Annotated in this window: 58 protein-coding genes and 1 other RNA gene (2 of these 59 running past the window's edge); 41 read left to right on the top strand and 18 right to left on the bottom strand. The window is 36.0% G+C overall.

The window, feature by feature from the left end:
* The 9 genes from AC4BC7_RS10395 to AC4BC7_RS10355 form a co-directional block, all read left to right on the top strand.
* On the top strand, positions 1-1,066 hold the 3' portion of the coding sequence (locus AC4BC7_RS10395) for a M20 family metallopeptidase (RefSeq protein ID WP_490502803.1). It extends 143 nt beyond the left edge of the window; the window shows 1,066 of its 1,209 coding nt (coding positions 144-1,209); its start codon lies beyond the left edge, outside the window; it ends in the stop codon at positions 1,064-1,066.
* A gap of 157 nt (positions 1,067-1,223) precedes the next feature.
* The gene (locus AC4BC7_RS10390) at positions 1,224-2,024 is read left to right on the top strand and encodes an SDR family oxidoreductase (RefSeq protein WP_207871674.1); all 801 of its coding nucleotides are present in this window, start codon (positions 1,224-1,226) and stop codon (positions 2,022-2,024) included.
* A 15-nt stretch (positions 2,025-2,039) separates the two neighbouring features.
* A complete protein-coding gene (locus AC4BC7_RS10385; RefSeq protein WP_490502802.1) occupies positions 2,040-3,902 on the top strand; it encodes a BglG family transcription antiterminator in 1,863 nt (620 codons plus the stop codon).
* Positions 3,899-4,384, top strand: coding sequence for a transcriptional regulator GutM (locus AC4BC7_RS10380; RefSeq protein ID WP_490502801.1), 486 nt, complete (start codon positions 3,899-3,901; stop codon positions 4,382-4,384). Before AC4BC7_RS10385 ends, AC4BC7_RS10380 begins: the two co-directional genes overlap by 4 nt.
* Positions 4,384-4,938, top strand: a complete 555-nt coding sequence (gene srlA, locus AC4BC7_RS10375; protein ID WP_207871671.1) for a PTS glucitol/sorbitol transporter subunit IIC — start codon at positions 4,384-4,386, stop codon at positions 4,936-4,938. Before AC4BC7_RS10380 ends, srlA begins: the two co-directional genes overlap by 1 nt.
* Positions 4,939-4,953: 15 nt before the next feature.
* Positions 4,954-5,952 carry a PTS glucitol/sorbitol transporter subunit IIB gene (srlE, locus tag AC4BC7_RS10370; protein ID WP_207871670.1) on the top strand — a complete coding sequence of 333 codons (999 nt, stop codon included), beginning with the start codon at positions 4,954-4,956 and terminating at the stop codon, positions 5,950-5,952.
* 24 nt (positions 5,953-5,976) lie between these two features.
* On the top strand, positions 5,977-6,333 hold the full coding sequence (locus AC4BC7_RS10365; protein WP_207871669.1) for a PTS glucitol/sorbitol transporter subunit IIA: 357 nt from the start codon (positions 5,977-5,979) through the stop codon (positions 6,331-6,333).
* Between the two features lie 54 nt (positions 6,334-6,387).
* On the top strand, positions 6,388-7,068 hold the full coding sequence (locus tag AC4BC7_RS10360) for a fructose-6-phosphate aldolase (protein WP_490502800.1): 681 nt from the start codon (positions 6,388-6,390) through the stop codon (positions 7,066-7,068).
* On the top strand, positions 7,065-7,724 hold the full coding sequence (locus AC4BC7_RS10355; protein ID WP_207871667.1) for an HAD family hydrolase: 660 nt from the start codon (positions 7,065-7,067) through the stop codon (positions 7,722-7,724). Before AC4BC7_RS10360 ends, AC4BC7_RS10355 begins: the two co-directional genes overlap by 4 nt.
* 102 nt (positions 7,725-7,826) lie before the next feature.
* Here the strand turns inward: AC4BC7_RS10355 and AC4BC7_RS10350 are convergent, their stop codons facing one another.
* Positions 7,827-8,582, bottom strand: coding sequence for a response regulator transcription factor (locus AC4BC7_RS10350; protein WP_207871666.1), 756 nt, complete (start codon positions 8,580-8,582; stop codon positions 7,827-7,829).
* Positions 8,575-10,224: a sensor histidine kinase gene (locus AC4BC7_RS10345; protein ID WP_490502799.1), complete on the bottom strand. Its 1,650-nt coding sequence runs from the start codon at positions 10,222-10,224 to the stop codon at positions 8,575-8,577. The genes AC4BC7_RS10350 and AC4BC7_RS10345 overlap by 8 nt, the downstream gene beginning before the upstream one ends.
* Before the next feature lie 175 nt (positions 10,225-10,399).
* On the opposite strand from AC4BC7_RS10345, the gene AC4BC7_RS10340 reads away from it, so the two are divergent.
* From AC4BC7_RS10340 to AC4BC7_RS10330, 3 genes are read left to right on the top strand one after another with little or no spacing between them, the layout of a single operon-like run.
* On the top strand, positions 10,400-11,431 hold the full coding sequence (locus AC4BC7_RS10340) for an ABC transporter substrate-binding protein (protein ID WP_207871664.1): 1,032 nt from the start codon (positions 10,400-10,402) through the stop codon (positions 11,429-11,431).
* A 13-nt stretch (positions 11,432-11,444) separates the two neighbouring features.
* Positions 11,445-12,527 carry an ABC transporter ATP-binding protein gene (locus AC4BC7_RS10335; protein WP_207871663.1) on the top strand — a complete coding sequence of 361 codons (1,083 nt, stop codon included), beginning with the start codon at positions 11,445-11,447 and terminating at the stop codon, positions 12,525-12,527.
* Positions 12,528-14,189, top strand: coding sequence for an ABC transporter permease (locus tag AC4BC7_RS10330; RefSeq protein WP_490502798.1), 1,662 nt, complete (start codon positions 12,528-12,530; stop codon positions 14,187-14,189). It begins immediately after the preceding gene.
* 400 nt (positions 14,190-14,589) lie between these two features.
* Here AC4BC7_RS10330 and def read toward each other — a convergent pair whose 3' ends face one another.
* Positions 14,590-15,153 (bottom strand): peptide deformylase, encoded by a 564-nt coding sequence (gene def / locus AC4BC7_RS10325; protein ID WP_207871661.1) that lies wholly within the window; start codon positions 15,151-15,153, stop codon positions 14,590-14,592.
* Between the two features lie 193 nt (positions 15,154-15,346).
* Between def and AC4BC7_RS10320 the strand changes: the two genes are divergently transcribed.
* The 7 genes from AC4BC7_RS10320 (at position 15,347) to AC4BC7_RS10290 (ending at position 21,100) form a co-directional block, all read left to right on the top strand.
* On the top strand, positions 15,347-16,288 hold the full coding sequence (locus AC4BC7_RS10320; protein WP_490502797.1) for a sugar-binding transcriptional regulator: 942 nt from the start codon (positions 15,347-15,349) through the stop codon (positions 16,286-16,288).
* A gap of 160 nt (positions 16,289-16,448) precedes the next feature.
* Positions 16,449-17,249 carry an SDR family oxidoreductase gene (locus AC4BC7_RS10315; protein ID WP_207871659.1) on the top strand — a complete coding sequence of 267 codons (801 nt, stop codon included), beginning with the start codon at positions 16,449-16,451 and terminating at the stop codon, positions 17,247-17,249.
* A gap of 9 nt (positions 17,250-17,258) precedes the next feature.
* Positions 17,259-17,672, top strand: a complete 414-nt coding sequence (locus AC4BC7_RS10310; RefSeq protein WP_207871658.1) for a PTS sugar transporter subunit IIA — start codon at positions 17,259-17,261, stop codon at positions 17,670-17,672.
* Positions 17,672-18,160, top strand: a complete 489-nt coding sequence (locus AC4BC7_RS10305) for a mannose/fructose/sorbose PTS transporter subunit IIB (RefSeq protein WP_207871657.1) — start codon at positions 17,672-17,674, stop codon at positions 18,158-18,160. Before AC4BC7_RS10310 ends, AC4BC7_RS10305 begins: the two co-directional genes overlap by 1 nt.
* A gap of 14 nt (positions 18,161-18,174) precedes the next feature.
* Complete coding sequence (locus AC4BC7_RS10300; RefSeq protein WP_207871656.1) at positions 18,175-18,984, top strand: PTS mannose/fructose/sorbose transporter subunit IIC; 810 nt, start codon at positions 18,175-18,177, stop codon at positions 18,982-18,984.
* 13 nt (positions 18,985-18,997) lie between these two features.
* Positions 18,998-19,843 carry a mannose/fructose/sorbose PTS transporter subunit IID gene (locus AC4BC7_RS10295; RefSeq protein ID WP_207871655.1) on the top strand — a complete coding sequence of 282 codons (846 nt, stop codon included), beginning with the start codon at positions 18,998-19,000 and terminating at the stop codon, positions 19,841-19,843.
* A gap of 27 nt (positions 19,844-19,870) precedes the next feature.
* A complete protein-coding gene (locus tag AC4BC7_RS10290) occupies positions 19,871-21,100 on the top strand; it encodes a zinc-binding dehydrogenase (protein WP_207871654.1) in 1,230 nt (409 codons plus the stop codon).
* A 664-nt stretch (positions 21,101-21,764) separates the two neighbouring features.
* Here the strand turns inward: AC4BC7_RS10290 and AC4BC7_RS10285 are convergent.
* Positions 21,765-22,085, bottom strand: coding sequence for an arsenic metallochaperone ArsD family protein (locus AC4BC7_RS10285; RefSeq protein WP_207871653.1), 321 nt, complete (start codon positions 22,083-22,085; stop codon positions 21,765-21,767).
* Positions 22,082-22,645, bottom strand: a complete 564-nt coding sequence (locus AC4BC7_RS10280; protein ID WP_490502796.1) for a hypothetical protein — start codon at positions 22,643-22,645, stop codon at positions 22,082-22,084. Before AC4BC7_RS10280 ends, AC4BC7_RS10285 begins: the two co-directional genes overlap by 4 nt.
* Before the next feature lie 587 nt (positions 22,646-23,232).
* On the opposite strand from AC4BC7_RS10280, the gene AC4BC7_RS10275 reads away from it, so the two are divergent.
* Complete coding sequence (locus tag AC4BC7_RS10275; protein WP_490502795.1) at positions 23,233-24,078, top strand: alpha/beta hydrolase; 846 nt, start codon at positions 23,233-23,235, stop codon at positions 24,076-24,078.
* A gap of 114 nt (positions 24,079-24,192) precedes the next feature.
* Here AC4BC7_RS10275 and AC4BC7_RS10270 read toward each other — a convergent pair whose 3' ends face one another.
* Positions 24,193-24,561, bottom strand: a complete 369-nt coding sequence (locus tag AC4BC7_RS10270; protein ID WP_490502794.1) for a hypothetical protein — start codon at positions 24,559-24,561, stop codon at positions 24,193-24,195.
* Positions 24,562-24,769: 208 nt separating this feature from the next.
* On the opposite strand from AC4BC7_RS10270, the gene AC4BC7_RS10265 reads away from it, so the two are divergent.
* From AC4BC7_RS10265 to AC4BC7_RS10225, 9 genes are all read left to right on the top strand, one after another.
* A complete protein-coding gene (locus AC4BC7_RS10265) occupies positions 24,770-25,435 on the top strand; it encodes a TetR/AcrR family transcriptional regulator (RefSeq protein ID WP_207871650.1) in 666 nt (221 codons plus the stop codon).
* Entirely contained in the window at positions 25,432-27,159 is a 1,728-nt protein-coding gene (locus tag AC4BC7_RS10260; RefSeq protein WP_207871649.1) for an ABC transporter ATP-binding protein, read from the top strand. The genes AC4BC7_RS10265 and AC4BC7_RS10260 overlap by 4 nt, the downstream gene beginning before the upstream one ends.
* Positions 27,156-29,033, top strand: coding sequence for an ABC transporter ATP-binding protein (locus AC4BC7_RS10255; RefSeq protein WP_490502793.1), 1,878 nt, complete (start codon positions 27,156-27,158; stop codon positions 29,031-29,033). The genes AC4BC7_RS10260 and AC4BC7_RS10255 overlap by 4 nt, the downstream gene beginning before the upstream one ends.
* A gap of 133 nt (positions 29,034-29,166) precedes the next feature.
* Positions 29,167-29,895, top strand: a complete 729-nt coding sequence (locus AC4BC7_RS10250) for an ABC transporter ATP-binding protein (RefSeq protein WP_207871647.1) — start codon at positions 29,167-29,169, stop codon at positions 29,893-29,895.
* Between the two features lie 3 nt (positions 29,896-29,898).
* Positions 29,899-31,110 carry an ABC transporter permease gene (locus tag AC4BC7_RS10245; RefSeq protein ID WP_490502792.1) on the top strand — a complete coding sequence of 404 codons (1,212 nt, stop codon included), beginning with the start codon at positions 29,899-29,901 and terminating at the stop codon, positions 31,108-31,110.
* A 128-nt stretch (positions 31,111-31,238) separates the two neighbouring features.
* Positions 31,239-32,018 (top strand): phosphotransferase family protein, encoded by a 780-nt coding sequence (locus tag AC4BC7_RS10240; RefSeq protein WP_207871645.1) that lies wholly within the window; start codon positions 31,239-31,241, stop codon positions 32,016-32,018.
* Positions 32,019-32,046: 28 nt separating this feature from the next.
* Positions 32,047-32,700 (top strand): tRNA (guanosine(46)-N7)-methyltransferase TrmB, encoded by a 654-nt coding sequence (trmB, locus tag AC4BC7_RS10235; RefSeq protein ID WP_207871644.1) that lies wholly within the window; start codon positions 32,047-32,049, stop codon positions 32,698-32,700.
* A gap of 81 nt (positions 32,701-32,781) precedes the next feature.
* The gene (locus tag AC4BC7_RS10230) at positions 32,782-34,152 is read left to right on the top strand and encodes a gluconokinase (RefSeq protein ID WP_490502791.1); all 1,371 of its coding nucleotides are present in this window, start codon (positions 32,782-32,784) and stop codon (positions 34,150-34,152) included.
* A gap of 130 nt (positions 34,153-34,282) precedes the next feature.
* Entirely contained in the window at positions 34,283-35,401 is a 1,119-nt protein-coding gene (locus AC4BC7_RS10225) for a GGDEF domain-containing protein (protein ID WP_490502790.1), read from the top strand.
* A 33-nt stretch (positions 35,402-35,434) separates the two neighbouring features.
* Here the strand turns inward: AC4BC7_RS10225 and AC4BC7_RS10220 are convergent, their stop codons facing one another.
* The 5 genes from AC4BC7_RS10220 to AC4BC7_RS10200 all read right to left on the bottom strand — a co-directional run bounded on the left by AC4BC7_RS10220 (position 35,435) and on the right by AC4BC7_RS10200 (position 41,221).
* A complete protein-coding gene (locus AC4BC7_RS10220) occupies positions 35,435-37,576 on the bottom strand; it encodes a glycosyltransferase (protein WP_490502789.1) in 2,142 nt (713 codons plus the stop codon).
* A 128-nt stretch (positions 37,577-37,704) separates the two neighbouring features.
* Complete coding sequence (locus AC4BC7_RS10215; protein ID WP_207871640.1) at positions 37,705-38,880, bottom strand: M20 family metallopeptidase; 1,176 nt, start codon at positions 38,878-38,880, stop codon at positions 37,705-37,707.
* A 12-nt stretch (positions 38,881-38,892) separates the two neighbouring features.
* Complete coding sequence (locus AC4BC7_RS10210; RefSeq protein WP_490502788.1) at positions 38,893-39,765, bottom strand: transporter substrate-binding domain-containing protein; 873 nt, start codon at positions 39,763-39,765, stop codon at positions 38,893-38,895.
* A gap of 18 nt (positions 39,766-39,783) precedes the next feature.
* Positions 39,784-40,518 carry an amino acid ABC transporter ATP-binding protein gene (locus AC4BC7_RS10205; RefSeq protein ID WP_490504426.1) on the bottom strand — a complete coding sequence of 245 codons (735 nt, stop codon included), beginning with the start codon at positions 40,516-40,518 and terminating at the stop codon, positions 39,784-39,786.
* The gene (locus tag AC4BC7_RS10200) at positions 40,511-41,221 is read right to left on the bottom strand and encodes an amino acid ABC transporter permease (protein ID WP_490502787.1); all 711 of its coding nucleotides are present in this window, start codon (positions 41,219-41,221) and stop codon (positions 40,511-40,513) included. Before AC4BC7_RS10200 ends, AC4BC7_RS10205 begins: the two co-directional genes overlap by 8 nt.
* 253 nt (positions 41,222-41,474) lie before the next feature.
* On the opposite strand from AC4BC7_RS10200, the gene AC4BC7_RS10195 reads away from it, so the two are divergent.
* Both AC4BC7_RS10195 and AC4BC7_RS10190 read left to right on the top strand, forming a co-directional pair.
* The gene (locus AC4BC7_RS10195; RefSeq protein WP_207871637.1) at positions 41,475-42,323 is read left to right on the top strand and encodes an aldo/keto reductase; all 849 of its coding nucleotides are present in this window, start codon (positions 41,475-41,477) and stop codon (positions 42,321-42,323) included.
* Positions 42,324-42,457: 134 nt separating this feature from the next.
* The gene (locus AC4BC7_RS10190) at positions 42,458-43,237 is read left to right on the top strand and encodes a TraX family protein (protein WP_490502786.1); all 780 of its coding nucleotides are present in this window, start codon (positions 42,458-42,460) and stop codon (positions 43,235-43,237) included.
* Positions 43,238-43,315: 78 nt separating this feature from the next.
* Here the strand turns inward: AC4BC7_RS10190 and AC4BC7_RS10185 are convergent, their stop codons facing one another.
* Positions 43,316-44,110: a hypothetical protein gene (locus tag AC4BC7_RS10185; RefSeq protein WP_490502785.1), complete on the bottom strand. Its 795-nt coding sequence runs from the start codon at positions 44,108-44,110 to the stop codon at positions 43,316-43,318.
* Positions 44,111-44,196: 86 nt separating this feature from the next.
* Here AC4BC7_RS10185 and AC4BC7_RS10180 point away from each other — a divergent pair, with 86 nt between their 5' ends.
* Positions 44,197-44,658 carry a DUF1801 domain-containing protein gene (locus AC4BC7_RS10180; protein WP_422389687.1) on the top strand — a complete coding sequence of 154 codons (462 nt, stop codon included), beginning with the start codon at positions 44,197-44,199 and terminating at the stop codon, positions 44,656-44,658.
* An 11-nt stretch (positions 44,659-44,669) separates the two neighbouring features.
* On the opposite strand, the gene AC4BC7_RS10175 is transcribed toward AC4BC7_RS10180, so the two are convergent.
* Positions 44,670-45,488 carry a hypothetical protein gene (locus AC4BC7_RS10175; RefSeq protein WP_490502784.1) on the bottom strand — a complete coding sequence of 273 codons (819 nt, stop codon included), beginning with the start codon at positions 45,486-45,488 and terminating at the stop codon, positions 44,670-44,672.
* 119 nt (positions 45,489-45,607) lie between these two features.
* On the opposite strand from AC4BC7_RS10175, the gene AC4BC7_RS10170 reads away from it, so the two are divergent.
* From AC4BC7_RS10170 to AC4BC7_RS10140, 7 genes are all read left to right on the top strand, one after another.
* Entirely contained in the window at positions 45,608-46,483 is an 876-nt protein-coding gene (locus AC4BC7_RS10170; RefSeq protein WP_490502783.1) for an alpha/beta hydrolase fold domain-containing protein, read from the top strand.
* A 28-nt stretch (positions 46,484-46,511) separates the two neighbouring features.
* Entirely contained in the window at positions 46,512-47,321 is an 810-nt protein-coding gene (locus tag AC4BC7_RS10165) for an aldo/keto reductase family protein (RefSeq protein ID WP_490502782.1), read from the top strand.
* Positions 47,322-47,540: 219 nt separating this feature from the next.
* Entirely contained in the window at positions 47,541-48,374 is an 834-nt protein-coding gene (locus AC4BC7_RS10160) for a Cof-type HAD-IIB family hydrolase (protein WP_207871631.1), read from the top strand.
* Between the two features lie 13 nt (positions 48,375-48,387).
* The gene (locus AC4BC7_RS10155) at positions 48,388-49,569 is read left to right on the top strand and encodes a MalY/PatB family protein (protein WP_490502781.1); all 1,182 of its coding nucleotides are present in this window, start codon (positions 48,388-48,390) and stop codon (positions 49,567-49,569) included.
* A 237-nt stretch (positions 49,570-49,806) separates the two neighbouring features.
* Positions 49,807-50,691 carry a YitT family protein gene (locus AC4BC7_RS10150; RefSeq protein WP_207871629.1) on the top strand — a complete coding sequence of 295 codons (885 nt, stop codon included), beginning with the start codon at positions 49,807-49,809 and terminating at the stop codon, positions 50,689-50,691.
* A 261-nt stretch (positions 50,692-50,952) separates the two neighbouring features.
* Entirely contained in the window at positions 50,953-51,699 is a 747-nt protein-coding gene (locus AC4BC7_RS10145) for an ABC transporter ATP-binding protein (protein WP_490502780.1), read from the top strand.
* On the top strand, positions 51,692-53,275 hold the full coding sequence (locus tag AC4BC7_RS10140) for an ABC transporter (RefSeq protein WP_490502779.1): 1,584 nt from the start codon (positions 51,692-51,694) through the stop codon (positions 53,273-53,275). The genes AC4BC7_RS10145 and AC4BC7_RS10140 overlap by 8 nt, the downstream gene beginning before the upstream one ends.
* 39 nt (positions 53,276-53,314) lie before the next feature.
* Here the strand turns inward: AC4BC7_RS10140 and AC4BC7_RS10135 are convergent, their stop codons facing one another.
* The 3 genes from AC4BC7_RS10135 to AC4BC7_RS10125 form a co-directional block, all read right to left on the bottom strand.
* Positions 53,315-54,175, bottom strand: coding sequence for an AraC family transcriptional regulator (locus tag AC4BC7_RS10135; protein ID WP_490502778.1), 861 nt, complete (start codon positions 54,173-54,175; stop codon positions 53,315-53,317).
* 297 nt (positions 54,176-54,472) lie between these two features.
* Positions 54,473-54,940, bottom strand: coding sequence for a universal stress protein (locus tag AC4BC7_RS10130; protein ID WP_207871625.1), 468 nt, complete (start codon positions 54,938-54,940; stop codon positions 54,473-54,475).
* A 76-nt stretch (positions 54,941-55,016) separates the two neighbouring features.
* A complete protein-coding gene (locus AC4BC7_RS10125) occupies positions 55,017-55,286 on the bottom strand; it encodes a hypothetical protein (protein ID WP_207871624.1) in 270 nt (89 codons plus the stop codon).
* A 145-nt stretch (positions 55,287-55,431) separates the two neighbouring features.
* Here AC4BC7_RS10125 and AC4BC7_RS10120 point away from each other — a divergent pair, with 145 nt between their 5' ends.
* The gene (locus AC4BC7_RS10120; protein WP_207871623.1) at positions 55,432-55,857 is read left to right on the top strand and encodes a phosphate-starvation-inducible PsiE family protein; all 426 of its coding nucleotides are present in this window, start codon (positions 55,432-55,434) and stop codon (positions 55,855-55,857) included.
* A gap of 94 nt (positions 55,858-55,951) precedes the next feature.
* Here the strand turns inward: AC4BC7_RS10120 and ssrS are convergent.
* Both ssrS and AC4BC7_RS10110 read right to left on the bottom strand, forming a co-directional pair.
* Positions 55,952-56,147, bottom strand: a non-coding RNA gene (gene ssrS, locus AC4BC7_RS10115) — 6S RNA.
* Between the two features lie 65 nt (positions 56,148-56,212).
* A complete protein-coding gene (locus AC4BC7_RS10110; protein WP_207871622.1) occupies positions 56,213-57,487 on the bottom strand; it encodes a replication-associated recombination protein A in 1,275 nt (424 codons plus the stop codon).
* A 124-nt stretch (positions 57,488-57,611) separates the two neighbouring features.
* Between AC4BC7_RS10110 and AC4BC7_RS10105 the strand changes: the two genes are divergently transcribed.
* A protein-coding gene (locus tag AC4BC7_RS10105) for a DNA-3-methyladenine glycosylase (protein WP_207871621.1) crosses the window boundary here: on the top strand, positions 57,612-57,671 show its start. Its footprint extends 576 nt past the window's final position; only the first 60 of its 636 coding nucleotides appear in the window; the start codon lies at positions 57,612-57,614; the stop codon falls past the right edge of the window.

Below are 57,671 nucleotides of genomic sequence, written 5' to 3'. Positions count from 1 at the left end.
TCAATTGAAAAAAGAAGGTTTTGAGGTTAAAAAAGATGTTGCTGGACATCACACTGGTTTTGATGCCCGTTATAAAGCAGAAAAAGCTGGGCCAACATTGGCATTTCTAGCAGAATATGATGCACTACCAGGTATTGGACATGCGTGTGGTCACAACTTATTCGGTACGTATTCGGTATTAGCTGCAAGTGCATTAAAACAAGTTGTAGATGAAGTTGGTGGCGAAATTCGTGTCTATGGAACACCTGGTGAAGAAGGCGGCGAAAATGGTTCGGCGAAAGGCAGTTTTGTTCGTGAAGGTTTCTTTGAAGATGTGGATGCAGCATTGTGTGTGCATCCTGCGCATCGCTATTCAAAAACAACTCATGGTTTAGCAAACGACCCAGTAGACATTAAATTCTACGGTGTAGCCTCACATGCTGCTGGCGCACCTGAAAAAGGAATTAGTGCGTTAGAGGCATTGTTACAAGTCTTCAATGGTATTAACGGCTTGCGTTTGTACTTGCCAAAAGATGTGAATATTCATGGAATTATTACGGATGGTGGCGTGGCTGCTAACGTTATTCCAGAATATGCAGCTGGACGTTTTTATTTACGTGCTGCCAATCGTGCCACATTAAATGATGTGTATGCAAAAGTCGAAAATATCGTAAAAGCAGCGGCTTTATCAACAGGAGCTACCTATGAATTTGGTTTATTCCAAAATTCGGTAGATGATATTGTCATTACACCATCATTTGATGATATTTTCTTCAGTCATGCACAAGTAGCGGGTGTCCCGGCAGATGAAATTGATGACGCTGTCCGTGCAAGTTTTGGTTCATCAGATGTTGGGAATGTGAGTCAAGTCATTCCTACCATTCAACCGACTGTTTCGATTTCTGACAACTACATTGCTGGTCATTCAATTGAATTTAAAGCAGCGGCTCGTAGTGAAAAAGGCTTGAATTCAATTGCAATTGTAGCAGAATTATTAGCCAAAACAGCATTAGATTTGATTGAAGAACCTGAATTGTTAGAAAAAATCAAAGTCGATCATCAAGCAAGTTTAGCTAAAGGAAACTAATGAAATTTCTCTTAAGAGTCTTCCATTTGGAAGACTCTTATTTTTTTTGTTATTGAATTAGTACAGATTTTTTTTCAACACCTAAAAAAAGTCTGTCTTAATTTTTTCACAAATCCTACTATACTGAAAGCGTAAACAACAGATAGGAGTGAAACACATGACAGATTGGTTAAACATTAGCGGAAAAACAGTCATTGTAACAGGAGGATCTTCAGGTATTGGGAAAAGCATTGTTGAAAGCTTATTGGCACAAAATGTCAATGTTGCAAACTTTGACATTGCAGATTCGGATTTAAACAATGAGCAACTATTATTTGTGAAAGTTGATGTGACTTCTCGTGAAGCAGTTGAAGCAGGTGTTGCAAAAGTATTGGAACGTTTTGGCACGATTGATGGCTTGGTCAACAATGCGGGGATTAATATTCCTCGTTTGTTAGTAGATAAAAAAGTAGCGCATGGACAATATGAATTATCAGACGCTGTGTTTGATAAAATTATTGCGATTAATCAAAAAGGATTATATTTGATGAGTCAAGCAGTCGGTCGTGTCTTAGTAGAAAAACAAGCAGGTGTTATTATAAACATGTCTTCTGAATCTGGTTTAGAAGGTTCTGAGGGACAAAGCGCGTATGCTGCTACAAAAGCGGCGGTTAATAGTTATACTCGTTCCTGGGCAAAAGAATTAGGCAAATCAAACGTACGTGTCGTAGGGATTGCGCCTGGAATCATGGAAGAGACCGGTTTACGAACATTGGCGTATGAAGAGGCATTAGCCTATACTCGCGGAATTACGGTAGACGAGTTACGTGCAGGATATGCTAAAACAAGTACGATTCCATTGGGACGTAGCGGTAAATTACATGAGGTTGCTGATCTAGTATGTTATTATTTATCCGACCGAGCAAGCTATATTACAGGTGTCACTACCAATGTAGCTGGAGGTAAAACTAGAGGATAGAAGTGGGGGGGACCAATGACACTAGTAAATCGATGGTATCAAATTTTACAATTGCTAGTAACCCACAAAGAAATGAGTCTAACAGAATTACAGAAACAGCTGGCAATGAGTCCACAAACAGTACGAAAAAGTATTGAAACGCTGAACGAAGAATTATTAGATATTGCGATGATTGTACAAAAAAATAATGAATTTCATATTGAAATTCAACACTATGACCAATTTGACGTTATCATGGCGGGCAGTTTAAAAAAGCAAAGCGATTTTAATTCATCCAGTAAGCGTGTGGCTTTTATTATTCAACGTTTAATTGAAGCCGATGATTTTGTTTTGATGGATGATTTATCAGAAGAACTTGGTGTGAGTCGAGGAACAGTTGTGAAAGACATTCGTAGTATGAAACGTCGTATTGAATCCTTTGCAGTGACAGTCAACGGGACACCCAATCGAGGCATGCAAATTGTCGGTGACGAATTCGAATTACGGTTGTTGCATATCTATTATGTTCAAGAATATTTTGCAGAAACGTTCTTAACAGAAGAAACCAAAAAGTTACTTCAAGAAATGACCCAAACTTCAGGAATGATTAAGAGTCATGGTCAGTTATTGCAAAAAGTCGTTTCGATTGTTTTACAACGTGTGTTGAGTGGCAACTTACTAGCCGCTTTACCTGAATCGTACACTAATGATGTCCAACATCATGAACGGATTGAGCAGCTAATCTATCATTTGGAAGTAACGTATAACGTCACGCTAAGTCAATTAGAGCAAGCTTTTATTGCCTTTCCGTTTAATATGAGTGCCACTGATTTGCGAGAAAAAAACGTAGCCAATGAGGAGCAATTAAAAAATTATTTTTGCCTCATGCTTCAAAAAATTCATCAGGTATTAGTAGTGGATATTGAAGAAGATCGACTTTTTTATGAAATGAAAGAACATCTGATGTATATGATTAATCGTTTAGTCTTTCGGGTGGAATTACAAGATTTGTTTTATGGGGAAATTGAGAAACAGTATCCGTTTGCTTATGAGTTAGCGAAAGTCGGATTACAAGCATTAGGCGAATCCTTGCATCGAGAAGTACCAGCTGTGGAGTGTAGTTATTTAACTTTTTATTTTGAACTAGCATTACGTCGACAACCTAACGATAAAAATAAAAAAGAAATTGCCGTTGTTTGCAGTAGCGGCAAAGGAACGGCTTTAATTATTCGTCGTCAATTAGAGCGCGTTTTAGGTCCAGAAGTGCGTATTACCCATTTTTCAGAAGAAATGTATGAGAAAAGTGATTTGAACCAATATTTTGCAATCTTTACAACCATTCCATTAAAAAATGTGGATGTCCATACACCAGTTATCCAATTAACGAACTTATTCAATGATACCTGGTTACGAAAAGAATGGCAGCGGGCAGAAAAAGTTCGCGCAGCAAGTATCCAACAAATCAATCTGCGGTTTCAATTATTATCGATGAATCATTCCTATGAAACGAATTTATCAAAAATGATTGATCCACTGAAAAAGGATGAATTGGTGGATGAAGCATTTTCACAGCGGGTTTTTGAACGAGAAGCGCAGCATTCAACGGTATTTGAGTCAGGCATAGCGTTTCCACACACGATAAACCAAGCGTCTTCACAAATTATTTTATCAGTAGGTGTCTTTCCTGAGACATTCGAAACGACCACAGGAAATGTTGATATCGTTTTGTTACTGGCGATTCCAGAGCAATTAACGATGAGTAAAGAAAGAGAATTATTGCAATTATATGATCAATTGTTTGCTGTGGCGGGCGATGCCACGTTGCGTCAGGAGCTTTGCCAACAAAGAGATTTACCATCCTTGCAAAATTGGATGAGAAGAAAGGGGATTATTGCATGAGTTTTATCTATATATTTGGTGCATTCGTAATCGGTGCGTATTTATTACAAGTAGTGCTAGGCATGAAACAAATCAAACATTTTAATCAAACGTATCAAGAGTTACGACGAAAAGGAAAAGTTGCGATTGGTCGACGAGCTGGCAAAGTTAAGGCAGGAACAATTGTCCTTTTTGCAGTCAATAAAAAGGGTGAAATTTTAGATGCGCGTAAAATGCAAGGGGTGACTGTATTAGCAAAATTTCATGAGTTATCTGCATATATCGGTGAAGACATTCATTATATGGATAAATACCATCCTCTGGTTCGTCAAGAAAATAAACTTATTCAGCAAGCGATGGAGAATGCCCGTGAAATTTATTTACGAGTTGAAATGGGGAATTATCAAGAGGAACAACCATTATCACCATTAGCTGGAACAAAAATCCAGTTACAATTATGGAAAAATCAAATTCAATCAAAAATGAAAAGGAGTGTTGAGTAATGGAGTATATTACTAAATTTGCGGAAGGGTTTATGAGTCTGTTTCAAACAGGGGCGGAGACATTTATTTCATGGATGACAGGCATTGTACCTGTTGTTTTAATGTTAATGGTAGCAATGAACACCTTAATTGCCTTTTTAGGAGAAGAACGTGTGACAAAGGTTGCCAAACTTTCAGCCAAAAATCCATTCACGCGTTATCTTGTTTTACCATTTTTATCTGCATTTATGCTAGGAAATCCGATGTCATTTACGATGGCACGTTTTTTACCAGAATACTATAAACCAAGTTATTATGCCGCACAAGCTCAATTCTGTCATACGAGTAATGGTGTTTTCCCACATATCAATCCTGGAGAATTATTTGTTTGGTTAGGGATTGCACAAGGAATTACGACCTTAGGCTTAAATTCGATGGAATTAGCAATCCGTTATATGTTTGTTGGGATTGTAATGAACTTTATCGGTGGTTGGGTAACTGACTTTACCACAGCTTATGTATGCAAACAGCAAGGAATTACGCTTAGCAAAACAGTAAAAGCGACATTAGACTAGAAAGGGGTAAGGAAAATGGCTTATAATAGTATTCGAGTAGTAAAAGGTAATGGAGGATACGGTGGTCCTTTGGTAATTACACCGACAGAAGCAAAACATAAATTTATTTATATCACTGGTGGTGGTGAAAAACCAGCTATTGTGGATAAAATTGTTGAATTAACTGGAATGGAAGCTGTTAATGGATTCAAAACTTCTATTCCTGATGATGAAATCGCTTTAGCCATTATTGATTGTGGAGGTACATTACGTTGTGGGATTTATCCTAAAAAAGGAATTCCAACGATTAATATTGTGCCAACTGGAAAGAGTGGTCCTTTAGCACAATATATCAATGAAGATATTTATGTATCAGCGGTTAGTAATGCGCAAATTTCATTAGCAACAGAAGAACAAACACAGACTGTATCAGCGACTGAAACAGAGCCAAAACGTGAATTTAAATATGATACAAGTAAAAAAATTACTGAACAAAAAGCTGAACAACAAAACTTCATTGCTAAAATAGGGATGGGTGCAGGGAAAGTTGTTGCAACCTTTAATCAATCAGCCCGCGAAGGTGTTCAGACCATGATTCACACGGTTATTCCATTTATGGCCTTTGTATCACTATTGATTGGAGTAATTCAAGGCTCAGGAATTGGGAACTTCTTTGCTAATATTATGGCACCATTAGCTGGCAATGTGCTTGGATTGATTATTATTGGTTTTGTGTGTTCCTTGCCATTTTTATCCCCTTTATTAGGCCCTGGAGCAGTTATCAGCCAAGTTATCGGAACCTTAATTGGTGTGGAAATCGGTAAAGGCAATATTCCACCACAGCTAGCTTTACCTGCATTGTTTGCGATTAATACTCAAAATGCTTGTGACTTTATCCCTGTTGGTTTGGGATTAGAAGAAGCTGAAGCAGAAACAGTTGAAGTTGGTGTGCCAGCTGTTTTATACTCTCGTTTCTTAAACGGAGTACCACGTGTTGTCGTTGCATGGTTAGCAAGTTTTGGTTTGTACAGTTAATTTCGTTTTTTAGGAGGAGAAGTAATGTCAGTATTTACTACCACGGTTCTTTCCATTGGACCAGAAGCAGAATTATTTAAAGAAGAGAAAATGGTGATTTTATTTGGTAAAGATGCCCCAGAGACATTAGCCGATTATTGCTATAATATTGAGGTTAATCCAGTCGAGGGTGCTATTACCACTACACAAGAATTGGTGATTGATCAGCAACACTATCAAATTACTTCGGTGGGCGATGTTGTTTTATCAAATTTAGAAAGTTTAGGGCACATTACCATTAAATTTGATGGCTCCACAACCCCAGAATTACCAGGAACATTGTATGTTGAAGATAAACCAATGCCAGAAATTAGCATTAGCAGTACAATTCGTATTCAATAAAAAATTAGTCTGGGTAGAATTCTATCCAGACTTTCGAATGGAGGAGACGGAAAAATGGAATTTATGTTGGATACCGTAGATTTAGAAAAAATTCGTTATTATCAAGCTATTTTGCCTTTAGCAGGAGTAACCTCTAATCCTACAATCCTTAAACAAGCAGGTAAAATTGATTTTTACGCACACTTAAAGGAGATTCAAGATATCATTGGTTCAGCTAGTTTACACGTGCAAGTAGTGGGTGAATCGGTGGAAGAAATTATCAGTGACGCTAATGAAATTATCGAACATTTGGGGAAAGAAGTTTATATTAAAATCCCAGTAAATGAAGCGGGTTTAACAGCGATAAAGCAATTAAAACAACAAGGAATGCGAATTACTGCAACAGCGATTTATACTGAATTTCAAGGTTATTTAGCAATTGCGGCAGGTGCTGATTATTTAGCACCGTATTATAATCGCATGGAAAATTTGAATATTGATGCAGCAGATTTGATTGGCGCATTAGTTGAAGAAATTGCACGAACAAAAGCAACAAGTAAGGTTTTAGCAGCTAGCTTCAAAAATATTGCTCAAGTTAACCAAGCTTGTCGTCGAGGGGCACAGGCTATAACTGCAGGTCCGGATATTTTTGCTCAAGCATTTAAAATGCCTGCAATTCAACAAGCTGTAACGGATTTCCATAATGATTGGCGTGAAAACTTTACCGTTGAAACGATTAAGGAGCTATCTAAATGATTACGACTATTATTTTTGATATGGATGGTGTGCTAGTTGATTCAGAATATACTTTTTTGCGCTCAAAAACAGAAATGTTGCATGCGGAAGGTCATTTGAAGGAAGAATCCTATCAATATCAGTTTATGGGAACAACTGCGGATTTTATGTGGCAAACCATGAAAGAAGAATTACAATTGCCACGCTCTGTCGATGAGTATATTGAAGAAATGAATCATCGTCGTGAAGAAATGATGCAACAAGATGGTGTTCGAGCGATTGCTCATGTCCAAGAATTTGTCAAAAAATTGGCTGCAGCTGGCTTTGAATTGGGCGTAGCTTCGTCATCTCGTAAATCAGAAATCGAACATAATTTAACAGAACTTGGATTGAAATCGTATTTTTCACAACTCGTTAGTAGTGAAGAAGTAGTCCATTCTAAACCAGCACCAGATGTCTTTTTAAGAACCGCAGAATTATTAGGAGCTGCCCCTGAAAACTGTTTGGTTTTTGAAGACACACGCAATGGTAGCAAAGCTGCTAAAGCTGCAGGGATGTATTGTATTGGCTTTGCAAATCCTGAATACCCTGTCCAAGATTTAGTAGCCGATGAAATTATTCAAGATTTTCGCGAAATAAACATCGCTGATCTAAGAAATAAACGTGAACATTTCTAAGATTTGAATATATCTGAGCCGATAGTAATCAAAAAAAGTGATAGAATCCTTGAAACGACAGGATTCTATCACTTTTTTGATTTGGAAAATGCAAGTATTTGACTATGGATTCAGTCGTGTATCTTTAAATTCAGTGATCGTCATGCCCATATATTTTTTGAACACCTTGTTAAAGTAATTGTAATCAGAGAAGCCAACTTTTTCGGCGAGTTCATAAACTCTAATGGAGTGCTCTTTTTGAATCAGATAGATGGCTATTTTAATACGATAGCGACTAAGGTAGTCATTAATGGTGATTCCTAAATGTTCTTTCATACATTTATAAATATAGCTCTCACTATAGCCTAAATCATAAGCTAATTCAGCAATGGTAAAACGTTCAGCGTAGTGTTGATGAATCCATTGCACGATTTCTTGTTCTACACTATTTTTGGTAATAACTTTAGGTAAAAGTTGACGATCATCATAGAAAGAATCGTCATTTGAGGATTCTTCCATTTCAGAAATAAGCGTGACCAATGTGTCATAAAGTTCTTCTTCTACAATTGGTTTGGTAATAAAATTACGAACCCCATATTGCAAGGCTTTTTTTGCATTAAGGAAGTCATTGTATCCAGATAGAATAATTTTTTGATAAGAGATATCTTTGGTATTTTCAAACATGGTAAAGGCATCATATACAGGCATATTGATATCAGTCAGTACAATATCTGGTTTTAGTTGGCGAATCATTTCTTCGCCAATTTTTCCATTTTCAGCTTCACCTATAATAACCAAACCTAAACTTTGATAATCGACAGTATACGTTAACCATTTACGAATTAAATGTTCATCTTCGACAATTAATACTTTATACATTGCGGTCCTCCTCAATAATGAATTGAATAATAGTTTGCTCATTTTTCCGTGTAATATCTAGTTTTACTGTATGAAAAAACATTTCTAATCGACGATAACTGTTGATTAAACCATGATGAGTATGTTTTTTTTGAATTTGTTTTTGAATGTTTTTCAATGCTTCTTGTTCAAATCCCACACCGTTATCTGTAATTTCAAAAATTTGTTTACCTCTTATTTGATAACAATTCACGTGAATGAACAAATCATTTCGTACTTTCATTCCGTACTTGAGTGAATTTTCAATTAAGGGTAATAAACAAAGACGTGGTATTTTTAATGAATCAAGAGTGGGGTCACACGTGATTTGGTAAGTTAGTTTTTCAAAACGGATACTATTTACTTCTAGAAAATCTTCTAAAATAGACAAATCTTGTTTCAATGTGGTTTCTTGATTGATTTCGCTAATACTATACTTTAGGACCCGATTTAACGCATGAATTAATTGAATAGATGTTTTGGGCATCATAGGGATTGTTATGCGAATAGTTTCTAATGTGTTATATAAAAAGTGTGGATTAAATTGGGCTTCTAACATTTTGCGTTCAAATTGTACCGATTGTTTTTCTAAAGTTAACATTTTTTCATATAAGTGATTCAACTCGTTCAGCATATGATTGATTTGGTTGGCTAAATAACCAAATTCGTCATCTGTTTTAACAGAAATCTGCGTTTTATATCCATGGGTGATTAAGTTGGTCTCTCGTACTAATTGATCGATAGACGTAGAATTACGTTCAGCGATTTTTTTGGCTAAACGGAAAGATTGGCTAAATAATACTGTTGTTAAAATAAAAGTGGATAGCAACATCAACATAAGTAAGAGTTGAATTGGGACAAAAGGAATATACGTATACAAGGTAATCGTTTCTGTTAAGACTGTTTGGTTAGTTAAGAAAATTTGTTTATCTAATAATAGAATATTTGCTGCGGTCAAAGCTTGGGTGTCAATTTTCTCTAATGAACTTTGGATAAACTGATTGGAACTACGCGAAAAGACATTGTTGTATTGATCGGCAATCACATATTGTGTTCCATTTGATATATTTTGTTGCATAAAATCATTGCCATTTAGAAAAAGAATACTGTAACCTTCGACCTGATTTTCATGCTCTATTTTTTGAAATAAGATGAGATAATGATTTTTATTACTATCTGTCGTGATGCGAGTCATTTTATCTAAAGAAGGATTAGAATAGATTACGGTTTTTAGATAGTTTTGAGCTACCATGGAGGAGGTCCAACTTTCATTGGTAGTAAATTGCACCTCTCCTAAATTATCGGTAATCAGCAACTCACCTCGTTGTTCATTTTGAGCAATTTGGCTGTAATATTCACTAAATAGTTCCCGCTCTGTTCGATTTCCATGCAAAAAAGAAGGAATAAGTTGTTTGTTTAGCGATTGCAATACTTGAAAATTTTCACGTTCTATTTCTTTATATTTTTGAGAAATGCTATTGGTTTCGGTTGTTAATTGATAATTTTGTACGAAAAAAATCAAAGAAGCAAATAAAACCATTAAGATACCGGAAACGATAATAGATAAGATGCCAAAACGGATAGTAATATCACGTTGCAGCTCTTTTTTAAATGATGATTTCATAAAATTCTCCTTTTTAGAATTAAATTCAATGTTATAGTATAACCTAAAATAGCCGATTTAGGAAGCGGTTGCAAAAAGAGTAGAATATTCTTCATTATAAAGAGAATAGACCTGTTTTGAAACCGCTTTATTTAAGTTATGATATGAAAAAGCTAATTAATAGGGGGATTATCAAATGAAAAAATGGTACAAATTGATTGTAAGTAGCATGGTACTTTTGAGTTTAGCAGCTTGTGGGAAGGGCAATTCAGAAAATGGGACAAATGGAGAAAGTGATACCTTAGTTATTTATTCTCCAAATTCAGAAGGATTGATTAATGCTACGGTTCCTGCATTTGAAGAGAAATATGGTGTGAAAGTCGAATTGATTCAAGCCGGTACAGGTGAATTGTTCAAAAAATTAGAGAGTGAGAAAAATGCTCCTGTCGCAGATATTATTTTTGGTGGTTCGCATACACAATATGCCCAACATGGCGAGTTATTTGAAGAATATGTTTCGCCAGAAGATGAGAATGCTATTGAAGAATATCGTAATACTACCGGATATTCTACACCCTATACCTTAGATGGTAGTGTTTTAATCATCAATCCTAATTTAACAGAAGGAATGAAAATTGAAGGCTATAGTGATTTATTGAATGATGAATTGAAAGGGAAAATTGCTACAGCAGATCCAGCGAATTCTTCTAGCGCATTTTCTCAATTAACGAACATCTTACTTGCACAAGGTGGTTATGATAACGATCAAGCTTGGCAATACGTTGAAGATTTATTTACTTTAATCGATGGGAAAATTACGTCTAGTTCATCAAATGTATACAAATCAGTCGCAGATGGCGAGATGGCAGTAGGCTTATCTTATGAAGATCCAACAGTGAAACTATTGAATGATGGGGCAAATGTCGAGATTGTTTATCCAAAAGAAGGAACAGTTTTCTTACCAGCAAGTGTCGCAGTCATCAAAAATGCTGAAAATATGGACAATGCAAAAAAATTCGTTGATTTCGTGATTTCTCAAGAAATTCAAGATGTTTTAGGAACAACAACTACTAACCGTCCAGTACGACAAGATGCACAAACTAGTGACAATATGAAACCAATTGATGATATTGTACGTTTAACAGAAGATTATGACTATGTAGTGGAACATAAAGATGAAATAGTTAAACGTTACAATGACATTTTTATTAAGACACAATCAAGATAACGGGGTGACATGAATGAGTGAGATTAGAATCGAGCATGCGAAGAAAATATATAATGATATCACAGTGATTGACAATTTAAATGTTTACATTCCAGAAGGGTCATTATTTACACTATTAGGACCTTCCGGATGTGGAAAAACCACTCTTTTAAGGATGATTGCGGGTTTTAATTCAATTGAAGGAGGCGACTTTTATTTTGGTGACAAGAGAATTAATAACATGGAGCCCAGTCGTCGTAATATTGGAATGGTTTTCCAAAACTATGCAATTTTTCCACATTTATCAGTAAAAGATAATGTAGCTTTCGGTTTAAAACAGAAAAAAGCCGATACGAATACGTTAGAAAAAAACACAGAGAAGTATTTAAAACTGATGCAAATTGATCAATTTAAAGACCGAAAACCAGAACAACTAAGTGGCGGTCAACAACAGCGAGTAGCTTTAGCACGGGCGTTAGCAGTTAATCCAGATGTATTATTGATGGATGAACCATTGAGTAATCTGGATGCAAAACTGCGTGTCGATATGCGTCAAGCTATTCGTGAAATTCAACATGAAGTAGGAATTACAACTGTATATGTTACCCATGATCAAGAAGAAGCGATGGCGATTTCTGATCAGATTGCTGTAATGAATTCTGGAGAAATACAGCAGATTGGTAGACCCAAAGAGTTATACCATCGACCATACAATGAATTTGTAGCTACTTTCATTGGACGTACGAATATTATCCCAGCTGAATTGATTAATCAAGAAGGACAAGCATTCCTACAATTTAGTAATGGCTATCAATTAATGTTCCCTGCACTAAATGAAAAAGAAAATCAAAAAGTAAGAGTGAGCATCCGTCCAGAAGAATTTGTTCGTACAGAAGATGGAGAAATTGAAGCGACCATCATTGACAGCATCTATCTAGGATTAAATACAGAATATTACATGGATATTCCTTTTGCTTCACGTATTCAAGTAAGTGAAGAATCAACGTTTACGGAAGATTTGGGAACAGGAGACAAAGTAAAATTGACTATCAATATCAAAAAAATCAATGTTTTCAATGAAGATGGCTCACGAAATCTGTTAGAGGAGGAGAGCTAAATGCATGAACGTAAAAAAATTAATATATGGACAGGTTCTTCCTTTATCATTTTTATTACTTATTTGATTTTTTTAGTGTATCCGATTGTTACTATTTTAGGACAAGCTTTATTTGTAGACAATTCTTTTTCTTTAGAACATTTTAGAGCATTTTTTTCTCGTAGCTATTTCTTAGATACACTTCTCAATAGTTTTAAAGTATCGATTACGGGAACGATTTTTTCAGTCATTTTAGGCACATCGTTGGCTTATTTTTTCTCGATGTATCAATTTAAAGGGAAGAAATTTTTGCAAATTTTGATTATTATTGCATCCATGTCAGCACCGTTTGTTGGCGCATATTCTTGGATTTTATTACTAGGACGTAACGGAGTCATCACAAAATTTTTAATGAATGTTTTAGGGTTTCCTCAAATTGAAATTTATGGATTTACAGGTATTGTGCTAGTATTTACCTTACAGTTGTTTCCGTTAGTTTTCTTATATGTAGCGGGTGCATTCAAGAGTATTGATAATTCAGTATTAGAAGCTGCAGAGAGTATGGGTTCGCGAGGGTTGAATCGGATTTTTAAAGTTATTTTGCCTTTGCTGACACCAACATTACTAGCAGCAGCGCTCCTAGTATTTATGCGAGCATTTTCTGATTTTGGAACACCAATGTTGATTGGAGAAGGCTATCGCACTTTCCCAGTATTAGTCTATACAGAGTTTATTAGCGAAGTTGGTGGGGATGCAGCATTTGCATCTGCTTTAGCAATTATTGCCATCATGATAGCCTTGACTATATTTTTAATCCAGCGTTATGTGGCAAATAAACACAGCTTCAGTATGAATTCTTTACATTCAATAGAGCCAAAGAAAGTGGGTACGATTCAACGTATATTTATTTATCTGTTTGTCTACGGTTCTATTTTTATCGCAGTGTTACCTCAAATGTATCTTGTATATACCTCTTTCTTGAAAACTTCAGGAATGGTCTTCGTACCAGGGTATTCACTGAATAGCTATCGTGAAGCATTCAATCGAATGGGGTCATCAATTTTAAATACCATTCGTATTCCTTTGCTTGCTTTAGTAGTGGTTGTATTGTTTGCTATCTTTATTTCTTATTTAGCAGTTCGTAAGCGAAATATTTTTACCACGGTAATTGATACATTGAGTATGATTCCATATATTGTTCCTGGAACCGTCATGGGTATCGCTTTTATTACAGCATTTAATACAGGTATTGGAGGCACAGGATTTCTTTCTATTACAGGTACAGCTTTTATTATGATTGTATCATTAGCGATTCGCCGTTTGCCTTACACCATTCGTTCGTCAATTGCTTCTTTGAGTCAGGTTTCTCCAAGTATTGAAGAAGCAGCCGAAAGTTTAGGAAGCAGTCGTCTAAATACCTTTTTTAAGATTACTGTTCCAATGATGATGCCAGGAATTGTCTCAGGTGCGATTTTGTCTTGGGTTACAATGATTTCTGAATTATCGACTTCTATTTTATTGTATAACGTCCGAACAAAAACGATGACTGTCGCAATTTATACAGAAGTGCTACGTGGTAACTATGGCATTGCAGCAGCATTATCTACTATTTTAATGATACTAACAGTTGCTTCCATACTTTTATTTATGAAAATATCTAAAAGCGATAGTATTACATTGTAAATTTGTATCAATAGTAGAGACTCTCTGGATTTTAGAGAGTCTTTTAATGTTTAAAAACGATCAATTATTTTTTGAAACGTTCACCGTATACCCTGACAGCAATCGTATGCATATTTCTGTTAGGACAAACTCTTTTACGTTGCTTTGTTGTGTTTTTAACGATAAACTATTTCGCTAGTTGTCACAGGGGAAATTTGTAATTTATGGGGTGAAATCTAGCAAACCGATTTTTGTACCGTTTGAGTACAGTTAATCTATCTTTTGTGTATACTTGAAAGAGCGATGAAATAAATTAAAAATAAGAAAACCTTGGGAAGATGCTTTTATCCTCCCAAGGTTTTCTTATAAACAAGTGTAGCTGTTCTATGCATATAGCCACAAATTTCTATGCGTTTGTGGTTTATTCAATCACTAAAATGCCTTCTTTTAAGGCGAATGGATTTTTGGCATTAATGTGGTCATAAAACATCACGCCATTTAGATGGTCGATTTCATGTTGAACAACGATGGCTGTATAATTTTTTAAACGAACTTTTTGTTGTTCACCATCTTCATTAAAGTAAGTTAATGTTACTCGTGCGGGACGAGGAACATACCCAGGTACTTCACGATCCACAGACAAGCAACCTTCGCCATCTGCTAGACAAGCTTCTTGCACAGAATGACTCATAATTTTTGGGTTATATAATACCGCTTGAAAATCAGGTTCTTCACGTTCAGGGTCAGAACTAGGCACTAAAACGGCTGCCATTCTTTTAGAAACGTCGACTTGTGGCGCAGCTAATCCAACGCCTCCACGTAAATCTAGTTCTTCAGCTTTCACTGGGTCTTGGCTATTTTCTAAAAATTCCATCATATCTTTTCCTAATTGACGATCTTCTTCACTCAAAGGAAAAGAGACTTCTTCAGCAACTTTTCGTAAAGTAGGATGTCCTTCACGAATAATATCATCCATTGTAATCATTGATGATGTCTCCTCTCAAGTATAAATTCATATGTAAGTTTTTTGGTCCGCCCTTTAGTTTAACATAAAATCAAGAAGGGCGTGTAGCAAATGTTTACAAATCACAAAATTGATTTTTAAGTAACGTTATTTGTAAAAAGAGAGATTTATGGTATTGTTGGGGCAAGAAATATCGAAAAAGGGGAGATGTAGTATGAAGCATGTGGAGGATAAATTATTAGTCCAAATTGCCCAAATGTATTATCAAGAGGATAAGAATCAAAGTCAAATTTCAAAAGAATTGAATATTCATCGTAGTACGATTAGTCGTCTACTTAAAAAATCACGAGAAGAAGGAATTGTGACGATTACTATTAATTATGATTTAGCAGGAACTTATTCGTTAGAAAAAGAATTGGAAGAGACGTTTAGTTTAAAAAAAGCAATTGTCGTACCTACGGCTATTGATATTCAATCGGAGCAAAAATTACAGTTGTTAGGAGCAGCGGCAAATAAATACCTTCAAACAATTTTAGAAGAGGAGATGACAATTGGCTTTTCATGGGGACAAGCAATGTCGATGGTTGCTGCAGAACTGCAAGAAACTGAGAAAAATAATTTAATGTGTATTCCATTAATCGGGGGGCCTTCTGGACGCTTAATTGGAGAATATCATGTCAATACGATTACTTTTGAAGCTTCTAAAAAATTAAAAAGTAAGGCTGTATTAATTGATTCCCCAGCCTTTCCTGAAACAAAAGAATTAAAAGAAGCCTTGATGGCCAATCAATTTAATCAAGAGCTAGTTCAGTTGTGGCAAAAGCTGTCTATTGCCATTTTTGGAATTGGTAGCCCACAGATGAAAGACAGTACACGTTGGAAACTGTTTTATGATGATAATATTTTAGAAGGATTGGAAGATCAAGTGGTGGGCGATGTGATATCACATTTTTACAATGCTCAGGGGCAACATATTTCTAGTAAATTAGATGAGCGTCTAATTGGTATTACTCTGGAAGAATTAAAAAAAGTTAATTATCGAATTGCTGTAGCAGAATCACTAGAGAAAGTTTCTGCCATTCGTGGTGCTTTACGTGGGAAATATATGAATGTACTGGTGACAACACAAGAGACAGCAGAAGCTATTTTAAAATAAACAGGAAGAGGATAATGATGTCCTCTTTTTTTTATATATTTTTAACAAATGTGATTATTTAATCAATAATGTTAAAAAGTGTTGACAATTATTTTGGTAACGTTTACTATCTAGTTATAACAAATGTTAAAAATATTTCACAAATGTTAGGAGAGGTAGCATGAGTTGGTTAAATATTGAAGGGAAAACAGTCATTGTCACAGGAGGTTCATCAGGGATTGGTGATGCGATTGTTAAGGAACTTTGTCTATTACAAGTAAATGTGGTGAATGCAGATTTAAGCGAAGGGGCTTTTAAGCATGAAAATTTAGTATTTGTACAAACTGACGTCACTTCACGAGAATCTGTTGAAGCTGCGGTAGCAACAGCACTCAATCATTTCGGAAAAATTGACGGAGTGGTCAATAATGCAGGAATTAATATTCCAGCATTATTAGTTGATGAAAAACAAGTTGAAAATGGCAAATTTGAAATTAACGATAAGCTATTTGACAAAATTATTAATGTAAATCAAAAAGGACTGTACTTAATGAGCCAAGCTGTTGGACGCAAATTAGTCGCGCAAGGTCATGGTGTAATTATTAATATGTCTTCTGAAAGTGGGTTAGAGGGATCGGAAGGACAAAGCGCCTATGCTGCCACAAAAGCTGCGGTAAATAGTTATACTCGTTCATGGGCCAAAGAGTTAGGCAAAAAAGGAATTCGTGTTATTGGTATCGCACCAGGAATTATGGAAGAAACTGGTTTGCGAACGTTAGCTTATGAAGAAGCTCTTGCTTATACTCGTGGAAAAACTGTTGAAGAGTTACGTGCAGGCTATAGTCAAACAAGTACGATTCCTTTAGGTCGTAGCGGTAAGTTAGCAGAAGTTGCTGATTTAGTTGCGTATTTCTTATCTGAACGTTCAAGTTATATTTCAGGAGTTACAGTGAATGTTGCAGGTGGTAAAACGAGAGGATAGGTGAAAAAAATGTCAAGTGTCGTTTTGGTTGCACATGGAAAATTAGCAAATGAAATGAAAAATTCAGCAGAAATGATTTTTGGAGAATTAGCTGATTTTCAAACAGTAGAATTTTTAAAAGAAGATGGGTTTGATTCATTAAAAGAAAAATTACAAACTGTTTTAAATCAAACGGACGAGTCCGTCATTATTTTAGCAGATTTATTTGGAGGAACACCATTTAACGCGAGCTGTGGACTAGCGATGGAATATCCCGAAAAACAAATTGAAGTTATATCGGGCATGTCCTTGCCTTTGGTATTAGAAACAGCTACCGTTTACGCAGACCGAAATGCTCGGGCAGTAGCAGATTATTTACAAGAAATTGCGTGTGATACTGTGCGGACATTTGTAATTGAAGAAGAGGACGAGGAGGAACTATAATGCATATTCGATTAGCAAGAATTGATGACCGTTTAATTCATGGTCAAGTAGCCACCGTTTGGGCAAAAGAAGCAGGTGCGCAACGAATTATTGTCGTAAGTAAAGAAGTTTCTGAGGATCAAATTCGTAAAACCTTAGTGAAGCAAGCAGCTCCTCCAGGAATTAAAGCAAATATTATTGATGTAGATAAAGCAGTTCGTGTGTACAACAATCCTAAATATGCGAATGAAACCGTCTTTTATTTATTTACGAATCCAACTGAAGTAGTTGAAATAATTCAAAAGGGTGTACCTATTCAATCAATCAATATCGGTGGCATGCAATACAAAACAGGGAAGAAACAAGTGACTAAAGCAGTATCTGTTGATGAAAAAGATGTTATAGCATTTAGAAAATTAGCCGAGTTGGGTGTGGAATTAGATTTGCGTGTTGTCGCAACGGATACTAAAGGCGACTTTGAAGCAAAACTAAAAGAAGCAAGCTTTTAAAAGGAGGAACACCAATGGAATTATCGATGATTCAGATCATTTTAATCTTTTTATTTTCAAGTATTGCTGGAATGGGTAGTGTATTAGATGAATTTCAAACCCATCGACCTATTATTGCATGTACAGTGATGGGCTTGATTTTAGGCGATTTGACAACGGGAGTTATTCTCGGGGGAACACTCGAATTAATTGCTTTAGGCTGGATGAATATTGGCGCTGCACAATCACCTGATTCGGCTTTGGCTAGCACGATTTCTACAATTTTGGTAATTGTTGGAAGCCAAAGTATTCAAAATGGGATTGCAGTAGCCTTACCAGTTGCAGCAGCTGGACAAGTATTAACCGTATTTGTTCGCACACTAACAGTTGCCTTTCAACATGCGGCAGATAAAGAAGCAGAGAAAGCTAACTTCAAACGTATTATTTTGCTTCACTTTAGCGCATTGTTAATGCAGGCAATGCGTGTGGCGATTCCGACGACGATTGTTGCAGCATTTGTAAGTGCGGAAATGGTTGAAAGCATGTTAGCAGCGATACCTGATGTGGTGACAGGTGGGTTAGCTGTCGCCGGTGGTTTCATTGTCGTTGTCGGTTATGCGATGGTCTTGAATATGATGAGTATCAAATATTTGATGCCCTTCTTCTTCCTAGGGTTTGTTTTAGGTGGTTACTTAGATTTTAGTTTATTATCATTCGGGATTATCGGTTTAATTATGGCGATGTTATATGTCCAATTAAATCCCAATTTCAATAAACAAGCAGCGGTTGTCAATCAACCAGCTATGAATGTCTACGATGATTTAGATGATGAACTAGAAGACTAAAGGAGAGAAAATCATGGAAAATACGAACCAAGTAACAATTCAGTCTAAAATTACAAAGCAAGACTTAATTCGTACGTTTGTTTATTCAAATTTTCAACAAGCATCGTTTAACTATGAACGAATTCATGCTTTAGCTTTTTGTGTGGATATGATTCCGACAATTCAGCGTGTGTATGAAACAAAAGAAGAACAGGCTGAAGCGTTAAAACGTCATTTGACTTTTTTTAATGTGACACCAGGTATGTGTGGTCCAGTTATTGGTGTGACCATGGCAATGGAAGAAGCGAGAGCAGGCGGAGCAGATATTGAAGAAGGAACGATTAATAGTCTGAAAGTTGGTTTAATGGGGCCGCTTGCAGGTGTAGGGGATCCTTTAATTTGGGGAACATTACGTCCAATTACTGCGGCTTTAGGAGCATCGATTGCATTAACCGGCAACGTTATGGGACCATTATTATTTTTTATTGCTTTTAATGCCGTTCGTTTAGCATTGAAATGGTTTGGATTAACTTATGGACTGAAAAAAGGATTGGATATCGTTTCTGATTTATCTGGAAATTTATTACAAAAATTAACAGAAGGTGCCACGATTTTAGGGCTATTTATCATGGGAGTTTTAGTAACTAAGTGGACCACTATTAACGTACCTTTAGTGGTCTCAAGAACAACGGGACCAGATGGGCAAGAAGTGGTAACTACTGTTCAAAATATTCTAGATGATTTAGTACCAGGCTTGCTAGCATTAGGTTTGACACTATTAATGATGCGCCTATTGAAGAAAAAAGTGAGTCCAATTGTTTTAATATTTGCTTTGTTTGCTGTCGGAATTGCTGGTTACGCATTTGGCATTTTAGGCTAAACAACGCAACATAAAGGAGATTTTAGAATGAAAACAAAAGCAGTTCGCTTATACGGTAAAAATGATTTACGATTAGAAGAATTTGAATTACCTCCTATTCAAGAAGATGAGATTTTAGCTTCGGTAGTGACCGATAGCATTTGTATGTCTACTTGGAAACTAGCCAATCAAGGAGCGGACCATAAAAAAGCGCCAGATGATGTTGCTACAAACCCAATTATTATTGGTCATGAATTCTGTGGGGAGATTATAGAGGTGGGGGCTAAATGGGCAGATCACTATCAAGTAGGTGAGCGCTATGTCGTTCAGGCAAATTTACAATTGCCTGATCGTCCAGATTGTCCGGGTTATTCCTATCCATATACAGGTGGAGATGCCACCTACATTGTTATTTCCAAGGATGTAATGGAGCAAGATTGCTTAATCCCTTATAAGGGTGTCACCTATTTTGAAGGATCACTCGTTGAACCATTATCCTGTGTGATTGGTGCGTTTGAAGCAAATTATCATTTAATAGAAGGCTCGTATGAACACAAAATGGGAATTAAACCTGAAGGCAATTTATTGATTATGGGTGGTACTGGTCCAATGGGGCTGTTGGCTATTGATTATGCGTTGCACGGACCTATTAAACCTAAGCACATTGTCATTACAGATCGTCATCAAGATAAATTAGATCGAGCTGCTAAACTATATCCTAGTCAAGACGGTATTACAGTGACCTATATCAACGTGCGAGAAATAGAGAATCAGGTAGCAATTCTAAAAGAAGCAATCAATAACCAAGGCTATGATGATGTATTTGTCATGGTACCTGCTGCAGATGCAATTACAGACGGTTCAAAACTAATGAATCCCGATGGTTGTCTAAATTTCTTTGCGGGACCTCAAAATAAAGATTTCTTTGCCGAAGTGAATTTTTATGATGTTCATTATTCTTTCATGCATTATGTTGGAACCTCTGGGGGAAATACAGAAGACATGCGAAAAGCAGTCCAATTGATTGAAGAACAGAAAATTCGTGCAGCTAATATTGTGACTCATGTGTTAGGTCTTGATTCAGTAGCAGAAACAACTTTGAATCAACCTACAATTGGCGGTGGGAAAAAATTAGTCTATACTCATAAGGCAATGGCACTTACGAACCTAAGTGAGTTGCCAGAAACACATGAACTAAAAAAGATTTTAGACAAAACAGAGGGAATTTGGAGTAAAGAAGCAGAAGAGTACATCTTAACGACCCAACCAGAAATTTAAGAAAAACAGTCATTACTCTGTGGTAATGGCTGTTTTTTCTACATATTCAAATTATTATTGTGCAAAAAAATTGAGAATACGCGTGGTGATAAATAAAAGAGTCTGTTCCCTAAATTGTTGGGGACAGTTTCTGTTTGTTTTTCTTATACAGTAAAAATATAGAAGCTTATATCCTGAACCTCCCACGACTAAAGTCACGGGTGTGCGCGCTCAGTTCAATCAATATCAAAGCTAAACACAAAAAAAGAAAGCATTGATAATTCAATGTTTTCTTTTTTATCAATTAATACATTAAATTTTTTTAGATGTTAACAGCTATAATAAGTCTCATAATGGTTAAGTAAACGAATTGTGTCATTTATCGAAAAAAAACGTGTCATTTAAAAAGAAAAATGACAATTAAGTTACTCAAAGAGCTTTAAAAGAGGGTCAAAAACTTAAAAAAGTTTCTGACCCTCTTTTTTTAGAGATCCATTCCATATGATTGATATCTTTGTGTACATAATATTTTAGCAACGTCATTGTTGCTAATACATTGTTATAAGTCAATGTTGGATCATATTGATTTTGGATAGTTGACAAGGAAAGTAATTTCACAATCATAAAAAATTTTAGAAAACAGGCTATGAATTCATTGATTAATCCCATATCCTGTTTATAAAATTTAATCTTTTTGTATACTAATACCAATGTCTAAAATGTCACTTAATTCATTTAAACTTAATACCCTTTGTGTAATAAAAATAGATCCATTTATTTTTACTATAGGTAAACATTTTAAATCTTCTCGTTGCAATGTATTAAGCACCTCAGAATCTTTTAGAAACGGTATAACACTTCTACTCCAATTATAAATTTTGGTTTCTAATGTTTCATGTTCTTTTTTTTTGTAAAATTCTTTGAGGTTATCATTATTATGAATAGCCTTAAAACCTTCAAGTTCATCAGAATTACAATCCACAGGTAAAAAATATTCTATTTTCATGAACCTAAAGTCAACCCTCCAGCCGTACAGCTAACTGTGCCATAACCAAAACCATTTAACACCTGAGCAGTTAATTTTACTGTATGATACTTTCTTGGACAATACATTCCACCACCATATATATATACGTTAGATGCATTCACAGCACTATTGTATGTTTGAGCATTTCCCAAACGAAGTTGCATATTAAAACTTATTAACATAGAATTAGTACTTCCTAAAATGTATTCCGTTCTTCCCATAGTACTAGTTACGGTCTGGGTAGCTTCAGTTAAAGTCAATGCATTTACTCCATAAGGTTGTACTTCCCCTGTATTTGATGAATCAGGGGTTTGATATACTTTTTCCGAAAAGAATATATCATTTTCTGTAAATCCTTTAGATAAAAAATAATCTTGTTCATTTTTTGTAAGGCTATCAAAATCAACAATATTAGTGCTATCATTTGTGACTTCATCTGTTGAATCTGCTAAAACTTTATCCCCAAAAATCAGACTTACTCCTACCACCAAGAATACAGCACCCAAAAATTTTACCAATTTACTCATTTTTTCTTTCATATAGCTTCTCCTCGTAGCTTCTCCTCGTATAATATTTTTTTGATACAAAGCTAATATATCATAGAACTCTTTACTATAATCAAAAATGTCCTAACCGTAGCAAATTAATGCCTGAACGTTCAAAATATTAAGAATTTCCGGATATTTTACAAAAAAGTGAATTGATGAGCTTTTTTCTTGATCAATTATATTACAACGATTATCTAGTAGCAAACGTGCATGATTCCGTCAATGAAATAGAAAATGTGAGTCTTTTAAAATGAACTTGATGAAAATCAGAAATCATAAACACCAAGTCTAGCCGAGAACTACTTGAGTAAACACAGCCTCATCTGTCTTAACCTCATCAGCAAATAAACCAACAGAAACTACTCCAACAGTTGTCAACAAAATCCCCAAAAACACTTTTTTCATAAGATAACACTTCCTATCAAGTGTTTATAAAAATTTATGACCAATTTTTACAAAGTGAGTATTAGTTCTCTTTATTTAAAATGTGGGTATTAATATATTCCTGTCTTTTAAGTTATTATACACGTGTAAACAAAAGTACTAAAGTGTATTTAAAAGATTAGGAGAGAAAAAATATGACAAAAAAAGAAACGGTTACTTTCAAAGGACGTCACTTTAATATTGTAGGAGATTTATTTTTCCCAGAAAACTTTGATTCTTCTAACAAATATCCAGCTATTGTAGTTACTCATCCAACTAGTAGTGTGGGCGAACAAACATCTGGTTTATATGCAGAAAAATTAGCAGAAAAAGGTTTTGTAACAATTACTTTTGATGCAAGTTATCAAGGACGTAATGAAGGTGAGCCTCGTAATACAGAGGATCCAGCAGTACGTACAGAAGATATTAGTCGCGCGATTGATTATTTAGTGACATTAGATTATGTAGATGAAAATCGTATTGGTGCGGCAGGTATCTGTGCAGGTGGTGGATACACGATTCATGCAGCGAAAACAGAACGTCGTATTAAAGCAGTTGCTGGGATTGCACCGGCAAATGTTGGAGCAACATTCCGTGGCGCATTTGGATCAGAAGCTAACTTACTTGGCATGTTAGAACAAATTGCTCAACAACGTACAGCTGAAGCTCGTGGCGTAGAAGTACAGGAAGTAAACTGGATTCCAAATTCACCAGAAGAATTAAAAGCAGCAGGTATGACAGATATTGATTTTGTAGAAGCGGTAGATTATTATCGTACAGATCGAGGGTACTGCCCATTCTCATCAAACCTAGTACCATTTACGAACTATGCAGCAATTTTAGGTTTTGATGCAAATATCTTGTTGGAGATAAAGTTGGTGGATTTGCTTCATATCGTAATGGATTTGAAGTTTATACACGTGCAGCATCAACAGAAAAAGATATTAGGGTATTACCAGGTATCAGTCATTACGATTTATATGATCAACCAAAAGCAGTAGAACCTGCTGTTGAAAAATTAGATGAGTTCTTTACAAAATATTTAGGTAAATAGTTTTCAATTTTTCACAAAGAATAGCGCGTTCATCCAACATTCGGATGAACACGTTATTTTTTTATACGCTTTCTTTCTTTTGCAGAAAACGCTGCATCAAAAAGAATATACCAACAAGGATTCCTTCGCAGGCAAGCACCCACAAGAAAGTGGAATAACTAATACGAAGTGTTTCTAGATTACACCAACGTAAAAACCGGTCAATCGGTAAGACGATGACAAAATAAATGAGCAATGCTTGCCACAACTTAAATTTGTTTTCAAAAAATCTGTTGGTAGTGATGAGCAAACCAATGAATAGTGCCAGATTATAACTATCCATAGTTATTGCCGATTCTTGGAAGAAAAAATTAATAACTATCAATATAAGTGATATATATAAACAAATTTTGCAGATATGATAACCTAAATCAACCCATTTTTTTTTCATACTTTTCGTCACCTCATCTTTTTTTATCAGAGTAGCACAAATTCCTATCTAACATAGATTTTTGTCCTAAACGTCGCTATTTTGTGCGTGAACGTTGATTGTTCATACTTTTTTCAAAACTTTTTTCTTGCAAGTTTACAATTTGAGTGTATAATGACACAGTGTCATATGACATCGTGTCATAAATAATAATGAGGAGGGGAAGAAGATGCCAACTGAGACATTTTTTAATTTACCCAAAGAAAAGCAACGACGTATTTTAGATGCAGCGAAAAAAGAATTTTCCAGAACATCTTTGAAAGAAGCGTCTATTGCTAATGTTATCAAGGATGCTGAAATTCCTAGAGGCAGTTTTTATCAATATTTTAAAGATAAAGAAGATTTGTATTACTACTATTTTCAAACAGTTCAACAGGACAGCCATCGTTACTTAGTTTCATCAATTCAACAAGCGAACGGTGATTTATTTCAAGGTTTCGAAGAGTATTTTAAACGTATTGTGCCCGAAATTTTTATTGGCGACCATGCCTTGTTTTACAAAAATGTCTTTACGAATATGGATTATCATGGTTTCCGTCGCGTTGCTCCGCATCTAGAAAAGAATGCTGAATCCTGCCATGATAAAAAAATGGAACGCAAAAAGCATCAGAAAGTGTTGATAGATGCGATTGACTGCTCAAACTTAAAGGTGAGCGACAATCATGAATTACATTTACTATTACAATTATTAATGCATACCGTTTTTACAACAATTGCAGATGGCTATCGTCGCATATTAATCGACGGTTCCTATGACATTGAGCAAATCAATCAGAATTTTGAAAGCAAAATAAGCTGGTTGAAAAATGGCGCACGAAAGGAGAAGACTGAATGATTAAAATTTGGAAACGAATTTCTTGGATATCCGCATTAATGGCAGTCATTTTTATGGTTGTTCAAGTTATTGCTGATTTGTATTTACCAACCCTTACTTCGAATATTATTGATAAAGGTGTTGCAGTCGGTGATATTGATTATATCTGGCAAACGGGGATGTTCATGGTGGGCTTTTCATTAATTAGTATTATTGCAGCTGTAGGTAATACTTTTTTTGCTACCAGAGAATCACAAAAATTAGGGAAAGAATTGCGTACGGATATTTACAACAAAGTAGAAAATGCGTCTACACGTACCTTTGATAAATATGGAACAGCGTCATTAATTACACGTACAACCAATGACGTTAACCAAATTCAAATGGTTACGCAAATGTTCTTACGTATGATGATTAATGCACCTATTACTTTAATTGGGGCGAGTTTTTTAGCGTATTCTAAAGATCCACAATTAACAAAAATTTTCTTAGTGGTCATTCCAATTATTATCGTCGCAATTGGCGGAATTATGTATTTTGCGGTACCGTTATTTAAGAGTATGCAAAAGAAAACAGACCGTTTAAATTTGGTGTTTCGTGAAGGGTTGACAGGTGTTCGAGTCATCCGTGCTTTTAACAAAACTGCGTATGAAGAAAAACGATTTGATGATGCGAATAAAGATTACACACAAACAGCGATTAAAGTAAACACAATTGTGGCTTTAATGATGCCTTTGATGACGTTGATTATGAGTGGTACCAATGTTGCGATTACTTGGTTTGGTGGTCATTATATTGCAGATATGACTTTAGAAGTTGGGAATTTGATTGCCTTTATGACCTATGCAATGCAGATTTTAATTAGCTTTATGATGTTATCTATGATTTTTGTCATGGTTCCTCGTGCACAAGCTTCAGCAGAACGTATCAATGAAATTTTAGAAGAACCAGATGAAATTGTCGACATTCAAAATCCTGCGACAATTTCACGCCAAGGTAGTCAAGCAACCTTAGCTTTTGATCATGTAAGCTATCGTTTTCCGGGTGCTGAAAAATTAGCCTTAAAAGATGTCAATTTTTCAGTTGATTCAGGACAAACAGTTGCCATTATTGGTGGAACGGGTTCTGGGAAAACCACCTTAGTTAATTTATTACCACGTTTGTATGATGTCGAATCTGGTGTCATTCGCTTAAATAATCAAGATATTTCAAAAGTAACTCAACATGATTTACGTGAAGTGATTGGTTTTGTTCCTCAAAAGGCTGTGTTGTTTTCAGGAACCATTCGAGAAAATATGTGTTACGGACGACCAGAGGCTACCGATGAAGAAATTTGGCGTGCCTTAGAAATTGCACAAGCTAAAGATTTTGTTGAAGGTTTAGCAGATGGCTTAGAAAGTCGTGTGGAACAAGGTGGTGGCAATTTTTCTGGCGGTCAACGTCAACGCTTAGCGATTGCTCGTGCTTTGATTAAAGAATCAGATATCTATGTTTTTGATGATTCATTCTCTGCTCTAGACTTTAAAACTGACGCTAATTTACGCGGTGCTCTAAAAAAATCGATGACTGAAGGAATTATGGTTATCGTGGCACAACGTGTAAGTACCGTGATGGATGCAGATATTATTTTGGTTTTAGATGAAGGAAAAGTTGTTGGGCAAGGAACCCATGAGGAATTACTTGCTGATAATGCAACGTACCAAGAAATCGTACATTCACAACTAAGAGAGGAGGATTTAGCATGAGTAAAGAAAAAACACAATCAACACATGGTGGACCTGGAAGTGGTGGTCCAGGGCATGGCATGGGAATGAAACCGCAAAAAGCGAATAATTTTTGGGGCACAACGAAACGTCTTTTCCGATACATGTCAAAACGTTCTTATGCGATTATCCTTGTCTTTGTTTTAGCGATTGCTGCTGTTGTTTTCCAAATTCAAACACCGAAAGTTCTTGGTCAAGCAACTACGGAAATCTTTAACGGTGTGATGGCAGGTATGAAGCAAATCAAGCTGGGAGAACAAATTAGCAGTTTTCCAATTGATTTTGATAAAATTGGAGAAATCATTCTAATTGTTATCGGGATGTATATTATTTCCGCTATCTTCAATTTCTTCCAACAATTCATTATGACGCATGTGTCACAACGCACGGTTTATGAAATGCGTCGTGATTTAGATGAGAAGATGAGTCGTTTACCTATTTCGTATTACGATACACATAGTAACGGGGACATTATGTCACGTGCGATTAATGATATGGATAATATTGCCGGAACCCTTCAACAAAACTTGACGCAATTTGTTACCAGCATTGTAACCTTTATTGGGGTTTTGTGGATGATGTTAACCATTAGCTGGCAATTGACGTTAGTTGCTTTAGCGACAGTCCCTTTAAGTTTAATTGTTGTGATGTTAGTGGCACCAAAATCACAAAAACATTTTGCTACGCAACAAAAGAGTTTAGGTCTTTTAAATGACCAAGTTGAAGAAACTTATGGTGGTCATACTGTAGTGAAAACGTTTAATCATGAAAAAGCCGATCAAGAAGTTTTTGAAGTTGAAAACGAAAAATTATACGAGGCTGGTTGGAAAGCACAATTTATTTCTGCCATGATTATGCCATTGATGAACTTTGTTAAAAATTTAGGTTACGTCTTTGTTGCTGTACTTGGTGGGATTAAAGTTGCGAATGGAAATATGAATTTAGGGGATGTGCAAGCTTTCTTGCAATATACCAATCAATTCTCACAACCAATCACTCAAATTGCCAGCTTGATTAATACCATCCAATCAACAGTTGCTTCAGCAGAACGTGTCTTTGAAATCTTAGACGAAGAAGAAATGATTAATGAACCATCGTTACTTCCTATTGAAGAGAATGATTACAAAGTTCGCTTTGAAAATGTTCAGTTTGGTTATAATGAAGACAAGTTATTGATGACCGATTTTAATTTAGACGTTAAAGCAGGTGAAATGGTTGCGATTGTTGGACCAACTGGCGCAGGAAAAACAACGTTAATTAATTTGTTGGAACGATTCTATGATGTGTCTGGCGGTAGTATCCGTTATGAAGGAAAAGATACACGCGATTACACTCGTGATGAATTACGAAATCACTTCTCAATGGTCTTGCAAGACACATGGTTATTTACAGGAACCATTTATGACAACATCCTTTATGGAAATGAACATGCGACGAAAGAACAAGTTATCGCAGCCGCTAAAGCCGCACATGTGGATGAATTTGTTCGGAAGTTACCAGATGGTTATGAGACGGTTTTAAATGAAGAAGCTAGTAATATTTCACAAGGGCAACGTCAATTAATTACGATTGCTCGTGCTTTCCTTGCCAATCCAGATGTGTTAATTTTAGATGAAGCAACATCTAGTGTTGACACTCGTACTGAAATTTTGATTCAACAAGCGATGAATCGTTTGTTAGAAAATCGGACAAGTTTCGTTGTTGCCCATCGTTTATCTACGATTCGTGATGCAGATAATATTATTGTTATGAATCAAGGTTCAATTATTGAAACCGGAAATCATGATAGCTTAATGGCGAAAAATGGTTTCTATGCTGATTTATATAACAGTCAATTTTCAGAAGAAGTTGCTTAATGAAAAACGATGCTTACGAGAAGAAGTAGGCATCGTTTTTTTATTTCTTGATAGACAAATAGTTTAACACCTGAATTTTTTTCTCTAGGCGCTTCGTGGTATAATGAACCTAGCAAATTTTGGAGGAAAACACATGACATTAACAATTAAAAATTTAACAGGGGGTTATAGTCAATTACCTGTTTTAAAAGATATTAATTTTAAAATCAATGATGGTGAACTTGTCGGATTGATTGGTTTAAATGGTGCGGGCAAAAGTACAACCATTAAAGAAATCATCGGCTTGTTACAACCACAAAAGGGCAGTATTGAAATTGATGGTTTAACACTAAAAGAAAATCCTGAAGAATATCGCAAAAAAATCGGGTATATTCCTGAAAGTCCAGCATTGTATGAAGAACTAACGCTACGTGAACATTTAGAAGTCACGGCAATGGCTTATGATATTCCTCAAGACATTGCTTTACAACGTGCGGAACAGCTATTAAAAACCTTTCGTTTAGAGAATCGTCTGGAGTGGTTTCCAGCTAATTTTTCTAAAGGGATGAAACAAAAAGTCATGATTTTATGCGCTTTTTTAATTGAACCGAGCTTATATATCATTGATGAACCTTTCTTAGGTTTGGATCCATTAGCGATTCATGCATTACTCGAATTAATGAAAGAGATGAAAGAATCAGGCGCTTCGATTTTGATGTCGACCCATGTATTAGCAACGGCTGAAAAATATTGTGATCGTTTTATTATGTTGCACAATGGGGAGATTCGTGCGCAAGGTTCGATGGCAGAATTACAACAACAATTCGGTTTAGCAAACGCATCTTTAGATGAAATCTATCTTGCGCTGACAGAGGAGGCGTAGGAAATGAAAGAATTTTTTCGACAACGACTAAATCTGCACCAGAAAAACATGCAGCGCTATTTGAAATATGTATTTAATGACCATTTTGCATTGACGATGACCTTTCTAGTAGGTGGGTTGGGATTGTATTATTCCAATATCTTAAAGACATTGCCAAAAGAGTTTATTTGGGGGACACCGATTGTTTTAGTCATTTGGTTAGTTGCACTTCAAATTGGGCAATTTGCTAGTGTAGCGAAACCAGCCGATGCTGTTTTTTTATTACCCAAGGAAAAACAAATGCGTGATTACTTAACCCAAGCATTTAAGTATAGTTGCTATTTACCATTCGGAGTGTTGCTTTTAATTGGCGGTGCGACAATGCCGTTAGTAGTTTTATCGACAGGGAAGGATTTTTCTTCGTTTGCTTTTTTTCTCGTCATCTTATGGTGTTTGAAATTTAGTCAATTACAAATCCAGCGAATGGCTTTATTTCAAGATATGGAGAAAGCTGTCAAAAATGCTTTTGTTTTATGGTGGATTATTAGTTTAGCAACACTAAGCGTGGGTTTGTTCATCTATCCTTTAATTGGGGTTTTGGTAGCTTTTTTACAAGCTTATTTATTCCACAATTTATGTTGGCAAAAAATGCAAGCACCTCTTGATTGGGATAAGATGATTGCAACAGAACAGCATCGTTTGTACCGTTTATATCGTTTTATTAATTTATTTACAGATGTTCCTGAAATTACTGCTCAAATTAAACGCCGAAAATATTTGGATGGAATTTTGTCAAAAATTACATTTAATCAAAAAAATACCTATCTGTATTTGTATGCACGTCGCTTTATTCGCGGTACAGAATTTAGTGGATTATATTTGCGTCTGCTAGGATTAGGCAGTATTTTATTAGTCTTTATTACCGAAAGATGGTTTGCTTTGGGAGTGGGTGTATTATTTATCTATTTGATTGGTTTTCAATTATTACCGCTATATCATCAATTTCAATATATGACGAGTGCCCAGCTCTATCCTGTAGCCGAACAACAAAAATTAAGTGCGCTTCAGACATTGTTACGAATGGCATTACTGGTTGTCGCATTGATTTTTTCTGTGATTAGTAGTTTGGTTGTTGCAAGTTGGATGGACCGTGGAATCATTGTCCTTAGCTTTTTTGTAATCGCCGTGCTTTTTGTTGAACTTTACGTCCCGTATCGTTTAAAAAAGAACCAATAACTAAAAATACGCTAAAGATTATCTAAAAATCAGATGGGAAAGAAAAAAGCTAAATAGATGTGCTTGACGACCTGTAGTTAGGACGATAGAATAAGTATTACTGTGAAAAAAAGAAGGAGGCACGCAGGATGGCTATTCGTTTTGATAATGATTGGGATCTGCATCCAATTAAAGGCGATACTGGCAAAGCATATGTCGGTTTAAAAGCAGAAGACAAAGTATTCATCAAACGTAATACCACTCCGATGCTTGCTGCTTTGTCAAAAGAAGGCATTACACCCAAACTAGTTTGGACGAAACGAACAGGGAATGGCGATACGTTAACCGCACAAGAATGGTTAGAAGGACGCATTTTAGACCCTGAAGAAATTGGACAACGTAACGATGTGATAGACGTGTTATACCATTTGCATCATTCAGATTCTTTAAAAGAGATGCTTGAGAAAATGGGCGGCATTGTGAGGTCACCACAAAAGATGTTGCAAGACTATGAAACAGAATTAGCGACGGATTTGGTTGAGAACCAATTTTTGTCTTTAGTTCATAGTTATTTAGAAAAAAATATTCCACCATTTAAACCATCTGAAAAAGCTGTCGTGCATGGTGATGTCAATTATCGTAATTGGTTAGTTTGTAAAAATTACCTTTATTTAGTTGATTGGGATTCTGTGATGTTTGCTGATCCAGCAGTTGACATCGGAACAATTCTAGGACACTATCTACCAATTTCTAGTTGGAATCATTGGCTGATGAGCTATGGCATCCATGGAAATAGTGAAAATATGGAAAAAATTTACTGGTATGCGTTATTGAGTATGTTGCAAGAAGTAAAAAAATACCATAAACGAAATGCGCTCAAAGAAATGAATCAAGAAATTTTACAGCTAAAACGAATTTATACAGGATAAAGTCTGGTAGTGACAGAAAGGAACAACTATGAGAGTAAGAAAACGTACAGGAGCAGAGGATTTAATCGCTTCGCATCCGCAATTTGTTGTGGATCAACCACAAGAATGGAAAGGGCGCTGGGCAGAACGCTTTGGTAATGACCAACCGATTCATATTGAAATTGGAATGGGCAAAGGACAATTTATTGCAAATATGGCTAAGGCACATCCAGAAATTAATTATATTGGAATTGATATGCAAGTGAGTGTCGTCTCTTTTGCTTTAGATAAATTGATTGATGAAGCAATTCCGAACTTGCAATTATTACACGTTGATGGCTCAGCCTTGACGGAATATTTTGCCGATAGTGAAGTTGATCAAATCTATTTGAATTTTTCTGATCCGTGGCCAAAAAGTCGTCATGAAAAACGTCGCTTAACATACAAAACCTTTTTAGCCGTCGATGAACAAATCTTACGTCCAGAAGGAGAAATTCATTTTAAAACGGACAATCAAGGATTGTTTGAATATTCCTTAGCAAGCTTCTCACAATATGGCTTAATCATTCAAAAAGTATGGTTAGATTTACATACGAGCAATTTTGAAGGCAATATTATGACGGAATACGAGGAGAAATTTTCTTCGCGTGGTCAACGTATTTATCGCGTTGAGGCAAAATTCCCTGATAAAACAAAAAAATAATCACAAAAAGTTAGAAACGAACAACTCAGTTTCTAACTTTTTTTGTGCTACAATAAACGAGAAATGAATGGAGGGATGGCCATGTTTTTAGGTATTGATATTGGAACGACAGCGATTAAATTTGCAGTAATTGCAGATGGGAAAATTAAATTTCAACAAACTAGTCCGGTAACAACTTATCGAGAAAAGCACATGAATTATCAACGAGCGACTGAATTATTAGCGGTCTTAAAAGTAGGGATTCAATCGATTCCCAAAGATATGCGCGAAGCATTAGAAACCATTAGTTTTAGTGTGGCGATGCATAGCGTTTTACCGTGGGGAGAAGGTTTGGATGATGCTATTTATATTTGGTCGGATACACAAGCAGAACAAACAATTGCCGCCTTTAAACAACAAGCAGTAGCATCGGCTTTTTATCAAAGAACGGGCACACCAATTCATCCGATGTCACCTTTTGCTAAATTGTTGTATTTCCAGCAACAAGCACGTTTCCCAGAACGAACTCATTATTATGGCATTAAAGAGCTCATTATGCATTATTTTACAGGCGAATTTGTCATCGATTATGCGACGGCTTCGGCAACGGGCTTATTTAATTTACTTGAGCGCACATGGGACGATGAAATTTTAGCTTTTATTGGTATTTCTAAACAACAACTTGCCCCATTGGTTGATACAACGGCGACTTTTTCTTTAGAACCGTCAGCTGCTACTGAATTGAAAATTCCAGCAACCGCCACAGTTGTGGTTGGTGCAAGCGATGGTTGTCTCGCAGCTTATGCTAGCTATATAGCCACAGATATTCCAAACAGTTTAACGATTGGGACGAGTGCATCTGTTCGCAAAGTAACCACACAACCAACGTTTGATAGTACCAACCAAAATTTTTGCTATTATTTGAATGAAAAATATTACGTGACGGGCGCCCCTTCAAATAATGGGGGCTGTGTCTTAGAATGGGCAAGTCAGCTATATGCAGACACGCCAACTGAGTTTTTCGAAAACTTGCCTAATGCCTTGAAACAGTCTCCAATTGGGGCTAATGGTTTATGTTTTGAACCATTTATTAATGGTGAACGGGCACCTTTATGGCAAGCAGATGTCACAGGAACATTAAAAAATATTCGTATTCAGCATACAAAAGAAGATATGATTCGCAGTGTCGTTGAAGGGATTTTATTTAATATTCGTACGTTGACGGAAACCGTAAATGTCACAGACAACCTATCCTTAAGTGGTGGTTTCTTCAAATCAGAAATGTTGCGGGAAATGACTGCCGATATTTTGGGAGTAGATTGTTATTTATCGGATTATAATGAACCAATTATGGGACTATATTATTTAATCTATGGACGGCAAACAACACCTGCACCTATTGAAACAATTGCTTTATCTCTAGAAAATTATGAACAATACACAGAAGTGTTTAAAAATTATTTTTCTAAATAATTAAAAAAGAACAGTTTGGTAAATAACAAGACAAACTGTTCTTTTTTTGCAAACAAACGTAGAAAAGTCGCTTATTATGGGGTATGATTAGGCTTAATAAATGGATGTAAAGGTTAAGGAGAAACGATGTATGGGAAGTATGATGGTATTAACTATCTTTTTTCCAAGTATTATTGTCAGTTTATTAATTACTATTGATACAGTTTTTAGTAGTGTGAAAAAAGTTTTTTCGAATAAAATTCTGCAATTGATACTTATTATTTTGTTGTATTTTACGTATTTGTTTTGTTTGTTGTCGCTTTCCGTTCACTTACTTGGTGCAGTTTATTACGAGTATTCGTTAATATTATTTATTGCGTATTATTTTTTTCGAAGCTATGGCAAATATTTAATTTTGTTGACGCCTTTTCTGTTAGTTAGTTATTCAAAGTTGATTGATCTCAGAGTCGTTGTCTCATACGATCAATTATTTATGATTGCGTTGCTGATTTTTTCTTTATTTGTGGTGATTGATTGGCTGCCATTTGGTTGGCGTAATCTTAAATTTAGTGTTTTGTTCATTTTATCTATGCTTATTTCTGCCTATTTCCATTTGCAAGAAGTAGGTACATCCTTTTTTACCGAAAATAGTGGCACCATCGTGTTACTTATTACTGGTTCTTTAGTGATTTTAGTGTCTTTTTATCTTTATTTTTCGCTACAAGAAAAAGGGAATGCCCGGATTCGTGAAGAATTGATTGCTAGTAAAATTGATCGCTTGACAGGGGTTCATAATTACTCTGCTTTAAGTGACATGATTGAGTTTTTGAAAGAGCATAAACAAGTCATTACCGTGGCCATGCTTGATTTGGATCATTTTAAAAAAATTAATGACCAAAATGGACATTTAGTTGGAAATGAAGTGTTACGTGATTTTGTTCAGCTTTTAGAAGCACATTTGTCTTTATATTTGGATAAAAATAACGTTGAAATCTATCGCTTTGGTGGCGAAGAATTTTGTATCTTTTTTTATGATTCATCTAAAAATTCAGCCTACAAAATAATTGAAGAATTTCGTGCAAAAATTGAAACGTATCCTATGGGAGTAGGAATGACGGACGGTGTTTCGATTACTTTTTCAGCAGGAATTGAAAATACCATCAACCAAACAGATATTTTAGAAACATTAAAAAAAGCAGATGAAGCTTGTTATATAGCAAAGCAATCAGGAAGAAATAAAGTCGTAATATATCATAATAACTATCAGTAAAAAAAGCCAAATCATGACGATTCGGCTTTTTTATTAGGTTACTTTTTCTGTGATGTTGGTCACATTTTTTAATTGGAGTGGGTCGGTTGATTCTGGAAGTTGTTTAATTGTTTCTGATTTTGTATTGTTTTCAGCAAATGACGGAGGTAATAAACCCATTTTCAATAACAATTCTTCTGAAGAAGCACCCGTTTTTTCTTGATAGGTACGGACTAAGAAGAGTTGTTTATAAGAAATCAACTTGTGTTCATAACGTTCATAAGCAAAATCAATCAATGGGATAGAGCTGTCTAACATCGCTAAACCATCCAAAATAGTTTGTTGTAATGCATAAATAGTAGATACACTAATGTGATACGTCTCTTCTAACAGAGGGATTGCATCGCGTGGTGTGGCATCACAAATAGCAAAAACATAATGATTGTCTGTCTCTAAAATCGGTAAACAATACCATTCTTGTAGTTGCTTGCGATTAAATTTTTTAGCAAATTCTGGTTGAAGATAGGTGGATAAATTGGTTGCAGGTAGATATTGTAAATGTTGTACATTGGCAAGTGCCTCTAATAAGCGATCTTCTGAAATCAAATCATGCTCCAATAAGTAGGCTCCTAAGGCTTGTTTTTGTTCGTTAGCATTTTCCAAAGCTTCTTTTAAGACGGTTGGTTCAATGAACCCTTTTTCTAACAGCACATCGCCCAATTTCCGATGATAACGTTGTAAAACATCTTTTTCTAGAAAATGATGTTCAGTTTTATCCCAGACTAATTGTTTTTGTTCATTTTGTTTGTTCTTGCGTTTAGCTTTCTTTTCTTTTTTGACAGGTGTTTGATTGCCAAACATTCGTTGTTTGAAGGCTTTCATCGTTGCGACCATGTTAATAATATTTCCATAAACAAAACGTATGGGTAAAATTGGTGGTAATAAGCAGGCAAAGAAAACACTTCGCATCCCATAGACATGTTTAATTGCTACTGCGCGGAATAATTGTCTTTCAAGCATCATAATCGTCACTAAGACACATAAATACCAAGATAAGGAATATTTTGGATAAATAGGTGTTAAGTCCCAAAACAAGGAAGCAAAGAAATAGATTAAAACTGGATAACCCACTAGAACTAATAGATTACCAATTTTGGCTTTAAAATCGCGATAAAGTGAATAGCGTCCAGCAAAGGACATTTCTTTTGTTGCAAAAATTTCTCGGAATTTAAATGACTGCATAGTGATTCCTAAAATCCAGCGTGTTTTTTGTTTGACGGCTGTCTTAAACGTGTAAGGAAAACGACTACGTGTCGCAATAAATTCATAAACAAATTCATTTTTAAAGTTAATGCGAGGGACTTCAACTAAAGGATAATACATTTGAATGCCTTTTTGGTATAACGTTAAAGATAAGCGATAATCTTCCGTTAAGCTATCTTTTGGTAAAACATCTTCATCGCCAAAACTATCAATCACTTCCCGAGAAAGCGTAAAACCAGTTCCAGCCGAGGGGACAAAAGCGCCACTACTATAGCGACTGACCATCGTTGAAAAATGATTTTCTGCAAATTCATCAGCGTAAGTATTCGTCACCAAATTTTTGAAAAAGTTGCTAAACTTAGGCATTTCCATCAATGGAAAAACTGGAAACTGAATAGCAGGATACGTTTCTAGTAAATAATTGGTTACTTTTAATTCATACGGATGAACAACGTCTTCTGAATCATGGACGTTTAAAGCTTCAAAATGCCATTGCTTTTCTTTTTCCATCGCTTTAATTTGTGTAATGATGTAGTTGATATTTTGCGCTTTGGAAGTTGGTCCAGGTAATTCATTAATAATCATATGGACATTTTCATATTTTTCTTCTAATTGTCGTGCAACGGTAATGGTGGCCGCATCATTTGGATATACACCTAAAAATACATGATACATAGAATTAGGGTAATGGACGGATTCGATCATGTTATCAATAACATCACCTAAGACACTTTCTTCATGCCAAGCAGCAATGGCCACCGCTATCAATTTAGGGGGAATATCATCAGCTTTTTTGAGATCTAATAATTCTCTTTTGTAAGATTTGCGTCTAAATAAGGTAATAATATCCCAAATAAAATCATCAAATCCCGTTAAAATATACAACATGACTAACACTAAGCCAATGATATACAAAACATTCTCATCTATCATATAAAACCTTCCTTTTTTTAGATATACGTAAGGTAGTGTATCTTTTTTCACAACGAAGTGCAATGAAAGTACTCATTAAATAAAAAAAGGTAGCGTACAACTATTATGTACGCTACGTTTAAACTATTTTAAGCTAAGGCTGCGATTGTCTCATCAAATTCAGCTTTGACTGCAGCTAATGTTTCAGGATGTTCTAACAATTCTAAAATAGTTAGAGACAATCCTTGAGCTGCTTTGATTAAGCCGTTTTGTCCATCTGGAGAAATAGTGGCTGCGGCCATTTCTTTTGTGTGTCCACCCACTTCTGGTCCACAAATTTTGATATTCCCTTGGATAGTTGGACAACGATAACTGACAGCTCCGACGTCTGTTGAACCTGTGGCAATTTCGTCTACGGGTTTTACATCTTCCACTCCTAGTTCAGCATATTTTTCTGCTAAAATATCTGCTAATTTGTAGTTGATAACCGTATCTTCATAAGGACACTCATAAGTAGAGGTTTTAAAAGTGACGCCGTTAGCTTTACAAATCCCATCTACTGCTTGTACGGCTTTTTCTGTTAATTCTTTAGCATAACCAATTGTTGGTGCACGGAAGTAATATTCCATTGATGCATAACCTGGAATAACGTTCGCTGCTTCACCACCATCTTTAATCACTCCATGAATATATGTGTGAGGCGCAGCAAATTGACGAAGTAAATTAATTTGTAGGTAACTCATAACGGCTGCATCTAAAGCCGAAGCACCTGATGCGGGATCACATGCATGCGCATTTTTACCAAAAAATTCAAATTTAATTGGATTAAGAGCGTTTGAACGTCCGCCAACACCATTTTGACTACCTGGATGAACCATTAAGGCAACATCAACAGTATCAAAAACGCCAGCTTCTGACATACTAACTTTGCCACCGAAATTTTCTTCTGCAGGAGTTCCTACAACAAATAATTTACCGCCAAATTGATCGATAATGCCTTTCACTGCTTCACCTGTCGCAACGCCAATACCTGCAATTAAATTGTGGCCACAACCATGACCAACTTCAGGTAAAGCATCATATTCACACATGACGGCAATGGTTGGTCCAGGTTTACCTGTATCATATTCCCCTAAAAAACCTGTAGGAACGACATAACCAGATGTTGTTTTAAAACCGACACTATCCAAATAATTAACTAGTAGTTTCATCGTTTCAAATTCTTCATTCCCGATTTCAGGATTTTCATACATTGTGTTTACTAATTCCATATACACATCAATATTATTTTCGATGGATGCTAATAATGTTTCTTTGACTGTCATAGTGCTATTCTCCTATTCCTTTAAGGCGTTGACTGCTTGCTCTTCTGATTCTTCACGCCATTTTGCTAAATTGCCATTGTCATTGTTTTCTTTGATTACTTTATTGACGACCGTAATCAGCGATTCTGTGTCGTCACCTTTTGGAAAACCAATAACATTGGTGCCATATTTATTTTCAGGGTCTAAATTAAACGTTTCTTTTGGTAAAATTACTAAATCTGGGAAAGTTGTTAATAGAGGTTCCACAGAAGAAGTTGAAACAGTTACTGCTTGAATATCACCTGAGTTTAGCGCTAAAACTGCTGCGTCCATTGTGCCGAATTGTTTAATGTTTTTTGCATCAGTTAAGGTACTAGCAGTTTCAAATTGAATGGATCCGCCTTGAGCACCAATTGTTAAACTAGCAGCTTTTAAATCGTCCAAAGTTTGATATTTTTCAGCGATTTCTTTAGGAACTAAAATTCCTTGAAAACCATTGTTGACTTCTTGTTGGTAACCTTCAGAGAAATCCATGATTCCTTCACGTTGTTCTGTTGCTACAAAGCCAGAAATACCAAAGTCGACACTATTGGTTTGAATATTGGCTAATACGCCATTAAAATCGGTTGCCTTAATTTCTAGTTCAACACCAATTTCATCAGCAACTGCTTTGGCTAACGCAATGTCACTACCAACAATTTCCTTTTCGTTTTTATCATTTAAAATATAAAACTCATACGGAGGAAAGTCAGGGGAGGTACCGATTACTAATTTTCCTTTGTCTTTAATTTGTGCCAATTTATCATTTGTTCCAGAATCAGCTGATTTTTTTGAATCTCCTGAACCACATGCAGCCAAGGTGACTATCGCCACACAACTTAATACCAATAATGTTAATTTTTTCATAATGAAAACCCCTTTGAATTAAAATGTAATTTGATCTAAAAATTCTTTTGTTCGCTGTTCTTTTGGAGAATCGAACAGTTCATTCGGTGTACCTTCTTCAACAATCACGCCTTTGTCGATAAAAAGAACACGCGAAGCAACTTGTTTCGCAAAATTCATTTCGTGAGTTACGATGACGGTCGTTAAATTACTTTTGGCTAAATCTTGAATAACTAATAACACTTCTTTTACCATTTCTGGATCAAGCGCAGAGGTAGGTTCGTCAAACAACATGACTTCAGGTTCCATTGCCAAAGCACGCGCAATAGCTACCCGTTGTTTTTGTCCGCCAGATAATTTATTGGGATAAACATCTCTTTTATCTAACAATCCAACTTTTTTCAGTAAGGTTTCTGCTTTTTGTGAAGCTTGTTGTTTTGTTAGATTTTTTAACTTCATTGGCGCTAAAATGATGTTTTCTAAAACCGTCATATTAGGGAATAGATTGAAATGTTGAAATACCATGCCAATATTTTCGCGAATTTGATTGATTTCGGTTTCTTTTAATTGCGGATTCGTTAATAAAATATCTTTGAAATAGACATCACCACTTGTCGGAATTTCCATCAAGTTTAGACAACGAAGAAAAGTCGATTTCCCAGAACCAGAAGGACCAATGACGGCAATTGTTTCACCTTTTTCAATATGCGTTGTGATGCCATTTAAAACGGCTAAATCACCAAATTTTTTCGTTAATTGATTGGTTTTAATCATAGACATTTAACCTCGTTTCTAATTTCTTGATTAATGCAGTTAATGTAAAGGTTAGGAAGAAATAAATCAGAGCAACGATAATTAATGGTTCAAAAATAGAATACGTAGCTGCTTTTACAATATTACTGGTATACATGACATCAAAAATCCCTACAACTGAGACGATAGAGGACTCTTTAATCATCATAATAAATTCATTACCTAGTCCTGGAAGTACCACACGAATTGCTTGGGGGATAATGACGGATTTCATGGTTTGCCCGCGACTCAATCCTAATGAGCGTCCGGCTTCCATTTGTCCTTTGTCAATCGAAGCTAACCCGCCACGTAACAATTCACAGATATACGCACCAGAGTTGATTGATAAAGCCACAACGGCGGTTAAAAATTCTCTGGAACCGTATGTGTTTCCTAAAAATGAAATAGCAGGTAATGAAATACCAATTAAAGGTAACCCGTATAACCAAATGTACAATTGGACTAATAATGGCGTCCCGCGAATTACTTGTGTATAAATTGCCGCAATAATATTTAAAATTTTTAATCGCGATTGTTTCATTAATGTCGCAAATAAACCGAGTAATGAACCCAACACAACTGTTATTAAAGATAAAACAATCGTCACAATCGTTCCGTCTATAAAAGTGGGAATCCACTTGACTGTTTTTCCAAAATCTATGACTATTCCTAACATTGCATCCATAGTAATTCCTCACTTTTAATAATATTTAATGAATAAAAATAATTCCATTAGGTATGAAATGTATAATAATACATAATCAAGATGTTTGCAACACTTTTTGGATTTTTATGCAAAAAAATATATGAAGTGTAATTTATATGTATATATTTTCAATATTCGTGTATATAATACAACTGTTTTTTTGATAGAAATCAATCAATTAACAAATCCTTCAAGAGAATGGTATGATACACATATAAAGGAGGGACTAACATTGAGTTTAAAAGACACATACACACTAGCAAATGGGATTGAAATTCCAGTTGTAGGCTTTGGAACATGGCAAACACCCGATGGCGATGTTGCTGAATCGTCGGTTTTAGCAGCTATCAAAGCAGGCTATCGCCATATTGATACGGCGGCGGTTTACAAAAATGAAGCATCTGTAGGACGTGGCATTGCCAAAAGTGGCATTCCTAGAGAAGAATTATTTATTACGACAAAATTATGGAATGATGCTCATTCGTATGATTTAGCAAAACAAGCAATTGATGAATCAATGAAAAAATTAGGGGTCGATTATTTAGATTTATATTTGATTCACTGGCCAAACCCAGTAGCCTTTCGTGATAATTGGCAAGAAGCGAATGCTCAAGCCTGGCGGGCGATGGAAGAAGCGGTAGAAGCTGGCAAGATTCGTGCGATTGGGGTATCTAATTTTATGCCGCACCATTTAGATGCGTTACTTGAAACAGCTAAGATTAAACCAGTCGTTAACCAAATTTATCTAAGTCCAAGCGATCGCCAAGAAGAAGTCGTTGCGTATAATCAAAAACATGGCATTTTGAGTGAAGCTTATAGTCCATTAGGTACAGGGAAAATTTTTAGTGTACCAGAATTAAAAACAATTGCTGAAACTTATGACAAAACGATTGCGCAAATCGTTTTACGTTGGAGTTTACAACATGGTTTCTTGCCATTGCCTAAGTCTGTTCATGAAGAGCGGATTATTGAAAATGGTCAGATTTTTGATTTTGAATTAAGCCAAGCAGACATGGAAGCAATTGACCAATTGCAAGGAGCTGCTGGAGAAGCACCTGTCCCAGACGAAAAAACATTTTAATCGTTCAATAGTCACCAATTTTTTGGTGACTATTTTTTTAACTAACAAAACTTATAGCTCGTCTAACAGTAATGAAAGTTCATTTTAGTATTTGGTGTGCTAGACTGGATTTACTGAGTAGATGGAGGTTAGTAATGACAAAACAAGTTAGTTTAACAGGATATCAATTAAAAATTTTAGGGATTATTTTAATGGTGGGGGATCATATCTATGAAATGTTTATTTATGCACAGCCACCAACCATTTTAAATATGTTTGGTCGAATTGTATTACCGATTTTTCTATTTTTAAGTGCGGAAGGTTTCTATTACACACGCAATCGTTTGAAGTATATGTCACGTTTATTAATTGGCTTTTGGGGAATGAACTTAGGGAATCAACTCATTCCCAAATTATTTCCAATGGATGAAGTGATGCTATTCAATAATGTATTTGGGACACTTTTTTTAGCTACACTAGTGATGTATTGTATTGAAGAATACAAACAAAAGCATTGGCTAAAAGCAACGGGTTTGTTAACTTTACCCTTTGTAATCGCCTTGCCGTTTTTTATTTGGATGAGTACAGGAAATGGTAGTTCAATGTTCATTTATCTGTTACAAATTTTTCCTACGTATATTACGGTTGAAGGGGGCTATGCGGCGGTTTTATTAGGTGCGATGTTCTATCTCTTTAGAGAAAAACGGAGCTTGCAATTTTTGTCCGTAGCAGTCGTTTCATTAATTGCAACCGGATTTGACTTTAGTCAGTTACTTGTGAACTACCAATGGATGATGGTTTTTGCCATCATACCTTTAGCATTTTACAACGGACAAAAGGGTCGGGGGGATAAATATTTCTTCTATGCTTTTTATCCAGGACATATCTATTTGCTATACATCTTCTCATATGTTTATTTGAACTATTGGATGTAGCAGTAGCAAGCAAAACTATGTGGAGGAAAAATAAAACGAGGAGAATTTGGGATACCCAAAATTCTCCTCGTTTTTAGTTTACACAACGGTCCATTCATCAATGGTTTTGCCGTCTTTATCTTTTAAAACTAACCAGCTATTAGTACCGGCATAATATAAGAAGTGTCCGACTTCGTTAACGCTTTTTAAAACGACATCTTCTGTTGTCACAAAATCATTGATTTTATCGGCATGTTCTTCACGAAGCTGTTTCGTAAAACGTCCGGCTAAACCAATAGAACCATCTTTATTTAAAGGAATTTCTTGGCGTAAGTGAGCGCCTTTTTTAATGCGCATTTCATTTCGTTTTTGCCAGATGACAGTTGCTTGACTGTCGTATTCATCCACGAAAAATTCAATGGTACTCACTTCTTTACGCCAGCGATGCTGAGCTTTGGCTGGTTTTGGTTTTTGCGGTTTTTCTTCTATTTTACGAAAAGCAAGTCCAAACTTTTCTAATAAAGTTAACACAACTTCTTGATAAGCGGTAACAGTTGGATAGTGATTTGCTGGAATTTTTTTTGCTCCTTTACTCATCACTTTTAACTTGCTTTCTTCGGCAGTTTCCACTAGACGTTGAATGAGATACCCTTGCTCCATTTCCCAAGGAGGCGTAATTTGTACACAGGTATCATAAGCTGTTCGTGAGCTAAACGGACCTTCTGTTGTGCCGATTGCTCGCAATTTTTGTTCTTTAAACAATAGATAAACGCTGGCTTCTGGAGCAACCAATTTTTTATCGTTAGAATAGAAAATGGTGATTTGTCCTTGATTGTCTGCTAGTTGTAGCGTTAATTTTTCATTACTTAGTGAGAGTGCTGCTTGAATAGTCATAATCTTACTCCTCGCTAAAATTGTTTATTTTATATTATTATAACAGTAACAAGAATAAGAAGAAATTTATTTGTTAGGAAGAAGGGATTTCAATGTCAATCGAAGAATATGAACAAGCCTTACCTGAAAAGTGGCGAGAGAGTTATTTTCAACTAAAAGAAATTATTATTACGCATTTACCAACAGGATTTGAGCTGGTTATGCAATATGGGATGCCTACTTTTGTTGTTCCTCTAGCGGTGTTTCCAGAAGGATATTTACAACGAGAAGACGAGCCATTACCATTTGTTTCCTTAGGTGCACAAAAGAATCACTTGGCGATTTATCATATGGGTATTATGGGCAATCCGCCATTATTAACTTGGTTTCAAGAAGAATATGCGAAACAGGTACCTACTAAATTAAATATGGGAAAAAGCTGTATTCGTTTGACAAATCCTAAAAATATTCCTTATACTTTGGTTGGTGAACTGATGGAAAAAATAACGGTTGAAGAATGGATTGAACGTTACACACATTATCAAGAGAAAAGTGGCAATCGTAAATGATTGCCACTTTTTTATGGTGCAGGAGGAACTGTATTACGAATTTGTGCTGCCCATTCAAAACCAGCTTCAGTTAATGTGCCATCACGCAACGTATATTCACTTGTATGTGTCTCGCCACCATCATACGTAATCGTTAAATTAATTTGGTCATTCTCAAGATAGTCGACTTGGTAGGTACCTGTCATTGCTTCGCCTTTGCCATCTGAATAAACTTCAAAGGTTCCATCGGGATTGTAATTCCACACATTCTGAAAATCGTATTCTTTATTTTTCATCGTCCAAGTACCTATTAAATTATAATTAAAATCAATTGTTTCTCGTTCCACCACATCCATATAAGCATTATCAGTTAAGACATGTTCTGCTTGTCCTTGACGAGTAAAGGTTCCTAAGTACCCAAAATTCATTTTACGGCTATCTTCGTTAACATTGGCGATAAAATAATTTCCAATGCTATCGATATTTACGTTAAAGCCGTATAATTTCACCATTTTGATTGCGCCATTATCCACAGCGACTTTCAATGTTCCTTGACTAGTAATGCCACCTGTTAATTGCCAATGTCCTTCTTCATCGATGGTTAGAGTTAGATTTTCTTGAACCCAAGTGCCGACAAGATTAGCTTGCGTTTCAACAGGGATGGGTTCTTGTGTTTCAGAAGTTGCATGGGTTTCACTGCTTGTTTGATCGGTTGAAGTTTCCATGGTGGTTTCATGAACCACGCTAGTTTGAGTCGTTTGACTCCTTTCTGAGGTGCTTTCTATAGGTGTTGTGGTTCGTCCACAAGCGGCTAATAATAAAACAAATAAAAGCAACAAAACTCGTTTCATTTTAATCCCCTCCTTTGTCTTTAGTATAGGATAAAATAACGTTTTCATAAAGCGTGCAGACTTCTTTGGTAAAAGAAAAAACAATACGTTATACTAAAGAAAAACGAGGAGGAAGCTGTGTGATTAAAAAAATTCAAATGAACCGTGATAAACCTGTAATTAATTTAATTCCCAAAATTGTCTATGGGCATCGAATGGAAGGTAGTAATGCTGTTTATCGTCCATTAAGTTTGAGTTTGATGCGTCCACGAATGTCATTTCCTTATGACGAAAAGCATAGCAATTTACCCGTCATTATTTGGCTTTGTGGGGGAAGTTTTTCAGCGATGGATCGCAATGTATGGACGCCAGAATTAGCCTGGTTTGCGAAACGAGGCTATGCAGTTGCAAGTATCGATTACAGTGTGACAGCCAGAGCCAAATTTCCCGATCAAATTGAAGATGTCAAATTAGCGATTCGCTATTTAAAAGCACATGCTGAAGAGCTTGGGTTAGATTCGCAACGTTTTATTGCGATGGGAGAATCAGCAGGAGGATATTTAGCAGCTTTAGTTGGTGCGACTGCCAATACTCGTGAGTATGACAAAGGAGACTATTTGAAATATTCAAGTCGTGTCAAAGCGGTTGTTCCTTGGTATCCTTTAGTTTCTGTGCCAGATTTTTTGGCTGCGGTACCACGTAATTCACTGCGTCTGTTTCGCTTGCGAGAAGCTATTCATGAACTCACTCAAATTAATGTACCTTTGGATGCGTTGAACTACCCTGATGTGACAAAATTTATCAGTGGGCAAACGCCCCCATTTTTAATTTTACATGGAGATGCGGATACGATTGTTCCCGTCAGTCAAAGCCATTTATTATATGAAGCGTTAAAAGCTAAAGGTGTTCCTGCTGAATTGTATATTTTTGAAGGGGTAGAACATGCGGATGCTCCGTTTACCCAAGAGGAAACCAAACAACTTATTTTTGAATTTTTACAGCGAATGGTAGACTAATAAATAGATACTAAAGGAGGAATTGTGAATGGAGTTTGTAACATTAAATACTGGCATTCAATTACCAATTATTGGTAGTGGGACGAATACCTTTGGAAAAGTTGACCGTGCTTATATGGGTGCAATTAATGGAGATACAACCGAATTACAAGAGGCAATTGCTTTAGGTTATCGTCATTTTGATACGGCGATTGCTTACCGTAATGAAGCAGTCGTTGGTCAAGCAATCAAAGAAATTGGCTTAGAGCGTAGCGAATTTTTCATCACATCTAAACTTCCGGGAACGAAAGAATATACAGCGGACAAAGCGGCTGTTCAAAAAGGCGTAGAAGCAAGCTTACAGGCGCTGGATACAACATACATTGATTTGTATTTGGTTCATCATCCATGGGAAAATTTAGAAGAAATCGTGTCAGTTTGGCAAGTATTGGAAGAATACGTGGAACAAGGTGTGTTAAAAGCAATCGGTGTTTCTAATTTTGAAGAAAAAGAATTAAGCTACTTACTCGAACATTCACGTATTAAGCCAGCCGTCAATCAAGTAGAATCACATCCAGGTAAGTGGAATGATGCGATTATTGCGTATTCTTTGGATAATGGTGTGATTCCAGAAGCTTGGGGTCCATTAACACGTGTTAGTCAAGAAGCCCAAGCAGCTTTAACTGAAATTGGTACACATTATGATAAAACATGGGCACAAATTATCTTACGTTACCAAATTGAGCGTGGCGTTATTGTGATTCCGAAATCACATAATAAAAAACGGCAAGCATTGAATTTAGAGTTATTTGATTTTTCTTTAACAGACTCAGAAAAAGCAACGATTCAAGCGTTATAATAAACATGCGACAGATTGATAAAATCTGTCGTGTTTTTATGAATAGAGAAAAGCAAATAAAAATTTAGGAATCTACGCATAAATTTGTTAGTATCTGGTAGGAATATTTTTTGTTTTATTAAGAAAAATTGTGATAAAAAATTATAATCGTTCTTTTTTTAGTGAGAGATTGCATTCCTGTGCGGGCTCGTTTAGTATGGAAAGAAAAGGAGGAGACAAATGGCGATTAAAGGTATTGTATTAGATATTGATGGAACATTGTTAACAAATAAAAAAGTTATTAGTGAAAAAACAAAAGAGGCGTTAATTAACGCACAAAAAAATGGGGTAAAAGTCATTTTAGCCTCAGGTCGTCCGACTACTGGAATGTATAGTTATGCTAAAGAATTAGCGATGGATGAATATGAAGGATTGCTGGTTTCGTTTAATGGTGCCAGCGTGGTTGATTGCAAAACAGATGAAGAATTATTTAACCAAGCCTTATCAATTGCCGATGCGCAAGAAGTTTTGGAGCATATGAAGCAATTCGAAGTTCGTCCAATGATTAATAAAGAAGATTATATGTATGTTAATAATGTATACGACAATTTATTAGAGTTACCAGAAGGACCTTTTAATATTATTGAGTATGAATCACGTGGTGGGAAGTTCAAATTATGTGAAATTGATGACTTAGCAGCCTTTGTTGATTTCCCTTTAAATAAAATTTTAATTGCTGCAGATGCGAACTATCTCCAAGAAAATCATCAAGCAATGGCAGCTCCTTTTGAAGATCGGTTGAGCTCAATGTTCACAGCGCCATTTTATTTTGAATTTACCGACAAAGGAATTGATAAAGCGAAAGCACTAGATACCGTCTTGCCACAATTTGGTTTACATGCAGAAGACTTGATAGCTTTTGGTGATGGACATAATGATGCGTCTATTATTGAATATGCGGGGATTGGTGTCGCAATGGCTAATGCTGTCGAAGCGTTAAAAGAAATTGCTGATGAGATTACCTTATCAAATGACGAAGACGGCATTGCAATCTTATTAGAAAAATATTTATAAAGGAGGACTGACTTTGGATAAAGAAACATTCATTCGTCAATATAGTGTGGAACGAAAACAGACGGACTCATTGAAATGGGATGCATTAGCAGAACGTTTTGGCGATAGTGAATTATTGCCAGCATGGGTTGCCGACATGGAATTTGCTGTACCAGAAACTGTCAAAAATGCCTTAGCACAACGAGTTGCACATGGTGTTTTTGGCTATTCAATTGTATCAAAGGATTATTTTAATGCGTATAAAGGATGGCAAGTTCGCCATGAACAAACTGAGTTTCGTGAAGAGTGGTTATCTTTTTCAACGGGAGTCGTCCAATCCTTGTATGATATTATTGATTGTTTTACTGAAGAAGGGGATGCGGTTATTATCCAGCCGCCTGTTTACTATCCTTTTTTCTATGCGATTCAAGATAAACATCGTCAATTAGTTACTTCGGATATTCAATGCGTTAATCAACGATATGTGATGGATTTAGAAGATTTTGAGCAAAAAATTATTGATCATCAACCAAAATTGTATATTTTGTGTTCACCACACAATCCATTAGGACGTGTGTGGCGTGAAGAAGAATTGGCAGCGGTATTGGCAATTTGTGAAAAACATCAGGTATTAGTTTTATCAGATGAAATTCATTCAGATATTGTGTTATCTGGACATCAGTTTTGTTCAAGTGTAACTGTGGAAAAAGGACGTTTTTTGGATAATTTAATCATCGTCAATTCACCTTCAAAGACATTTAATTTAGCAGGTTTGCTGAATTCACATGTGTGGATTCCAAATGAAAAATTGCGCACACAATACAACGATTGGGCCAAAGAATACAAGCAAACAGAATTCAGCTTATTCGGTCAACTAGCAGCCAAAGTTGCGTATGAAACGGGTGATGATTGGGCAGAGGGATTATTAGCGACGATTGAAGATAACTATCACTATGCTAAAGCACGATTAACAGCTGAATTACCAGATGTGGTGGTTGCAGATTTGGAAGGAACGTATCTTATGTGGGTGGACTTACGTGCGTATATTGCGCCAGACGATATTAAAGGTGTCGTGCAAGATAAAGCCAAATTAGCGATTGATTTTGGCGAATGGTTCTCACCTGAAGCAAAGGGCTTCATTCGAATTAACTTAGCAACACCACCAACCAACATTCAACAAGCGATTGACCAACTGGTAGTTGCAATTAAAGCATAAATAAAATGGTTCAAACGATAGAGAGAGTGCTGTGTGACAGCAAGAATGCGTCGTCCATTTACTAGAATGGGCGATGTCTCTTTGTATGGTTTGGCTATTTTTTTATTTTTGTTCATGAAGTCATTTTTCTAAGGTAACTATGAGAGGATTCTCTTTGTTTCTAACTAGCGACTGAAGACAAACTCATGTTATGATGAAAATCGATTTTTGAAATTATTTAAAGGTTGGAGGAAGAAGATGAAAAGAATGCTTACTCATCGACAAGTGCAAGATGCCTTATTTGTTATCACTGGTGCATTTGTTTTAGCTGTTTCCATTAATTGTATTTTGTTACCAAACCAAATTGTTGCTGGTGGAGCTAACGGAATTAGTGTGGTGTTAAATCACATGTTTGGTTGGAATGTTGCGATTGTATTATACGCGATTAATATTCCATTATTAATTTTATGTTTTTTATTATTAGGGAAAGAAGTTGGCTTGAAGACGATTTTTGGTAGCCTAATCTATCCATTTTTTGTAGGTGTGACGGCGAATTTTCCTGTTATTACACATGACTTATTTCTAGCTGCTTTATTTGGTGGAATTGTCACTGGTGTTGGGCTAGGATTGGTTTTTCGGGGGAATGCTTCAACCGGCGGAACGGCGATTATTTCTCAAATTGTGCATAAATATTTGCATGTATCGTTAGGAATTGCCATCTTGTTTGTGGATGGTTTGGTTATTTTATCGGCATTACTGACTTTTGATACAGACGTGGTATTATTTTCATTAATTAGTTTATTTATTATCGGACGTGTTGTAGATATGGTTCAAGTTGGTTTTGACCGCTCGAAAAATATTATGATTGTGTCGCAAAAATACACAGAAATTCAACAAGTATTAACTACAACCTTAGACAAAGGGGTCACGTTAATCCCGATTGAAGGCGGCTATAGCCAAACGCCAAGTAAATTATTGATGACCGTGATTAGTGAAAAAGACTTTCCAAAAGTAAAAGAAGCAATTTTAACAATCGACGAAACAGCTTTTTTTGTTACGCTGAATGCTAGTGAAGTCAACGGTCGTGGTTTTAGTCTAAAAAAGGTTGCCGATGATTACGGCGTTGAAGTGAACAATTTATAATCAATGAGATGGGGCATTCATGCGCCATCTTTTTTTATTAAAATAATTAACTACTATACAAGCGTGCAGTAACAGAACCATTGGAAAAGAGAACTGGCTAGAGCCTTTTCTATCTGAAGATTGGTCAGTAGTTCCCCTAAATAGATGGAACATTTTAGAACAATTTATTCATTATATCTGCTACTCAACGTTAGCTCTCCTTTGGCTTGACGTGTTAGCGAGCGCTTTTTTTGTTACAATAGTTACAAGGAGTGTGATGAAATGATCGAATTAAGAAATGTAAGTAAGGTCTACGGTACCAAAAAAGCATTGAATGAATTGAATTTAACGATTCGGCAAGGAGAAATCTTTGGTTTTTTAGGGCATAACGGTGCAGGAAAATCAACAACCATTAAGAGTTTAGTCAGTATCATTCAACCAACAAATGGCACCATTACAGTTGATGGTTTGGACTTAGCGACCAATCGGATGGAAATTAAGAAAAAAATTGGCTATGTTCCAGACACGCCGGATCTTTTCTTGCAATTAACAGCAGGAGAATATTGGGATTTAATGGCAGCTGCGTATGATATTCCCCAAACGGAAAAAGAAGCGCGCTTAATTCCTTTAGCACAACTTTTTGATATGCTTAGTCATCAAGATGAAACAATTTCTAGTTTTTCTCATGGGATGCGTCAAAAAACGATTCTTATTGGTGCCTTGCTTTCTGATCCTGATATTTGGATTTTAGATGAGCCGTTGCAAGGGTTAGATCCACAAGCTGCGTTTGATTTAAAAGAAATGATGCGGGCACACGCAGACAAAGGAAAAACAGTTATCTTTTCAACGCATGTTCTTGATACTGCCCAACAACTGTGTGATCAATTAGCTATTTTGAGAAAAGGAGAACTGCTTTATAACGGATCAGTAGAAGAATTGCTAGCCACAGCACCCGCGGAATCATTGGAATCGATTTATTTAAAAATGGCGGGACGTCACGCACAAGAAGCGGAGGTATTCCATGAATAAAACGCAACTAGCTGAATTGTTAAAAGTGAATTTGCGCTATGTTAACCCGCAAGCCACTAATAAAGCCCGCAAATCTGGCAAACATGGTGCTAAATTAACGCGTTCGATTGTTAATCAGTATATTTTATCAGGAGTCATCTTTTTAGCAATTTATGGTTTAACGATGTTTGCGATTGATTTCAGTCAGATGCCGGGATTTTTTACGTATTATGTGGCGTTATTTGGGATTATTGCTTTTTCGCAAGGGATTTCTGTTATTTACAATGTGTTTTTTGAAAGTCGTGACTTAGCAGGCTATTTGCCGTTACCTTTTCGACAAGTAGATATTTTTATAGCGAAAATTATCATTGTTGCGATTACGATTATTCCATTTACGTTACCAGTGTTAATCGTTTTTATTATGGCGGGCATGCGTTCAGGTGTTTTCGTGGTATTGGCTGTTTTATTAGCACTCGTGTTGTTTATTTTGTATTTAAGTTTGGTATTTAGTTTTTGTAGCTTCATTGTTTTTGGATTAACGCGAACTAAATTCTTTAAGAAGCATAAACAATTAGTGACGACATTATTGTTAGTTGTATCTGTTGGTGTAGCCGTTGTGGGTATTTTGTTAATGAATAGTCAAACCGATTCAATGGGCATGGGTATGGTTGACCGTGGTACTATTTCGGCATTTCTACCATTTTTCTATGTGATGACTCAGCCGTTTTCTTTGGCAGCTATTCTAAGTTTAGGTGGGTTGCTTGGACTGAATTTGTTGAGTTTCTATTTAATTAAAGTAACCTTATTACCAAAAATGTATGAACAATTACTCGATGCCGCACCTGGTGTAGGTGCAACGAAACGAACGCATAAACCAAATCAAAATTTGCGTCAATTATTGTTTAGCTATAATTCGCAGTTGATTCGCGATCCTAATTTAATTATGCAAGTATTTTCGAATTCAATTTTAATGCCCATGATTTTTATCATTGCTTTTGCCGTAACAGGGCAAATTAATTTGAATTTTTTAGGGATGGAATATCTCGGTGTCTGTTTTACAGTAGGGATTGCATTAGCTACATTGTCGGTTAATCCGATGTCATTTGTGGCGAATATTATTTCATTAGACAAAGAGAACTTTTTATTTATTCGTTCGTTACCTTTATCAATGACCAACTATTTAAAAGAAAAATTTCGCTTTGCAGGTAGTCTACAATTGATTATTAATGCTGTCATCGTTGTAGCAATGGGAATATTTTTCCATTTGCCATTTATTTTGCTAGTAAGTGCACTCTTAGGAAATATTGTTGCGACTTATTTATTGTCGTTACGCTATTTTGCGCGTGATTATCGTCTGTTATTGTTGGATTGGACGAACATTAGTCAATTATTTACAAGAGGTGCAGGAAATACAGGTTTAGTCTTTCTGATGATGGGGTCAATATTTCTAAACGCCCTTTTAATTGCGTTATATGTAGTTGGGGTGATGATGTACCCATTTTGGTGGATTAATGGTCCAGTATTTATTCTTCTGGTAATTGGCTGTGTAAGTTGGTATCTGTATTATCAACGGAATTTTTGGCAAAGGTTTGATTAAACAGCACGACTCCACTTTTTTCGGGAGTCGTGCTTTCTTTTATTTCGCCTTTACAGCAATCCAAATTTCACTATAGACATCAGTTGAATTGGTGGCATAGTTGGTAAATGAGATTTCCGGAGCATCGACTAATTCATAATTAGAAGAAGGCAGCCATTCGGAAAATATACGAGCCCATGTTTGTTGCAATGTTTCTGGAAAAGGTCCTTTGTTAGGGAAAATGGCCCAAGTATGTGCACTGATTTCCAGCGTCTCTAAATCTGAAGATGTCGGTTCTTTTGTCGTTAGGAAACCAATTAACTGTTGCAACGTTCCTTGTTCTGCAAAGCGTTCTCCTTCAAAGTCATAGGATACATTGACCACTTGATTCGGATACAGATTGCCTAATTCGTGCATGTGTGCTCGTTGTTCTGGAGTAATTGTTTGAGCTAATTCGATAATTTGTTGATTCGTTCCTTCAAACTGAATGGGAACACGTTTAGATACTCCGACTACACGAAAGGCTTCTTTGCTTTCGATTTTAACTTCCATTGAAATTCCTCCTTTAATATCAATAAAAAATGAGAGTTTAGGAAATGTTTTTTGAGTGTTACGTTTACTAATTTCTGAAGGCAAATAACCACTCCATTCACGAAACGCTCTTGAGAAACCTTCAACTGACTGGTAGCCGTATTTGAAGGCAACTTCTGTAACTTTTTCGCCCTGTAATAAATCTTGATTGGCACACGCAAGCTTACGATTTCTGATGTATTCCAATAAAGTCATGCCAGAAAGAAATGAAAAAGTTCGTTTGAGGTGATAGGCGGATAGTCCGACTGTTCTAGCTAATTCTTCAATCGAAAACTCTTCCGTTAAGTGCGAATCGATTTCGTCCATTAGTTGGTTCAATTGTTGTAACATAGTTTCCCTCCTCATTTATCTATAGCTTAACAAGAGAATTCGTGGATGACTTGATATAGGTGAGACAAATTTTATCGATTTTACTTATTGAATTCATAAAAAAAAGTTTAGAAAATATTCTGAAAATTTAGATAAAAGTATTTACATTCAATAAAAGTCATGGTTAAATAAAGAAACAGTGAGAGGTTTTTCACTGGTGGATAAGTGGTGCTAAAGGTGAGTATTCATCTTTCACAATAACCCCTGGGATAAAAACTCCCAAAAGAAAAGCGTGTTGCTTCAAGCAACACGCTTTTCTTATTCTTCTTCAGGAATGTGATTGTCTAAATCGGTACGTACAATTAAGACATCACATGGTGCATGACGGATAACATATTCTGAAACAGAACCGATGAATAATCGTTCGACAGCATTTAAACCTGTTGCACCTAACATAATTAAATCGACTTCTTTTTCAGCAGGTAGTTGTTTTGCGATGATTGCTTTTGGTGAGCCATATTCAATCGTTGTTTCGACTGCAGGAACACCATTACTTGTAGCAGTCTCCGCATATTCTGCTAAAGATTCTTTCGCCATATCTGTCGCTTGTTCCGCTAAGACTGTGTCAAAAGAAGTAACCGTTTGAAACGCACGAGTATCAATAACATGAATCAATAACAACTCTGCTTGGTTTCTTCGCGCTACGTTGACTGCTTTGCGAAACGCTAGTTCTGCTTCCTTTGAACCATCGACTGCGACCATAATTCGTTTGTATTGTTGTAACATAACCCCACGTCCTTTCTGTTCTTCTATTCCTATTGTAAGCTATTTCATAAGAAAAAGAAAAGAGAAACCTCAGAATTCAACGCATTTTTTTTGAAAATTGAATACTAAAGAGGGCAGAAACCAGCATCATCACTGCAATAAAAATCAATGTAAATAACAATTGATTGATGATAGCGAGTAGACCGCTAATAACTCCTAGGGCAATATAAAGCATGCCATATGTTTTTAAAAAATGGCTATTTTTTTCATTATTTTCGATGAGAGAGAAAAATACGGTTTGTTTCATTAAAGTGATACCGAGGAAAATTAATACAACGGCCATCAAGATTAACAAGAAAATTGTCATTGTTCCACTCCTTTCCCTTACTATAAAGTATAGGTGAGTTTTTAGATTCCTGCAATTTTTTTTGAAATGTAAGTAATCATTACAGATTTTTCTGTTATTATTTTATATAATACAATAAAATAGATAGAATAAAAGGTGGTCTTTGATGAAAGGTTTTAATCGTTTTGACAATATTGTTAGCTCTGTGGTAGATATTATGCTAGGTTTTCTAGTCCTAGTAGTACTAGTGGTGATGGGGGAATCCATCTATCATATGATTACGGCAGTTGTGCCATTGCATTCACTAAAAGATTTGTATCCATTAATTGAAGAAATTGCAACATTGTTTATCTTGTTAGAAATTATCTTAATGCTTTTACGCTATGTGAGAGAAGGGCATCACATTCCTGTACGCTACTTAATTTTAATCAGTATTACAGCAATTTGTCGTGAACTGTTACTTGCTCATGGTGGTGGAGTGGAGGCATTATTTCTTTCTCTAGCAATTTTAATTTTAGTGCTTGTTTTATTTATTTTAGAAAAAGTCAAAGCCTTTCACAATTCAGGACCAGACGAACCCGAAGAAATGTAAACGAAACAGAAATGTATCTGCGGATATATTTCTGTTTTTTTATACAAAAAAACCACTCACCTAAAAGGGAAGTGGTCCAATTGAAAATTAATGGGTAAGATCCGTTGATGCCGTTTATTGTCCCGGAGTATTGATCCCGCAAAGTGTAGCAGGTGGGTTCTACGGTTATAGTTTTCGAACTACCAAATGACAAGGCTTGTTACCAACTATAACACCGGACAGATCCCAAGATATCAATAAAAATGTTCGGTCAACACTAAATAGGGATAACTCGTACATTACAGATTTCCCATTTCCATAGTAGCATATGGATGAAAAAGTAGCAATAGAGAAGTGCAATAAATGAAAGCGTTTTTTAAGAATGCTTTTTCCAATCTTGTAACTGCTGATAACGCATGCCTAGAGCTTGTTCATACTTACCCGTGCTTTTTGGTTGATAGTAATGTTTGTATTTTAATTTGTCTGGTAAATACTGTTGATTGACCCAAGCTTGTTCAAAATCATGCGGGTATTGATAACCAATGCCACGATTTAATTCAGCTGCACCTTTATAATGCGCATCACGTAAATGGTTGGGAACATCCCCGGCTTGCCCACTGCGAATATCTGCAATTGCTTCATCTAAAGCGACATATGCACTATTCGATTTTGGTGACAAGCATAGATCCACCACAGCTTGTGCTAGAGGAATCCGTGCTTCGGGAAGACCTAGCCTTTCAGCAGCTAATACAGCATTGACTGTGCGTGAAGCAGCGTTAGGATTAGCTAATCCTATATCTTCGTAGCCAATCACCATTAAACGGCGACAAATAATAGCTAAGTCACCAGCTTCTACTAGACGACCCAAATAATGTAAGGCAGCATCCACATCACTGCCGCGAATGGATTTTTGAAAGGCGGAAATCACATCGTAATGTGCGTCCCCATTTTTATCGTGAGTAAGTGCTTTTCGTTGCACACATTCTTCGATAATCGAGAGGGTTAAATGGATTGTCCCCTCTTTTGGTGGGGTGGATTTGACCGCTAATTCTAAACCATTTAAAGCACTGCGTAAATCCCCATTTGTTGCACGTGATAAATGGCGTCGCGCCTCTTCATCAATCCTCACAGGAAACTCCCCAAGACCACGTTCGTTATCATTTAAGGCTTGGTCGATAGCTTGTAAGATATCTTCTTCTTGTAAAGGAAAGACTTCAAAAATTTGTGTTCGACTGCGAATCGCTGGGTTAATGGTGATATAAGGATTTTCAGTAGTTGCACCAATCATAATAATTTTACCACTTTCAAGATGAGGCAATAAAAAATCTTGTTTGGTTTTATCTAAACGATGAACTTCATCTAATAGTAAAATGACAGTGCCGCTCATGCGTGCTTCTTCAGCGACAATTTGTAAATCTTTTTTTGTATCTGTCGCAGCGTTCAACATTCGAAACGCATAACGTGTTGAACCAGCAATTGCGCTGGCAATACTCGTTTTTCCAGTTCCTGGTGGTCCGTATAAAATCATGGAAGATAACATCTTTGCTTCAACCATGCGGCGAATAATTTTTCCTTCACCGACGAGATGTTGTTGACCAACAACTTCATCTAAATTTCGAGGACGCATACGATAAGCAAGTGGTTGTTGCATAATAAACACCCTTTCATTTCTTTCTTCTAGTATAGCATAGAGAAGACGACGACTTTTCGCCATGAAAAAGCATTAAGGATAGCATGGAAGCTCAGAATTGTGTATGATGACAATAGGTGATGAAATGGAAGACGTAAAACAAATTTTTAACACGCAATCGACCGTAGAGATTGCACATTATCTT

Source organism: Enterococcus sp. AMC1623 (assembly GCF_058216495.1).
Note: the sequence above shows the minus strand (reverse complement) of the source record. Positions and strands in the feature narration are given on the sequence as shown.

Coding starts and splice junctions, on each gene's coding strand:
- AC4BC7_RS10390 (WP_207871674.1), top strand. CDS start 1,224: ATGACAGATTGGTTAAACATTAGCGGAAAAACAGTCATTGTAACAGGA.
- AC4BC7_RS10385 (WP_490502802.1), top strand. CDS start 2,040: ATGACACTAGTAAATCGATGGTATCAAATTTTACAATTGCTAGTAACC.
- AC4BC7_RS10380 (WP_490502801.1), top strand. CDS start 3,899: ATGAGTTTTATCTATATATTTGGTGCATTCGTAATCGGTGCGTATTTA.
- srlA (WP_207871671.1), top strand. CDS start 4,384: ATGGAGTATATTACTAAATTTGCGGAAGGGTTTATGAGTCTGTTTCAA.
- srlE (WP_207871670.1), top strand. CDS start 4,954: ATGGCTTATAATAGTATTCGAGTAGTAAAAGGTAATGGAGGATACGGT.
- AC4BC7_RS10365 (WP_207871669.1), top strand. CDS start 5,977: ATGTCAGTATTTACTACCACGGTTCTTTCCATTGGACCAGAAGCAGAA.
- AC4BC7_RS10360 (WP_490502800.1), top strand. CDS start 6,388: ATGGAATTTATGTTGGATACCGTAGATTTAGAAAAAATTCGTTATTAT.
- AC4BC7_RS10355 (WP_207871667.1), top strand. CDS start 7,065: ATGATTACGACTATTATTTTTGATATGGATGGTGTGCTAGTTGATTCA.
- AC4BC7_RS10350 (WP_207871666.1), bottom strand. CDS start 8,582: ATGTATAAAGTATTAATTGTCGAAGATGAACATTTAATTCGTAAATGG.
- AC4BC7_RS10345 (WP_490502799.1), bottom strand. CDS start 10,224: ATGAAATCATCATTTAAAAAAGAGCTGCAACGTGATATTACTATCCGT.
- AC4BC7_RS10340 (WP_207871664.1), top strand. CDS start 10,400: ATGAAAAAATGGTACAAATTGATTGTAAGTAGCATGGTACTTTTGAGT.
- AC4BC7_RS10335 (WP_207871663.1), top strand. CDS start 11,445: ATGAGTGAGATTAGAATCGAGCATGCGAAGAAAATATATAATGATATC.
- AC4BC7_RS10330 (WP_490502798.1), top strand. CDS start 12,528: ATGCATGAACGTAAAAAAATTAATATATGGACAGGTTCTTCCTTTATC.
- def (WP_207871661.1), bottom strand. CDS start 15,153: ATGATTACAATGGATGATATTATTCGTGAAGGACATCCTACTTTACGA.
- AC4BC7_RS10320 (WP_490502797.1), top strand. CDS start 15,347: ATGAAGCATGTGGAGGATAAATTATTAGTCCAAATTGCCCAAATGTAT.
- AC4BC7_RS10315 (WP_207871659.1), top strand. CDS start 16,449: ATGAGTTGGTTAAATATTGAAGGGAAAACAGTCATTGTCACAGGAGGT.
- AC4BC7_RS10310 (WP_207871658.1), top strand. CDS start 17,259: ATGTCAAGTGTCGTTTTGGTTGCACATGGAAAATTAGCAAATGAAATG.
- AC4BC7_RS10305 (WP_207871657.1), top strand. CDS start 17,672: ATGCATATTCGATTAGCAAGAATTGATGACCGTTTAATTCATGGTCAA.
- AC4BC7_RS10300 (WP_207871656.1), top strand. CDS start 18,175: ATGGAATTATCGATGATTCAGATCATTTTAATCTTTTTATTTTCAAGT.
- AC4BC7_RS10295 (WP_207871655.1), top strand. CDS start 18,998: ATGGAAAATACGAACCAAGTAACAATTCAGTCTAAAATTACAAAGCAA.
- AC4BC7_RS10290 (WP_207871654.1), top strand. CDS start 19,871: ATGAAAACAAAAGCAGTTCGCTTATACGGTAAAAATGATTTACGATTA.
- AC4BC7_RS10285 (WP_207871653.1), bottom strand. CDS start 22,085: ATGAAAATAGAATATTTTTTACCTGTGGATTGTAATTCTGATGAACTT.
- AC4BC7_RS10280 (WP_490502796.1), bottom strand. CDS start 22,645: ATGAAAGAAAAAATGAGTAAATTGGTAAAATTTTTGGGTGCTGTATTC.
- AC4BC7_RS10275 (WP_490502795.1), top strand. CDS start 23,233: ATGACAAAAAAAGAAACGGTTACTTTCAAAGGACGTCACTTTAATATT.
- AC4BC7_RS10270 (WP_490502794.1), bottom strand. CDS start 24,561: ATGAAAAAAAAATGGGTTGATTTAGGTTATCATATCTGCAAAATTTGT.
- AC4BC7_RS10265 (WP_207871650.1), top strand. CDS start 24,770: ATGCCAACTGAGACATTTTTTAATTTACCCAAAGAAAAGCAACGACGT.
- AC4BC7_RS10260 (WP_207871649.1), top strand. CDS start 25,432: ATGATTAAAATTTGGAAACGAATTTCTTGGATATCCGCATTAATGGCA.
- AC4BC7_RS10255 (WP_490502793.1), top strand. CDS start 27,156: ATGAGTAAAGAAAAAACACAATCAACACATGGTGGACCTGGAAGTGGT.
- AC4BC7_RS10250 (WP_207871647.1), top strand. CDS start 29,167: ATGACATTAACAATTAAAAATTTAACAGGGGGTTATAGTCAATTACCT.
- AC4BC7_RS10245 (WP_490502792.1), top strand. CDS start 29,899: ATGAAAGAATTTTTTCGACAACGACTAAATCTGCACCAGAAAAACATG.
- AC4BC7_RS10240 (WP_207871645.1), top strand. CDS start 31,239: ATGGCTATTCGTTTTGATAATGATTGGGATCTGCATCCAATTAAAGGC.
- trmB (WP_207871644.1), top strand. CDS start 32,047: ATGAGAGTAAGAAAACGTACAGGAGCAGAGGATTTAATCGCTTCGCAT.
- AC4BC7_RS10230 (WP_490502791.1), top strand. CDS start 32,782: ATGTTTTTAGGTATTGATATTGGAACGACAGCGATTAAATTTGCAGTA.
- AC4BC7_RS10225 (WP_490502790.1), top strand. CDS start 34,283: ATGGGAAGTATGATGGTATTAACTATCTTTTTTCCAAGTATTATTGTC.
- AC4BC7_RS10220 (WP_490502789.1), bottom strand. CDS start 37,576: ATGATAGATGAGAATGTTTTGTATATCATTGGCTTAGTGTTAGTCATG.
- AC4BC7_RS10215 (WP_207871640.1), bottom strand. CDS start 38,880: ATGACAGTCAAAGAAACATTATTAGCATCCATCGAAAATAATATTGAT.
- AC4BC7_RS10210 (WP_490502788.1), bottom strand. CDS start 39,765: ATGAAAAAATTAACATTATTGGTATTAAGTTGTGTGGCGATAGTCACC.
- AC4BC7_RS10205 (WP_490504426.1), bottom strand. CDS start 40,518: ATGATTAAAACCAATCAATTAACGAAAAAATTTGGTGATTTAGCCGTT.
- AC4BC7_RS10200 (WP_490502787.1), bottom strand. CDS start 41,221: ATGGATGCAATGTTAGGAATAGTCATAGATTTTGGAAAAACAGTCAAG.
- AC4BC7_RS10190 (WP_490502786.1), top strand. CDS start 42,458: ATGACAAAACAAGTTAGTTTAACAGGATATCAATTAAAAATTTTAGGG.
- AC4BC7_RS10185 (WP_490502785.1), bottom strand. CDS start 44,110: ATGACTATTCAAGCAGCACTCTCACTAAGTAATGAAAAATTAACGCTA.
- AC4BC7_RS10175 (WP_490502784.1), bottom strand. CDS start 45,488: ATGAAACGAGTTTTGTTGCTTTTATTTGTTTTATTATTAGCCGCTTGT.
- AC4BC7_RS10165 (WP_490502782.1), top strand. CDS start 46,512: ATGGAGTTTGTAACATTAAATACTGGCATTCAATTACCAATTATTGGT.
- AC4BC7_RS10160 (WP_207871631.1), top strand. CDS start 47,541: ATGGCGATTAAAGGTATTGTATTAGATATTGATGGAACATTGTTAACA.
- AC4BC7_RS10150 (WP_207871629.1), top strand. CDS start 49,807: ATGAAAAGAATGCTTACTCATCGACAAGTGCAAGATGCCTTATTTGTT.
- AC4BC7_RS10145 (WP_490502780.1), top strand. CDS start 50,953: ATGATCGAATTAAGAAATGTAAGTAAGGTCTACGGTACCAAAAAAGCA.
- AC4BC7_RS10140 (WP_490502779.1), top strand. CDS start 51,692: ATGAATAAAACGCAACTAGCTGAATTGTTAAAAGTGAATTTGCGCTAT.
- AC4BC7_RS10135 (WP_490502778.1), bottom strand. CDS start 54,175: ATGTTACAACAATTGAACCAACTAATGGACGAAATCGATTCGCACTTA.
- AC4BC7_RS10130 (WP_207871625.1), bottom strand. CDS start 54,940: ATGTTACAACAATACAAACGAATTATGGTCGCAGTCGATGGTTCAAAG.
- AC4BC7_RS10125 (WP_207871624.1), bottom strand. CDS start 55,286: ATGACAATTTTCTTGTTAATCTTGATGGCCGTTGTATTAATTTTCCTC.
- AC4BC7_RS10120 (WP_207871623.1), top strand. CDS start 55,432: ATGAAAGGTTTTAATCGTTTTGACAATATTGTTAGCTCTGTGGTAGAT.
- AC4BC7_RS10110 (WP_207871622.1), bottom strand. CDS start 57,487: ATGCAACAACCACTTGCTTATCGTATGCGTCCTCGAAATTTAGATGAA.